Source organism: Streptomyces sp. NPDC021019, assembly GCF_044333295.1.
GTDB lineage: Bacteria > Actinomycetota > Actinomycetes > Streptomycetales > Streptomycetaceae > Streptomyces.
Window position 1 is genome coordinate 1,298,297 of the sequence record NZ_JBIRQR010000002.1, and the last position, 54,373, is coordinate 1,352,669.

Below are 54,373 nucleotides of genomic sequence, written 5' to 3' on the forward strand. Positions count from 1 at the left end.
AGTCCAGACCCTACCCGGCCCGCACAGGGCACCGCGGGCGGCCCGCCCTCACACGGGCAACCCCGCGATCAGCGGTATCAGTTACGCGAGGAAGGCCGCCATCTCCCCGTACACCGCAGCCGTGTTGTCCAGGTGGGCGTCGTGGCCGGCCTTCGGGATCACGCCGATCCGCGTCCCGGGGCGCCGGGCCCGCATCCGATCCGCCTCGTCCGCCTTCATCGAGCCATTTTCGCCCCGCAGCACGAGTACCGGGCAGCGCACCTCGTCCCATTCGTCCCAGTAGTGCCGGTGCGCGTTCTCCTGGACGGTGGCGACCATCACGTCCCGGTCGACCCGGGGGTGCAGCCCGCCGGGGCCCGGCACCAGCCCCGCCGCCCAGGCCCGGCCCGCGGGCCCGCCGCCGAAGAACGCCTCGGCCGCCCCCGCGTCCGGGAACGGAACCGGCCACGCGTCGAGCCAGTCACCTATCTGTTCCGGCAGTCGAGGACTCGGCCCGGCCGGGCCCGCCTCGATCAGGACCAGCGCGCGGCACGCCTCCGGGTGCGCAGCCGCCGTCAGCAGCGCGGTGAGGCCGCCCATCGACTGGCCGACCAGCACCGTGTCCTCCCCCGCCAGTCCGAACCGGTGCGCGACCGCGAGGACATCGCGGACGTGCGCCGCCCGCGTCACGTCCCCCGGCCGGCGGGTGCTCGCCCCGCTGCCCCGGGCGTCGAAGGCGATCACCCGGTGCGTGGACGCGAACCGGGCCGCCAGCGCCGCCCACTCGCCGGAGTGACCGGCCAGGCCGTGCAACAGGAGGAGGGGCGGGCCCGCGCCTCCGTGGTCGGTGCAGGAGAGGCGTACGGGGCCGGTTCCGCCCGCCGCTTCGCCGTCCTCGACCGTCACCGTCGTCGTGACCGCTCCCACCCGACACTCCTGTCTCTTCCTGTCGCTTCCCCGGCCTGCTTCGTACTGCCCGGCCACGGTCCGGCCGTACTGCCCACCCGCCCGGCCCGCCCGGCGGCACCGTCGCCCCGAACGCTAACCTCGGGCGGAGTGGCCAACCACAGGTATACCGAGGGCTCCCAGGAAGCGATGGTGGCGGCGATGGCGAAGAGGGCGATGGTGAGGATTCCGGCAGCGGCAGTGGCGGCGAGCGGGCTCGTCGGAGGCTACGGCGTCGCCCGGTGGACCAGGAAGCGGCCGCTCGGCGGCGTCGCGCTCGCCGCCGCCGGGTCCCTCGCCGCGTACGAGTGGCACCGCCAGGCCGGGCCCCGGGCCGCCGCCGGGCTGACCGTCGCCTACGTGGCCGCCTTCGCCGGATCGCACCCGCTCGCCAAGAAGGTCGGCGCCTGGCCCGCCGTCTTCGCCGTCGCGGGCGGTGTGGCCGCCGCATCCTGGGCCGTCACCCGGCGCGGCGCGAACGACTGAGCCGCTCGTCGGCCCGCCCTCACCGACGAGGGCGGGCCGACGGAACGCTCGGCCACCCGACCGCTCAGCCGCTCAGCGCGTGCGACACCGTGTAGATCGCCAGGCCCGCCAGCGCGCCGACCACCGTGCCGTTGATCCGGATGAACTGGAGGTCGCGGCCGATGTGCGCCTCGATCTTCTTCGAGGTCTGGTCCGCGTCCCAGCCGGCCACCGTCTCGCTGATCAGCGAGGTGATCTCCGCGCGGTACGTCGTCACGACGTACACCGCGGCGTCCTCCAGCCAGCCGTCCAGCTTGCCCTGGAGCCGTTCGTCGCTCGACAGCCGCGCTCCCAGCGACATCAGCGAGGCGCGTGCCCGCAGCCGCAGTTCGCTGCGCTCGTCCTCCGCCGCCGAGAGGATCATCGTGCGTACGGAGGACCAGGCCGAGGCGATGACGTCCTGTACCTCACTGCGGCCCAGGATCTCCGACTTCAGCCGCTCCACCCGCGCCCGGGTGTCGGCGTCGCCCTGGAGGTCGGACGCGAAGTCGGTCAGGAACGTGTCGATGGAGCCGCGCGCCGGGTGCTCCGGCATGTCCCGCATCTCCGTGACGAACCGCAGCAGTTCCTTGTAGACCCGCTCCCCCACCCGCTTGTCGACGAACCGCGGGGTCCAGCCGGGGGCTCCGCCCTGCACCGCGTTCATCACCGAGTCGCCGTGCTCCACCAGCCAGTCGTGCGCCCGGACACAGACGAGGTCGACGACCTTGCGGTGGCCGCCGTCCGTGACGACCTTCTCCAGCATCTTGCCGAGGCCCGGGCCGACCTCCGCCGCGTCCGCCCGCCGGGTGATGGCCTCGCCGACCACCGCCTGCACATCGGAATCCCGAAGGACCGTGAGCGCACCGCGCAGGGCCGTCGCCAGCTCGGCGGTGACCCGGTCGGCGTGGGCCGGCTCCGCGAGCCACACACCGAGCCTCCGGCCGACCCCGAGAGCGTGAATTCGGTCACGAATGACCTCTCCGGAGAGAAAGTTCTCGCCGACGAAGGAACCGAGTGACTGTCCCAGCTGATCCTTCTTGGTGGGGATGATGGCTGTGTGCGGAATGGGCAGGCCGAGCGGGCGCCGGAAGAGCGCCGTGACGGCGAACCAGTCCGCCAACGCACCCACCATCCCCGCCTCGGCAGCCGCCGCGACGTAGCCCGGCCAGCCCTCCACGCCTGAGTTCTTCGCCCAGGTGGCCAGGACGTAGACGAGCGCGACGAGCAGAAGGAGGCCGGTGGCCGTGAGTTTCATGCGCCGTACGCCGCGCTGTTTCTCCTCGTCGGCGGCGGTGTACGCGAACGAGGCCAGCGGGCCCGCACCCGGCGCCTGTGCCTGCCCCGGCGCCTGTGCCTGTCCCGGCCCCTGTTCCTGTCCCTGTGCAGGCGGCAGCGCCGCACGCTCCGATCGCTCCGACTTCTGCACCGCGTCCTCGCCCTGCTCCTGCTCGCCGGATCCGGTCCGTTCCATCCGCTCCACCCGTCCGCGTGCGCCTCGCCCCCGTGACGTACGCATTGTCCCTACCTCCCCTACTCCCGGGCCGCACGTCGAGTTCCCGACGGCCTGTCGCATCATGGGACCAGCACGATCACCACAAGGAGAAACACCTCACATGCCCAGTCGCCAGGGGTATGCCCTGCTCATCGCCCTAGTGGCGGGCACAGCCGTACTCGCCGCCGCCGTCGCCCTCGGCACGACGCTGCTCTCCGGCCACCGGTCGACACCGCTCCCGCCCGCCGAGACCCAGGCGGCGGCCCGCAACCCGGTCGACCCCGCGACCTCGGGCGGCAGGTGGGTCACCACCTGGGCCGCCGCGCCCGTCCGCGCCGAACCGGGCACCGAGAACGGGCTCCCCGGGCGCACCATCCGTAACGTCGTGCACACCAGCATCGGCGGGGAGGTGGCCCGGATAACCCTGTCGAACCTCTTCGGCACGGGCCCCCTGGTCGTCGACCAGGCCAGCGTCAACACCCGGCCCGTGACCTTCAAGGGCTCCGCCGCCGTCACCGTCGCGGCAGGCGGACAGGTCATCAGCGACCCGGTCGTGGTGCCCGTGGCCCCCGACTCCGACCTCCAGGTCGGCTTCCGCACCCCGCGGGCGGGCGGGCCGGTCACCTACCACCCCCACACCCACCAGACCTCCTACCTGATCGACGAGCGCGGCACCTGGAGCACCACCCACTGGCGCTACCTGACCGCCGTGGACGTCCGCAGCGAGAGCGCGCGCGGCGCGATCGTCGCCCTCGGGGACTCGCTGACCGCGGGCAGCGGCTCCACCACCGACGCCAACGCGCGCTGGACCGATGTCCTCGCCGACCGGCTGCGCGGCCGGTACGGAGTCGCCAACGCGGGCATCGCGGGCAACCGGGTCGTGGGCATCGGCCGCGGCACCGGGGGCCAGTCGGGCACCGACCGGCTCGACCGCGACGTCCTGGCGGTCGCCGGGGCCCGGACGGTCGTCGTGGCGCTCGGCATCAACGACGTACAGCAGCGTCCCCAGGAGGCCGACCCCCAGCGGATCGTGGACAGCCTGCGCGCCCTCACCGACCGGGCGCACGCTCGCGGGCTCACCGTCGTCGGCGCGACGCTGACCCCGTTCGAGGGCTTCGCCACCTGGACGCCCCAGCGCAACGCCGTGCGCCAGGCCGTCAACCAGCAGATCCGGGCGGGCACGGTCTTCGACGCGTACGTGGACTTCGACGCGGCGGTGCGCGACCCCGCCGCACCGAACCGGATCCTCGCCCCCTATGACTCCGGTGACCATCTGCACCTCAACGACGACGGGTACCGCGCGCTCGGTGACCGGCTGGACCTGAAGGTCCTGGACCGGGCCGGCGCACCCCGGTCCGACGCACTGTGAGGCGCTGAGGGGTCAGCCGGGCCCCGGCCCGCAGCCCTCGGCCGCCGGCCGTCGGCCGCTCAGAGTTGCTTGCGGCCGTCGTCCGGACCGCCGTCCGGGCCCTCCAGCTCGCGCCGGCGGCGCGCCTCCCGTTCGGCCTCCTTCGCCTCCTTCAGCCGGCGGCGCTCCGCCTTCGTCCGCTTGCGGTCCACGCCGACGCCGCCCATCAGGGCGAAGCCGGTGATCCGCACGTACGGGGCGTCCGGGACGGGCTCGCCCTCCTCGTGGGAGCCCTCCCCGAAGCCGCCCATGATGCCGACGCCCCTGACATCGACGTTCAGCTCGGGCGGCGCGGTCACATGGATGCCGCCCATGATGGTGATGCAGCGGATGACGGTCTCGCGGTCCTCGAAGTGCGCCTCGCGCAGATCGATCTCGCCGCCGCCCCACATCGCGAACGCGGTGAACATCCGGCCGACCGTCCAGCGGCCCTTCCGGTTGAACCCGCCCCACAGGGCGAACGCCCCCTTCGAGGTGGCGTTGCCGCCGATCCTCGCGGGCCAGTTCGCCGCGGAGCCCCGCAGCGGGGCGGGCGCGGACGAGCCGACCGGAGCGACCACCGAGCCCGGTGCCGGAAGGTCCTGGACCAGCGGCTCCAACTCCCTGTGCGTGCGGGCCTTGTAGGCCGTTTCGAGGCGCTGGTCGAACTCGTCCATGTCCAGCCGGCCCTCGGCCACGGCCTCGCGCAGCAGTTCCGCGATCCGCTCACGCTCGGTGTCGGAGGCGCGCATGTCCGGACTCTCACTTGTCATACCGCGCAGCCTATTGAACGCACCCGTCCCCGGCACAGCCATACAGCCCCATGACCTGCGCGCGCCGCTCCGGCGGAGTGTCCGTCGCGCCGCCCCGAGTGGGGGTGCCCGTCACGGCGCGGACTCGTACATCCTGGCGATCACGGCCTCGATGTCCGGTTCCCGTACCGACAGGTCGACCAGCGGGTAGTCCGCGGCGATCCGCGCCACCAGCGGGGCCGCCGACGCGGTGGCGGGGAACGCCAGCCACTGGCGCGGGCCCTCCACCTTGACCGCCCGCAGGGCCGGCCCGCCGTCCGCCCCCTCCGGTTCCAGGACGATCGGGGGGAGTTCGCTCTCCAGGTCCACCACGAGCATGCGTTCGCTCTCCCCCACCTCGTGGAGACCCGCCAGCGAACCGTCGTACATCAGACGGCCGTGGTCGATCACCATCACCCGGTTGCACAACTGCTCGATGTCGGTGAGGTCGTGGGTCGTCAGCAGGACCGTCGTCCCGCGCTCGGTGTTCAACTCCTTCAGGAACTGCCGCACCTTGGCCTTGGAGATCACATCGAGGCCGATCGTCGGCTCGTCCAGGTAGAGCACCTCCGGATCGTGCAGCAACGCCGCCGCGATGTCGCCGCGCATCCGCTGCCCCAGCGAGAGCTGCCGCACGGGGACGTCCAACAGCGGCCCCAGGTCGAGGAGTTCGACGCAGCGGTCCAGGTTCTCCCGGTAACGGCGGTCGGGGATCCGGTACATGCGGTGCATCAGCCGGTACGAGTCGCGCAGCGGCAGGTCCCACCAGAGGGTGGTCCGCTGGCCGAAGACGACACCGATGCGGTGGGCCAGGCGCGTACGTTCGCGGGAGGGATCGATGCCGGCGACCCGCAGCCGGCCGCCGCTCGGGGTGAGGATGCCCGTCAGCATCTTGATCGTGGTCGACTTCCCGGCCCCGTTCGGGCCGATGTAGCCGACCATCTCGCCGCGGGCCACCCGGAAGCTGATCCCGTCCACCGCCCGCACCTCGCGGCGCTCGCGGCGCAGCAGTCCGGTGCGGCGGCGGACCTGGAAGACCTTCTCGACGCCGTCGAGAGTGATGAAGCCGTCGCCGACGCCGTCCCTGCCCGTGGGCGTAGTCGTACCCGTGGGCGTAGTCGTGCCGGTGGGCGTAGTCGTGCCCGTGGGCGCGCTCGTGCCCACACCCGTGCCTGTGCCCACACCCGTGCCTGCGCCCACACCCGTGCCTGTGCCCACACCCGTGCCTGTGCCCACACCCGTGCCTGTGCCCGTGCCGTCACCCATGCCCGTACCCTCCTCCGTGATCGTTCCCGCTCAACTGCCCGTGCTCCGGTACGCCCGCAGCCCCGCCCGCCACGCGACCCCCGCCAGCCCCCAGCAGGCCACCGCCACCAGCGGCGGCAGGAACGCCACCCACTCCGGCAGGTCGACCGGGTACTCCCGGTCCAGCACGTACAGCGCGGGCAGCCAGCTGACGAAGGCCAGCGGGACCACGAACGTCACCCCGCGCACGAGGTCCTTCGCGAAGATCGTGGGCGGGTACTGGAGCAGCGTCGTCCCGCCGTACGTGAAGGAGTTCTGCACCTCCGAGGCGTCCTGCGCGACGAACTGGAAGGCCGCCCCCGCGACGAAGACCGCGCCGAAGATCGCCGCACCGCTCACCACCATCATCGGCAGCATCAGCACCTTCAGCGGCGTCCACGCGATGTCCAGCGAGACCAGCGCGTAGCCGAGGACCAGCAGCCCCTGCGTGATCCGCCCCAGCCGGCGCAGCGCGAACCGGTCCGCCGCGACCTGGGCCAGCACCGGGACCGGCCGCACCAGCAGGGTGTCGAACGTTCCGTCCCGGACCCGGCGGCCCACCCGGTCCATCGAACCCAGCAGCAGGTCGCACAGCCCGAACGCGGTGGCCGACACGCCGTACAGCAGGGCGATCTCCTGCAACGTGTAGCCGCCCAGGGCGTCGACGTGCGAGAACATCAGCAGGATCGTCACGAAGTCGAAGGCCGTCACCGCGAAGTCCCCGAACACCGTCATGGCGAACGAGGCCCGGTACGCCATCGTCGAGCGCACCCACATCGCCATGATCAGCCCGTACGCCCGCACGCCCTCCAACAGCCGGGGCCGCTCCGGGAAGGGGAACGCCTCCGGCACCTCCGGCGCCCCGGCCTTCTCCTCCGTCCGCACCACGCTCTCAGCCACCCTGCACCACCACCCTCCTGGTCGCCGCGGTCTGGAGCAGCCGGCCCGCCAGCAGCAGCACCACCGCCCAGCCGCCCTGGAACGCGTACGCCTCCACCAGCCCCCACCCCGTGTGCTTGCCGAGGAACACATCGGCCGGGACCTGGAGCAGCGAGGACCACGGCAGCGCCCGCGCCACCTCCCCCAGCAGTCCGGGGAACAGGTTCAACGGCAGCAGCATCCCGGAGAAGAACAGCCCGGCCAGCGACACGATCCGCATCGCGCCCGCCCCGTCCATCAGCCAGAACGCCGACATCGCGACCAGAAAGCGCAGCGCGAAGCTGACGACCACGCCGAGGAACACCGAGACGAAGAACGCCGGCCAGGTCCACGGCGATCCCGGGAGCGCCAGGTCGAAGGCGAGCGCCCCGAGGAACATCGGCACGACACCGCGCCCCAGCAGATGGAACGCCGCCCGGCCCAGGTCGCCCGCCATCCACCACAGCTGGAGGTCGGCGGGACGGTACAGATCGACGGCGATGTCCCCCGTACGGATACGCTCCGTCAGCTCGTCCTCGAAGCCGCCGCCCATCATGGCGCAGGCCATCAGCAGGGCCTGCCCGAGCCAGACGTAGGTCAGCGCCTCGGACGTGTCGTACCCGCCGAGCTGCGGACGTACGTCCCACAGCGCGATGTACGTGTACGCCACGATGAAGCCGAAGACCGTGTTGGTGAACACCCCCGCGGCCGTGGCCGTCCGGTAGGTGGCGTAGCGCCGGAACGCACCCCCCGCCACCAACGCGTAGAGCCGCACGTCGTCCCCTCTTCCCCGGCACCACCGGCTCCCGACACCAAAGCGCCCGAGCTTAGTGCAGACGCCCCGGCCCCAGCGACCGGGTTTTCGTGACCGGGTTTCCGTGACCGCGTCTTCGTGACACCGGTGACGACAGTGACGACAGTGACGACAGTGACGACCGGTGGAGGGAACGAACCAGGGAGAACCGAAGGTTTCATCACAAAACGGGCACTATGGGAGAACTGACCACGCCCGAGGAGCCCCACGGACATGAGCGACGAGTCACAGCACTGGGCCCCCCGCGACCCCTCGGGCGCGGCGGCCGCACCCGGGAGCCACCGGGGAGAGCCGCCGGGGAACAGCGGAAAGAACCGGAAGAACGGCAGGAAGCGGCGCACCGGCTGGCGTCGCGCCGTCCCCACCTGGCGGATGGCCCTCGGGACCGTCCTGGGCCTCGGGCTCCTCCTCGTCGGGGGGTTCGTCGCCGGATACCAGCTCGTCGACATCCCGGCCGCCAACGCCGCGGCCACCGCCCAGTCCAACGTCTACCTCTACAACGACGGCAGCGTCATCGCCCGGGACGGCGATGTGAACCGCGAGAAGGTCAAGCTCTCCCAGGTCCCCGCGACCGTCCAGCACGCGGTACTGGCCGCCGAGGACCGCAACTTCTACTCCGACCACGCCGTGGACGTGAAGGCGATGGTCCGGGCCGGCTGGAACACCGTGACCGGCAAGGGCAAACAGGGCGGCTCGACCATCACCCAGCAGTACGTGAAGAACTACTACCTCGGCCAGGAGCGGACCGTCCTGCGCAAGGCCAAGGAGTTCTTCATCGCGGTCAAGCTCGACCGCGAGAAGACCAAGGACCAGATCTTCCAGGGCTACCTCAACACCAGCTACTTCGGGCGCAACGCCTACGGCGTCCAGGCCGCCGCACAGGCGTACTACAGCAAGAACGTCGAGGACCTCACCACCGCCGAGGGCGCCTACCTCGCCTCCCTCCTGAACGCCCCCAGCGCCTACGACGTCGTCGCCCACCCCGACAACGAACCCGCCGCCCGGCACCGCTGGAACTACGTCCTGGACGGCATGGTCAAGGAGGGCTGGCTCGATGCGGCCGAACGGACCACGACGGAGTTCCCCACCCCCGGCGAGGCCAGACCGTCGACCGGGCTCTCGGGGCAGCGCGGCTACATCGTGCAGGCCGTCGAGGACCACCTCGACCGGCGCGGCATCCTCGACGGGAAGACCCTCGCCACCGGCGGCTACCGCATCACCACGACCCTCGACAAGGCCAAGCAGGAAGCCCTCGTCAAGGCCGTCGACGCCAACGTGGTGTCCAGGACCAACGCCGCACGTGAGGCCGACCGCAACGTCCGCGTCGGCGGGGCCTCGATCGTCCCCGACACCGGCGAGGTCGTCGCCCTGTACGGCGGCGTCGACTACACGAAGCAGTACGTCAGCAACGCGACCCGCCGCGACTACCAGGTCGGCTCGATCTTCAAGCCGTTCGTCCTCACCGCCGCCTTCGTCAACGACTCCACCACCCAGGACGGCCGGCGCATCACGCCCAACACCGTCTACGACGGCTCCAACAAACGCATGGTCGTCGGCGTGCGGGGCCCGACCGACTACGCCCCCGCCAACGAGGACGACGTCGACCACGGCGACATCACCGTGCGCACCGCCACCGACAAGTCGGTCAACTCCGTCTACGCGCAGATGGCCCAGGACGTCGGCCCCGGAAAGGTCCGGGACACCGCGGTCGCCCTCGGCGTCCCCACCGACACCCCCGACCTCACCGCCTCCCCCTCCATCGCGCTCGGCACCGCCAACGCCAGCGTCCTGGACATGACCGAGGCGTACGCCACCCTCGCCGACCACGGCCGGCACGGCCGTCACGTCCTCGTCGAGAAGGTCACCAAGGACGGCGCGGAGATCGAGCTGCCCGAGCGCACGACCGACCAGGCCGTCAGCCGCGAGGCCGCCGACACCACCACCGCCGTGCTGCGCGGCGTCGTGGAGGGCGGCACCGGCACGGCGGCCCAGGCCGTGGGCCGCCCCGCCGCGGGCAAGACCGGCACGGCGGAGGAGGACCGGGCCGCCTGGTTCGCCGGATACACCCCGGACCTCGCGACCGTCGTCGCCGTGATGGGACAGAACCCGAAGACGGGCGCCCAGACCTCGCTGTACGGAGCCCTCGGCCTGCCCCGCGTCAACGGCGGCGGCGCACCGGCCGAGACCTGGGCCGCCTACACGGAAGCCGCGCTGCGCTCCTCCCCCGCCCAGGATTTCGACCTGGAGACGGCCCCCGGCTCCGACGAGGAGGACGAACCCCCGGCCGACGAGGACCACGACGGCAGCACGGACCCGTCCTCCTCGTCAGAACCCACCACCGGCCCCTCCGGCACCGCGGAGAGCAACCCGGCCGGCAGCAGCCCGCCCACGTCCGGCACGGACACCGGCGGATCGAACAGCGGAACGCACGGCACCGCCGGCGCCAACGGCGGCTCCGGGGGAACAGGGAGCACCGGCGGCACCGGCGGTGACGGCGACACGGGAGGGAACGGTGACAGCGGGGGCGGCTGAGGCTTCGTCGACGGGTTCGCGCCCCCGGCCCCGGAGGCCCCGGGTGTGACCGGGAGCCACCGGAACCCGTACGTCGTCAGTGCCCGGAGGTCGCCTTCAGGCCGACCACGGCCACCAGCAGCAGACAGACGAAGAAGATCCGGGCAGCGGTCGCCGGCTCGTTCAGCGCGACCATGCCCACGATCGCCGCACCGGCCGCACCGATGCCGACCCACACGCCGTACGCCGTACCGATCGGCAGCGTCTTCGCCGCATGGGACAGCAACACCATGCTCGCCACGATCCCGAGGCCGGTGAACACGCTCGGCCACAACCGGGTGAACCCCTCGGTGTACTTCATCCCGATCGACCAGCCCACTTCGAGCACACCGGCAATGATCAACAGGACCCACGCCATGACTGGCACCTCCGACGACGAACCACGTGAACAGAAACGGGTGCGTCGTCTTTGCGAGCCCGGTACGGCGCGTCTCGTCGGGGTGGTCCCACCGTAGCAAAAAACGGGGAAAGGGCCTGGTGACACCGGTCACCAGGCCCCGAACAGCCACGGGCCGCAGGGGCCCCCACCGGTACGGAGCGCTACAGGTACAACCCGGTCGAATCCACCGAACCCTCGAACCGGTCGGCGGCCACCGCGTGCAGATCACGCTCCCGCATCAGAACGTACGCCACGCCCCGCACCTCGACCTCGGCACGGTCCTCGGGGTCGTACAGCACCCGGTCGCCGGGCTCCACCGTCCGCACGTTCTGCCCGACCGCGACGACGACGGCCCAGGCCAGACGCCGGCCCACCGCGGCCGTCGCCGGAATCAGGATGCCGCCGCCGGAGCGCCGCTCGCCCTCGGACGCGTCGTTCCGCACCAGCACCCGGTCGTGCAGCATCCGGATGGGCAGCTTGTCGTCTTCGGCGGAGCCGGTGGCGCCGCGATGGCCCTCGTGGGTGTTGTCGCTCACGCCCGCAACCTACCTGCCGGGCCCCGGACCGTACGCCTCCGGGTGCCGAACGCCACCGGGCGCGTACCGACCGCCGCCGGTCACCTGCGCCGACGCCTGGACACGGTGAGCAGCCCGACCACACCGACCACCAGCAGAGCCGCGGGAATCACCCGCTCCAGCCGCGGGGACCCGTCCTCCGCGACGAACTGCGCCTTCACCTCCGACACCGAACGGTTCACCGCGACGAAGGCCCGGCCGGCCGTCCGGTCCACGGACTGGGCCGCCTTCGCCTTGGCGTCTCCGATGATCGTCTTCGGGTGTACCCGCACCCCGATCTCGTCGAGCACCACAGCGAGCTGCTCGCGCCTGCTGATGATGTCCGCCTCGATCTGCGCAGGGGTCCTGGCATCCGACACTGCGCCGCCTCCGTGGTCGTCGTCCGGTGAACCTTCGTGAACCTTCATCGACAGTCTGTCAGCTCGAACCCCCGCACACCCGTCGGCACCCCTATTACCCTCGGTCCCGTCCGACCCGCGCACCACCCGAGGAGAACCACATGAGCGAGCGACTGAAGCCCGGCGACACCGCCCCCGCCTTCACCCTTCCCGACGCCGACGGCAACGAGGTGTCGCTCGCGGACCACAAGGGCCGCAAGGTCATCGTGTACTTCTACCCGGCCGCGCTTACCCCCGGATGCACCAAGCAGGCCTGTGACTTCACGGACAACCTCGACCTCCTGACGAGCGCCGGGTACGACGTCATCGGCGTCTCCCCCGACAAGCCGGAGAAGCTCGCGAAGTTCCGCGACACGGAGAACCTCAAGGTCACCCTGGTGGGCGACCCGGCCAAGGAAACTTTGGAGGCCTACGGCGCCTTCGGCGAGAAGAAGCTCTACGGCAAAGTGGTGACCGGCGTGATCCGTTCCACCGTCGTCGTCGGCGAGGACGGCACGATCGAGCACGCGTTCTACAACGTGAAGGCGACCGGCCACGTAGCCAAGATCATCAGGGATCTGGGCATCTGACACCCGCCGCCCGGGGCGCCGGCGGCCCCGGGCCACCCCTCGCACGATTCCCCCGATTCCGACCGGCGGCCGGCCGGAGAACGTGTTCAGATCATGTGAGGGAGATCGCATCGGCCCACGAAGTCGGTTTGCGACCGCCATGACTGCGCAGAAGCTTTTCCTGGAACACACTCCGAGGAAAGGACCCGGCCATGGCGGCCTCCGACCCCCACCAGGCGGCCGACCCCGAAGCGGTCAAACGCCACCCCACGCTCTTCCGGGCCATCCGGAAACGGCGGAATCCGCGGCTGCGCCGGACGGACATCACGGTCACGGACGACGCGGCGGTCAAGCGGGCCGTGAAAGCCGCCTCCCTGGGTAACGCCATGGAGTGGTTCGACTTCGGGATCTACTCCTACCTGGCCGTGACGATCGGACACGTGTTCTTCCCGTCCGGGAACGAGACCACGCAGCTCCTCTCCTCCTTCGCGACCTTCGCGGTGGCCTTCCTCGTACGGCCGCTCGGCGGCATGTTCTTCGGCCCGATGGGCGACAAGGTCGGCCGCAAGAAGGTCCTCGCGCTGACGATGATCCTGATGGCCGTCGGCACGTTCGCGATCGGCCTGATCCCCTCGCACGACACGATCGGCGTCTGGGCCGCGGTCCTCCTGATCTTCTTCCGGATGCTCCAGGGCTTCTCGACCGGCGGCGAGTACGGCGGCGCCTCGACGTTCATCGCCGAGTACGCCCCCGACAAACGACGCGGCTTCTTCGGCAGCTTCCTGGAGTTCGGGACCCTGGCCGGCTACGTCGGCGCGGCGGGCCTCGTGACGGCCCTGTACGCCCTCCTGAACGACGCGCAGATGGAGGCCTGGGGGTGGCGGATCCCGTTCCTCGTCGCGGGCCCGCTGGGCCTGGTCGGCCTCTACCTGCGACTGCGCCTGGACGAGACCCCGGCCTTCCAGAAGCTGGAGGGCGGCACGGCACACGCGAGCGAGGCGGCGGACGGCGTCGAGTCCACGGCCAAGGGCGACCTGGCGAAGATCTTCCGGCAGCACTGGCGGACGCTGGTCCTCTGCATCTGCCTGGTCGGCGCGTACAACATCACCGACTACATGCTGCTGTCGTACATGCCGACGTACCTCTCCGACGAGCTGGGCTACAGCGAGACGCACGGTCTGCTGATCCTGCTGGCGGTGATGGTGTTCCTCATGACGATCATCGCCCAGATCGGCAGGCTCTCCGACCGCTTCGGCCGCAAACCGCTGCTGATGACCGGAATGCTGGGATTCCTCTTCCTCTCCCTGCCCGCGTTCCTCCTCATCCGGATCGACGGCATCTTCCCGATCACGGTCGGCATGCTGATGCTGGGCCTCTCCCTGGTCTGCATGCTCGGCACCATGTCGGCGGCGCTCCCGGCCCTGTTCCCGACGAACGTCCGCTACGGGTCCCTGTCGGTCGGCTACAACCTCTCCGCGTCGATCTTCGGCGGCACGACCCCGCTGGTGATCACGGCCCTGATCAGCTGGAGCGGCTCCAACCTGATGCCCGCGTACTACGCGATGGCGGCGGCCCTGGTGGGCCTGATCGCGGTCGCCTGCATGAAGGAGACGGCCCAGCAGCCGCTGATCGGCTCCCCGCCGTCGGTCGAGACGGACGAGGAGGCGGCGGAGCTGGTCCAGGCACAGGCGCCGGACCCGAAGTTCTGACCCGCTCCCTCCCGGCCCTCCCCTCGGAGGAACGGCCCGCACCGCTCGCGCCGAGCGGTGCGGGCCGTTCCGTGTTCTCACCGGATTCCGGGCGTGACTGTCCGATAAGCGGTTCGTTACTCCGTACGAGGCTGCGAACGGGCGGCCGGGACGGAGGGAACATGAGGTCGGTTCGCTACTCGCGTGAGCTTCTGGAAGAAGCGGCGCGTATGACGACGAACGCGACGGACGCGGTGCGGTGGTGCGGTGGTACACCAACGCCCGGCAGTCGGCGCTATCTGCGCAAGAAAATGTCGGATATGGACATAGACATCTCGCACTTCGTCACCACGTGGGTTCGCCACACGGAGGAGACGCTCCGCGAGCTGTCCGCCCTCTCCACGAGCGTGGCCGAAGTCGTGCGCCGGTTGGGCATCAGTCCGGTCGGCGGCAACCAGGCGCACATCGGCCGCCGCATCGCCGCCCTGCGGATCGATACTTCGCACTTCACTCCGGTGGATCCCAGCCGGCGCAGGACCAAGACCGCGCAAGCAACCTCCTTGACGCTCCGCGCTCCGTCGGACGGCAGAATCCCCGGTGAGCGACTGCGACGAGATCTCGTCCGCACGGGAGTTGCACACGCGTGCGTCGAATGCGGCAACGTTGGGGAGTGGCTGGGGCAACCGCTCCGGCTCGAAGTGGACCATGTCAACGGTGACTGGTGGGACAACCGGCCGGAGAACCTCCGCCTCCTTTGCCCCAACTGCCACGCGGTGACAGATACTTACCGTGGCCGCAGGCGCAGGAGGGCGGCGTGAGCGCCACGTACCCTCGTGACCTGCTGGAGCGTAGCGCCGCAACGTCGAGCAGCCTCGTCGACGTCCTGCGCCGCCTCGGGGCACCCATGGGCAGCCGATCGCTCCGTTACGTACGCGACCGGCTCACGCACTACGGCATCGACACGTCTCACTTCGTCGAGGAGAGCCTCCCGGCCCGAGAGCGCGTCCAGTATCCACGCGAGCTCCTCGCGGAAGCCGCTGCCAGCTCGCACAGCGTCAGAGAGATGTTCACGTACATGGGCCTGCCGCCGAGCGACAGCCCGTACGGTTACGTGCGCGAGAGGTTGGACCGGTTCGGCATCGACACCTCTCACTTCACCAGCGGACGCCGGTACGGAAGGCCCTCCACACCGCGTACCGCACTGATCGAAGCGGTTGCCGCGTCCCGCAGTCTGGCCGGAGTCCTGAAGACCCTGGGGCTGGGCAGCAACGGCACTGCTCGCGCTCGCGTGAAGCGGGACATCGAAACGTACGGGTTGTCCATAGCTCATTTCACCGGCCAGGGTCACGCTCGCGGGGCCCGCTCCCCGAACCGCAAGTCCGCGACGGAGATACTTCGGCGTCTGGACACCGGAGCGACCCGGACGAAAACGGCTCAGCTACGACGAGCCCTGGATGACCTCGGAGTTCCGCACGTCTGCGCGGAGTGCGGCACCGGAGACACCTGGCGGAGCAGGCGGCTCGTCCTGGAGATTGACCACATCAACAGCGACCGGCTCGACAATCGCCGCGAGAACCTCCGCTACCTGTGCCCCTCGTGCCACAGTCAGACGCAATCCTTCTCGAAGTCGCGCAAGGCCGCACAGTAGAGTAGTTCTCGCGGGTCCGTACCCCAGCTGGCCAAGAGGGCGCCGGTTTAGGTCCGGTGTGTCGTGGGTTCGAGTCCCACCGGGCCCACAGGTGCGGGGCGGTTGCCACCTTCCTTTCGAAGGAGACAACCGCCCGCCTCTGTTGTCACCCCGCCAACTCCCGCACCACCGGCACCAACGCCCGGAAGGCCTTCCCCCGGTGGCTGATCGCGTTCTTCTCCGCCGGGGTCAGCTCCGCGCACGTGCGGGTCTCGCCCTCCGGCTGGAGGATCGGGTCGTAGCCGAAGCCGCCCGTGCCGGACGGGGTGTGGCGCAGGGTGCCGTTCAGGCGGCCCTCGACCACGCGTTCCGTGCCGTCGGGGAGGGCCAGGGCGGCGGCGCAGGCGAAGTAGGCGCCGCGGTGTTCGTCGGCGATGTCGCCGAGTTGGGCCAGGAGCAGGTTCAGGTTGGCCGTGTCGTCGCCGTGGGTGCCGGACCAGCGGGCGGAGAAGATGCCGGGGGCGCCGCCGAGGACGTCCACGCAGAGGCCCGAGTCGTCGGCGACGGCGGGGAGGCCGGTGGCGCTCGCCAGGGCGTGGGCCTTGAGGAGCGCGTTCTCGGCGAAGGTGACGCCGGTTTCCTTGACGTCGGGGATGTCGGGGTACGCGTCCGCGCCGACGAGGTCGAGGTCGAGTCCCGCGTCGGCGAGGATGGCGTGGAGTTCGGTGATTTTCCCGGCGTTGCGGGTGGCAAGGATCAGGCGCTTCATGGGGCGATTATCGCCCCGGGCGGCCTGGGGGGGGGCGTGCCGCCCTCTGCCCGGGCCGGACCGCCCGGTCGCGCCCCGGGCCGCCCGGGCCCTGGCGTCTACGGGCTGCAGACCTTGCCGATCTCCGTGGCCGCGTCCGTCACCGGGGTGATGTCGGGGGTGGCGTCGCCGGCCTCGATGGACTTGCGGACGCCGGTGACGCCTGCCTGGAGGTCGTCGACGGCCTTGGAGAGGTCGGCGTCGTCCGTGGAGTCGTCGAGCTTCTTCAGTTCGCGGTCGATCTCGTCCAGGGACTCGGAGGCCTGGGTGATGTCCTCGGAGGCGTTGGAGACGGCCTTCTGGAGGTTGCCGACGCTGGTGGCGATGGCGTCGGCGGTGCGGACGCAGTCGAGCGCCTTGTCGAGTCCTGCGCAGCCCACGGCCGTGGTCAGGGTCAGCAGGGTGGCGGCGGTGGCGAGTGCGAGGCGTTGGTGACGGCGCGATGCCATGGTTCGGTCCCTCCCCGGGGATCGTTACGTGGACGGACGCACGGTTCGACCCGTGCGCCCGTATCCGTAACGACGCTGTGTGGTGCGCGTTTGGTTGCTTCTTTACCCGCGGGGGGCGGGTCGCTACGCGTCCTGGGTGCGGGCGAGCGCGTCGCGCTGGAGTGCGGCGAGGTCGACGCAGCCGACGGTGGCGAGGTCGAGGAGCGCGCCGAGTTCCTTGCGGTCGAAGGGCGCTCCCTCGGCAGTGCCCTGGACCTCGACGAAGCGGCCGTCCCCGGTGCAGACGACGTTCATGTCGGTCTCGGCGCGGACGTCCTCCTCGTAGCAGAGGTCGAGGAGCGGGGTGCCGTCGACGATGCCGACGCTGATGGCGGCGACGGTGTCGGTGAGCGGCTTGCGGCCGGCCTTGACGATCTTCTTGCCCTGGGCCCAGGCGACGGCGTCGGCGAGGGCGACATAGGCGCCGGTGATGGCGGCCGTACGGGTGCCGCCGTCGGCCTGGAGGACGTCGCAGTCCAGGACGACGGTGTTCTCGCCGAGGGCCTTGTAGTCGATGACGGCGCGCAGGGAACGGCCGATCAGGCGGCTGATCTCGTGGGTGCGTCCGCCGATCTTGCCGCGTACGGCTTCGCGGTCGCCGCGGGTGTTGGTGGAGCGGGGCAGCATGGAGTACTCGGCGGTGACCCAGCCTTCGCCGCTGCCCTTGCGCCAGCGCGGGACGCCTTCGGTGACGGAGGCGGTGCAGAAGACTTTGGTGTCGCCGAAGGAGATGAGGACTGAGCCCTCGGCGTGCTTGCTCCAGCCGCGTTCGATGGTGACGGGGCGGAGCTGTTCGGGGGTGCGGCCGTCGATGCGAGACATGGGCCCGACCTTATCCGGTGGCGGGGGTGGCTCCGTTCGGGTGCGGTGGCGGCCGCCGGGCCCCGACACCCCCGCGTGCGCGGGGGGTGTGCGGGACATGGCGCGGGCCCCGTCCTCCGGTGGGGGGACGGGGCCCGCGGTTTCCGGCGCGGGGTCAGCCGGTCACATCATGTCTTCGATGTCGGCGGCGATGGGGTCCGCGTCGGTGCCGATGACGACCTGGATCGCGGTGCCCATCTTGACGACGCCGTGGGCGCCGGCGGCCTTGAGGGCGGCTTCGTCGACCTTGCTGGGGTCGTGGACCTCGGTGCGGAGGCGGGTGATGCAGCCTTCGATCTCGTCGATGTTGTCGATACCGCCGAGCCCGGCGACGATCTTCTCAGCCTTGGTGGCCATGTCCTTCTCCCTGGTTTCGCGCGCAGACGGCCGCCCGCTGCGGGTCCGTTTCGTCACGGTAACGCACGGTTGGCCCAACTTCGCGGGCGGGTAACCGGACGATCCCGAAAGATGACGATCACCGGCGCCCTGCCTTCGGGACGGGACCCGGGATCGTGACGCAACTGGTCTACACCAGTTTGCAACGACCGCCAAACGTGAAGTGTTCCGGGAGGACGCCCATGAGTTCGAGCGCCGCTGCGGTACCGCAGCGAAAATGGTGGAACGGACCGGTCCAGGGCCTGCAGAAGGTCGGGCGGAGCCTTCAGCTTCCGGTGGCCGTGCTCCCCGCCGCCGGCCTGCTCGTCAGTCTCGGCAACCTCTTCGGCTCGTACCTGGACGGCGCCTTCTGGGACAAGACCTCCAAGGTCCTGCTCAACGGCGGCGGCGCGATCCTCGACGGCGAGCTCGGCCTGCCCCTGTTGTTCTGCATCGGGGTCGCCATCGGCTTCGCGAAGAAGGCGGACGGCTCCACCGCGCTGGCGGCCGTCGTCGGCTTCCTGGTCTACCGGGGGGTGCTGACCGCCTTCCCCATGGACGGCACCGTGACGGAAGCCCTGCCCGACGGCGAGCCGCAGAACCCCGGCGTGCTCGGCGGCATCCTGATCGGGTTGCTGACGGCGGTCGTGTGGCAGCGCTACCACCGCACCAAGCTGGTCGACTGGCTCGGGTTCTTCAACGGGCGCCGCCTGGTCCCGATCCTGATGGCGTTCCTCTGCGTGATCCTCGGCGTGCTGTTCGGCCTGCTGTGGCAGCCGGTGGGCGACGCGTTGACCTGGTTCTCCAAGCAGCTCATCGACCTCGGCTCCTGGGGCGCGGCGATCTTCGGCTTCGCAAACAGGTTGCTGATCCCGATCGGCATGCACCAGTTCCTGAACACGTTCTTCTGGTTCCAGGCGGGCGAGTTCACCGGGGCGGACGGCCAGACCGTGCAGGGCGACATCTCCCGGTTCTTCGCCCAGGACCCGTCGGCCGGTCAGTTCACCTCGGGGTTCTTCCCGATCATGATGTTCGGCCTGCCGGCCGCGGCCCTCGCCATCACCCACTGCGCGCGGCCCGAGCGCCGCAAGGAGGTGGCGGGCCTGATGGTCTCGGTGGCGCTGACCTCGTTCGTCACGGGTGTGACGGAGCCGCTGGAGTTCTCGTTCATGTTCGTCGCGCCGCTGCTGTACGGCGTGCACGCGGTGCTCACGGGGGCGTCGATGGGCATCACCTGGCTGCTGGGGGTGCACGCGGGGTTCAGCTTCTCGGCCGGGTTGATCGACTACGTCGTCAACTGGCATCTGGATACGAAACCCTGGCTGATCATCCCGATCGGCGCGTGCTTCGCGGTGGTCTACTACGTGGTCTTCCGTTTCGCGATCATCAAGTTCGACCTCAAGACACCGGGGCGCGAACCGGAGGAGATCGAGAAGGAGATCGAGAAGGACCTCACGAAGTAGCGCGGCGCGGTAAGGGCCCCGGGTCTTCGGACCCGGTGCACACGGCACGCACGAGGCCCCCGGACCACCCGGTCCGGGGGCCTTCGGCGTGTCACCGACAGTGCCGGATCTGCTACTGCGAATAAGCAGGGAATTGCAGGTTCCTTATCTAACCCTCACCGTGCTAAAACTGGTCTACACCACTGAGTGGTCCAGACCACGGCTGTCTGCCGGCGTCTGTCGAGTCGCCGCCTCCCCGCATCAACGACCTGGGCGGCACCGTGTCCCATGGAGGAAGTTGATGACCACGGCTGAGACCGCACCCGCGGCCGAGAAGAAGAAGGGCGCCGGCGTGATGTCCGTCATGCAGCGCATCGGCCGCAGCCTCATGCTGCCGGTCGCCGTGCTGCCGGCCGCCGCACTCCTGGTCCGCCTCGGCAATGACGACATGCTGGGCCGCGAGTCGTTCCCGACCTTCATAACGAAGCTCGCCGGCTACATGTCCGCGGGCGGCAACGCGCTCCTCGACAACATGGCGCTGCTCTTCGCCGTCGGCATCGCGATCGGCTTCGCGAAGAAGTCGGACGGCTCCACCGCCCTGGCCGCCGTCACCGGCTACCTCGTCTTCCAGAAGGTGCTCGCGACCTTCACCGACGGCAGCCTGCCGCAGAAGGCGACCGTCGTCGACGACAAGATCGTGATGGTCGACGCCCCCGTCAACGCCGGCGTCCTCGGCGGTGTCGTGATGGGCATCGTCGTGGCGTTGCTCTACCAGAAGTTCTACCGGACGAAGCTGCCCGACTGGGCGGGCTTCTTCAGCGGTCGCCGTCTGGTCCCGATCCTCTCCGCCTTCGCGGGTCTGGTCATCGGCATCGTCTTCGGTCTGATCTGGCCGGTCCTCGGCGCCGGTCTGCACAACTTCGGCGAGTGGCTGGTCGGCTCCGGCGCGGTCGGCGCGGGCATCTTCGGTGTCGCCAACCGTGCGCTGATCCCCGTCGGCATGCACCACCTGCTGAACTCCTTCCCGTGGTTCCAGGCGGGCGAGTACAACGGCAAGAACGGTGACATCGCCCGCTTCCTGGAGGGCGACCCGACCGCCGGACAGTTCATGACCGGCTTCTTCCCGATCATGATGTTCGCTCTCCCGGCGGCCTGCCTCGCGATCGTCCACTGCGCCCGCCCGGAGCGCCGCAAGGTCGTCGGCGGCATGATGTTCTCGCTCGCGCTGACCTCGTTCGTCACCGGTGTGACCGAGCCGATCGAGTTCACGTTCATGTTCGTCGCCCCGGTGCTGTACGCGATCCACGCGGTGCTGACCGGTGTGTCGATGGCCCTGACCTGGGCGCTCGGCATGAAGGACGGCTTCGGCTTCTCGGCCGGGCTGGTCGACTTCCTGCTGAACCTAGGCATCGCGTCGAAGCCGTGGCTGCTGGTCCTGGTCGGCCTCTGCTTCGCGGCGGTCTACTACGTGGTCTTCCGCTTCGCGATCACCAAGTTCAACCTGCCGACCCCGGGCCGGGAGTCGGACGAGGAGCTCGCCGAGCTGCAGAAGGCCGAGGCGAAGTAGCCTCCGCCACGCCCGTACGCCCAAGCCCCCGCTTCCCGAAGCCGTATTTCGGGAGCGGGGGCTTCGGCGTACGTCCTTGTCGTAGGTATGGTCGCGTCCTTGTCGTAGGTACGGTCGCGTCCCTGTCGTAGGTACAGTCCGGTCACGCCTGGCGTACGGGCACGTCCAGCCGGAAGAGCTGGCGGGAGCCGCCCTCCGGTCCCGGCTCGACGGGCTCGCCGGGGCGGAAGCCGAGCCGCTCGTAGAAGACGCGGGCCCCGCTCTCCACCGCCCCGGGGTGGTCCGGCCCGAAGGTGACCACCTCGACGGTGCCGGGCCCCGTGACGTACCGGCGCATCGCCTCCGCCATCAGCAGCCGGCCCACGCCGGCGCCCCGAAGGTGTTCGGCGGTGACGAGCCAGTGCACGTGGTACGTGGGCGGATCGGCGCCGAACAGCAGGCCGCCGACGGGGCCGGACGCGTCGGCGGACTCGGCGACCAGGGCCGCACCGTCACGGATGTGGGCTTCCACCGCGCGGTGGAAGCCCGGCTCCTCGACCATCGGCCCGAACCAGTGCTCGACCTGGGACGCCAGGGCCAGGAAGCCGTCGAGGTCGGCGTCCCGGGCGGGTCTGATCGTGATCATCCGAGCAGTCTCGCAGAGCGGCCCGGGACCGGTGGCGCGTCCCGCGAAACCGGGCCGCCCGCCGCTCGCGCGGGCTCAGAGCTCGTACACCACGCCCGGGGCCGCCAGTTCCACCGGGCCCGGGTAGGCCGCACGGGCGTCGGCGGCGTTGCGGTCGGCGTCGGTCCACGGCGGGATGTGGGTGAGGACGAGCCGGCGTGCTCCGGCGCGGGTCGCCGCCTCGCCGGCCTCGCGGCCGTTGAGGTGCAGGTCAGGGATGTCCTCCTTGCCGTCGACGAACGACGCCTCGCAGAGGAACAGGTCCGCGTCCCGGGCCAGGTCCTCCAGGGCGTCGCAGGTCCCCGTGTCGCCGGAGTAGGCGAGGACGGAGCCGCCGTGCTCGATCCGGATGCCGAACGTGTCGACGGGGTGGCGGAGCTTCTCCGTACGGACCGAGAAGGGGCCGATCTCGAAGGACTGGGACTTGAGGCTGTGGAAGTCGAAGACCTCGCTCATCGCCCGGTCGGACGGAGTGTCCCCGTGGGCCGCGGTCAGACGCTGCTCGGTGCCCTCGGGCCCGTAGACCGGAAGAGGGACGGGGCGGCTGCCGTCGTGGCGGTAGTAGCGCACGACGAAATACGCGCACATGTCGATGCAGTGGTCCGCGTGCAGATGGCTGAGGAAGATCGCGTCGAGGTCGTAGAGACCGACGTGGCGCTGCAACTCGCCGAGGGCGCCGTTGCCCATGTCGAGGAGCAGCCGGAAGCCGTCGGCCTCTACGAGGTAGCTCGAGCATGCCGAACCCGTGGAGGGGAACGAGCCGGAGCAGCCGACGACGGTGAGCTTCATGGAGCGTGAACCTCCGGTACGCGGGAACGGGGAGGGTTCGTGCGATTCCGCCGGGGTTCCGTACGGTGCCTGCGGAATGGGTTCTGCGGTTTGTCGAGCGTAAGGCGCGAAACTCCGCGTCGCTCCTCCGCTGCCCTCCGTTGTGGGGGAACTCACCTGCCCTGTCACCGGTTCGATGGAAGCGCGTCCACCGGCTGCCCCGCCGCGCCCGTCGCAGGCGCCGGTACGGTCGGGGGATGAACACGTTCTGGTGGGTGGCGCTGGTCGCCGTGGTTCTGCTGGCGCTCGTGGCCGCGGTGGTGGACGGCCGGGGGCGCTCGGACCGCGGTCCCCGCTCGCGCCGGCCCCGGCAGCCGGCCGGGTCGACCCGGCCGCCGTCGCGGCCGTCGCGGCCTTCGGGCCCGGAGGGGCGTGAGGACGGGCGTACGCCTCGGGCCGGTGAGGTGTGGTGGGCCGATGTGCCGTACGAGGACGGGCCCGGGTCGAAGGACCGGCCGTGTCTGGTGATCTCGGTACGGGGGCGTGGCCGGGGGCGCACGGCGCTGGTCGCGAAGATCACCAGCAAGCGTCACGAGGAGCGGCCCGGGGTGATCGCCCTGCCCCCGGGGACGGTCGGGGACCGGCAGGGACGGCAGAGCTTCCTGGAGACGGACGAGCTGCGGGAGGTCCGTGTCGCCGGGTTCCGGCGGCGGGTGGGGACGGTGGATCCGGGGGTGTGGGAGCGGGTGCGCGGGCTGGGGACGGGGTGAGGGGCGGGGCCCTTCGGCAGCGTTGCCCCGGGCCCCGCCCCTCAATCGCCGGACGGGCTGAAACGTGTTCTCGAACGCCGGACGGGCTGGGTTCGCGCGGGACTACGCCCAGAGCTGGCCCTGGAGTGTTTCGATCGCCGCTTCCGTCGTCTCCGCCGTGTAGACGCCCGTCGACAGGTACTTCCAGCCGCCGTCCGCGACGACGAAGACGATGTCGGCGCTCTCCCCCGCCTTGACCGCCTTGTTGCCCACGCCGATCGCCGCGTGGAGGGCCGCGCCGGTGGAGACGCCCGCGAAGATGCCCTCCTGCTGGAGGAGTTCGCGGGTGCGGGTGACCGCGTCGGCGGAGCCCACGGAGAAGCGGGTGGTGAGGACCGAGGCGTCGTAGAGCTCCGGCACGAAGCCCTCGTCGAGGTTGCGCAGGCCGTAGACCAGGTCGTCGTAGCGCGGTTCGGCGGCGACGACCTGGATGCCGGGGCGGTTCTCGCGGAGGTAGCGGCCGACGCCCATGAGGGTGCCGGTGGTGCCGAGGCCCGCGACGAAGTGGGTGATGGACGGGAGGTCGGTGAGGATCTCGGGTCCGGTGGTGGTGTAGTGGGCGCCCGCGTTGTCCGGGTTGCCGTACTGGTAGAGCATCACCCAGTCCGGGTGCTCCGCCGACAGCTCCTTCGCGACGCGCACGGCGGTGTTGGAGCCGCCCGCGGCCGGGGAGGAGATGATCTCGGCGCCCCACATGGCCAGGAGGTCGCGCCGTTCCTGGGAGGTGTTCTCCGGCATGACGCAGACGATGCGGTAGCCCTTGAGCTTGGCCGCCATGGCCAGCGAGATGCCGGTGTTGCCGCTGGTGGGTTCCAGGATGGTGCAGCCGGGTGTCAGCCGGCCGTCCTTCTCCGCCTGCTCGACCATGTGGAGCGCGGGGCGGTCCTTGATCGAGCCGGTGGGGTTGCGGTCCTCCAGCTTGGCCCAGATCCGTACGTCCTCGGACGGGGACAGCCGGGGCAGACGCACCAGAGGTGTGTTGCCCACGGCCGCCAGCGGGGAGTCGTACCGCATCAGCGCATGCCGCCGGCGACGGCCGGGAGGATCGTGACGTTGTCGCCGTCGCTGAGCTTGGTGGAGATGCCGTCGAGGAAGCGGACGTCCTCGTCGTTGAGGTAGACGTTCACGAAGCGGCGGAGCTGTTCGCCGTTGGCGCCGTCGACGATGCGCTCACGGATGCCGGTGTGGCGGCTCTCCAGGTCGGCGAAGAGGTCGGCGAGGGTGTCCCCGTTGCCTTCGACGGCCTTCGCGCCGTCGGTGTAGGTGCGGAGGATGGTCGGGATGCGGACCTCGATGGCCATGGCGTGGGCTCCTGTCGAAAGCGTGGAGGTGGCGTGGTGGCGCGCGTTTCTGCCCCCGCGCGGGGGGTGGTGCGTATCGGTGGGCGCGCGGACCGCGGCTCAGGCCGGGCGGCTCACGGGCAGGCTGCGGGCGGGACAGATCGCGCTGGCGAGCCTGCACAGGTCGACGTGCAGCCGCGCGACGAGCAGCGCGCCCGGCGTCTTGTTGCTCACGTCATGGGGAACCATGCGGGCATCGTATCGATTCCCCGTGCGGAAACCCGAGTGTCATATCAGATGGTGGATGGCGAGCGACCACTATGCGGACAGCGGGGTCCGGGTGAGCCCTTCCGGCAGGTAGACGACCGTGGGAGCGCCGGTCTTCGGGTGGGTGCTGACCTCGGCGGCGACGCCGTACACGTCGCCCAGCAGTTCGGCCGTGAGGACCTCTTGCGGGGTGCCGGAGGCGACGACGAGGCCGTCCTTGAGGACGTAGAGGCGGTCGCAGTAGTACGCGGCGAGGTTGAGGTCGTGCAGGGCGAGGAGGTTGGTGGTGCCGAGGTCGCGGACCAGGGAGAGGATCTCCAGCTGGTAGCGGATGTCCAGGTGGTTGGTCGGCTCGTCCAGGACGACGAGCGACGGCTGCTGGACCAGGGCGCGGGCGACCAGGGCGCGCTGGCGTTCGCCGCCGGAGAGGGTGGCGAACGTACGGGGTTCGAGGGCGGCGATGCCGACCCGGGCGAGGGCCTCGGTGACCAGGGCGGTGTCGGCGGCGGTGTCCGCCTCCCAGAACCGTTTGTGCGGGGCGCGGCCCATCGCGACGACCTGGCCGACGGTGAGCTCGAAGCCGGCGTGGCCGTCCTGCGGAACGGTGGCGATGCGCTGGGCGCGGGCCTTCACGGGGAGGGCGGCGAGGTCGTCGCCGTCGAGGAGGACGCGGCCGTGGGTGGGGCGCAGGGTGCCGTAGACGCAGCGCAGGAGGGTGGTCTTGCCGCTGCCGTTGGGGCCGACGAGGCCGACGGTCTCGCCGTCGGCGGCGGTGAGGTCGACGGCGTCGACGAGGTGGCGGCCCTCGCCGACCCCGTACGAGAGGCTCTCGGTGCGCAGGGTGGTCATGGGCGGGCTCCCGGGGCGTGCGGAGCGGTCGGGCGGGCTCGCTCGACGCGTTGCGTCTTCATACGGGCGCTCCTTCGGGGCGGCGGCGGAGCATCCAGAGGAAGAACGGGCCGCCGGTCAGCGCGGTGAGCACGCCGACCGGGATGTCCTGCGGGGCGGCGAGCGTCCGGGCGGCCAGGTCGGCGAGGACCAGGAACACCGCGCCGCCGATGGCGACGACCGGGAGCAGTACGCGGTGCGCCGCGCCGACGGCCATCCGGGCCATGTGCGGGACCATCAGCCCGACGAAGCCGATCGCCCCGCTGTACGCGACGAGCACCCCGGTCATGAGGGAGGCGAGGACGAAGACGGCGGCCCGGAAGCGGGCGGTGTCGAGGCCGAGGACGGTCGCGCCCTCCTCCCCCACCAGGAGCAGGTCGAGCGGGCGGGCCAGGGCGAGGAGGACGGCGGTGCCGACGACCAGGGTGACCGCGGGGAGCGCGAGCATGTCCCAGCGGGCCGCGCCGAGGCCGCCGAGGGTCCAGTAGAGGACTTCCTGGAGGTGGTCGGCGCGGGCGGAGGTGACCAGGATCAGGCTGGTCAGGGCGGAGAGGACGTAGGAGACGGCTACCCCGGCGAGGACGAGCCGGTTGGTGGTGAGGCCGCCTCCGCCGCGCGCCAGGGTGTAGACGAGGAGCAGCGAGAGCAGCGCGCCCGCGAAGGCGGCCGCCGGGATGGTGACGGTGGTGGCGAGGGTCGCGCCGATGCCGAGGACGATCACCAGGACGGCGCCGGTGGAGGCTCCGGAGGAGACGCCGAGGAGGAACGGGTCGGCGAGCTGGTTGCGTACGAGGGCCTGGAGGACGGTGCCGATGACGGCGAGTCCGGCGCCGACGACGATGCCGAGCAGCACCCGGGGCAGCCGGACGTCCAGGACGATCGTGCGGAAGGGGCTCGCGTCCGCCCGCCCGGTCAGGATGGAGAGGACCTGGCCGGGCGGGATGCGGACGGAGCCGAGGGCGAGTGCGGCGAGCACGGCGGCGGCGAGGAGCGCGGCGAGGACGCCGAGCACCAGGGTGTAGCGGAGCAGCCGCCGCGGTGCGGGGGTGCGGCAGCTCACGGGGTGGTGGCCCCCGGGTGGAGCTGGGCCGCGAGCTTGTCGACGGCGGCGGGGACGCGGACGCCGAGGACGGCGTCGGAGAGCGGCATGACCGCGAAGCGCTTGTTCTTGATGGCGGGGACGTCGGTGAGGGCCGGGTCGCCGAGGAGGCGCTTCTTCTTCTGTTCGACGGTGGTGGCGCCGTAGTCGTAGATCACGATGACTTCGGGCTTGCGGGCGACGACGTTCTCCCAGGAGGCGTCGCCGAAGGACTTGTCGAGGTCGGCGAAGACGTTGGTGCCGCCGGCCCGCTCGATCAGCTCGTTGCCGATGCCCTCGCCGCCCGCGGTGGAGGCGGTCTTGTCGCCGCTGTCGTAGACGAAGACGGGGACGGGCTCGATGCCGGTGAGCTTCTTCGCGGTGGCGGCGTTGTCGGCCTTGGCCTGCTTGATCCAGGCCTCGGCGCGGTCGGTGACGCCGAAGGTGCGGCCGACCTGGCGGATCTCCTCGTAGAGGGTGTCCATGGGCTGGTCGCCCTTGGTGCAGCTCTCGGTGTTGAGCCGGCTCTCGATGCCGGACTTCTTCAGGGCCTCGCGGCCGCGGCCGTCGCCGGCGGTGAAGGCGCTGCCGTAGCCGCCGTAGACGAAGTCGGGGTTGGCGGCGAGGACCTGCTCGTAGGAGGGGTACTCCTTGGCGATGACGGGGACGGACGCGTAGTCCTTCGCGTACTTCGGCAGGACCTGGTCGTCGAGGTAGGCGGTGCCGACGAGGGACTTCTTCAGGCCCAGTTCCAGCATGATCTCGGTGACGTGCTGGTTCATGGTGACGACGCGCTTCGGCGGGGCCTCGAACGTGGTGGTGACACCGCAGTTCTTCACGGTGTACGGGAATCCTTCGCTCTTCGCCGCGGCCCCGTCCCCGGCGGTGGCGTCGCCGTCCGGGGTGGAGCAGGCGGTGAGGGCGAGCGGGAGCAGCACGGCGGCGGCTATGAGCGCGGGGGTGCGCCGGGACATGGCGAGGCCTCTCCGGGGGATTTCCGCGTCCCCTGGTCGATGCGAGAAGGCGGCGGGCCAGTTCCTGACTTCCGGGCCGCCCTCCGGTGCGACGTCGTCCGCTGGGGAGTCGTCCGCGTGGGAGGGGGCCCGGTCACAGTGGCGGGACCGTGCCGGATTCGCACCGGCTTCCTGTGTTCCTGCTGCCTCGTTGGGTCTGGGGGCAGTGTGCCAGACCCGTGCGGGGGCCGCTGCGGGGGCACCCAGCGGGGGCACCCGGAGTGGGTCCCTGGTGGGTCCCTGGGGGGCCCTGGTGGGTCAGTACGCCTCGACGATCCGCACGTCTTCCTCGGTGATCTCGCCGTCCACGATGCGGTACGAGCGGAACTGGAAGGGTCCGGCGTCGTCGGTGTCGGCGGTCGAGACCAGGACGTAGTGGGCTCCGGGTTCGTTGGCGTAGGTGACGTCGGTGCGGGAGGGGTAGGCCTCGGTCGCCGTGTGCGAGTGGTAGACGATCACGGGCTCCTCGTCGCGGTCGTCCATGTCACGGTAGAGCTTGAGGAGGTCGGCCGAGTCGAACTCGTAGAAGGTGGGCGAGCGGGCGGCGTTGAGCATCGGGATGAAGCGCTCGGGGCGGTCCGTCCCGGCCGGGCCCGCCACCACTCCGCACGCCTCGTCGGGGTGGTCGGCTCGGGAGTGGGCGACGATCTGGTCGTAGAGCGTCTGGGTGATGGTCAGCATGGCGCCAGGATAAGCAGGCGGCCCCTTCTGTACCGGTGGGTGGTACGGAAGGGGCCGCATGCTGGACACGTCGGCCGTTGGGGCGGCCGGGGCGGTCCGGGAAGGGGGCGGTGTGGGGCCCGCCCCCGGGGTCATCGGGTGCTGGACGGGGTCTTCTCCGGGGTGCGCGCCTGGATCGCCCGGTAGGAGACGAAGAGGAGGAGCGCCCACAGCGGTGCGCAGTAGAGCGAGATCCTGGTGTCCTCGTCGATCGCCATCATCACGACGACCAGGCCGATGAAGAGGAGCGCGAACCAGCTCGTGTACGGGGCTCCGGGGGCCTTGAACGAGGACTGCGGGAGCAGACCGGCGTCAGCCGCGCGGCGGTAGCGGATCTGGCTGATCAGGATCATGATCCAGGCCCACATGCCGGAGATCGTGGCGAAGGAGACGACGTAGGTGAACGCCTTGCCCGGCCACTGGTAGTTGATCCACACGCCGACGAGCATCAGGGCGGCGGAGAACGTGGTGCCCACCAGCGGCAGGCCGTTCTTCGTCAGCTTGGTGAAGGCGCGGGGGCCCTGGCCGTTGAGGGCGAGATCGCGGAGCATGCGGCCGGTGGAGTACATGCCGGAGTTGCAGGAGGAGAGCGCGGCGGTGAGGACGACGAAGTTGACGATGGCGGCGCCGACGCTGAACCCCATCTCCTCGAAGGCCTTCACGAACGGGGAGACGCCGGGCTTGAAGGTGGACCAGGGCACGACCGAGAGGATCATGATCAGCGCGCCGACGTAGAAGACGGCGATGCGCCACGGCACGGTGTTGATGGCCTTGGGCAGCACGGTCTCGGGGTCCTTGGACTCCCCGGCGGTGACGCCGACGAGTTCCACGGCCAGGAAGGCGAACATGACGATCTGGAGCGTCATGAGCGTGCCGGTGACGCCGTTGGGGAAGAAGCCGCCGTCGTTCCAGAGGTTGGCGACGGTGGCGGTGTCGTCGGCGTCGGAGAATCCGACGGTGAGGACGCCGGCGCAGATCAGGATCATGCCGATGATCGCGGTGACCTTGACCATGGAGAACCAGAACTCCAGCTCACCGAAGAGCTTCACGGAGATCAGGTTGGCGCCGTACAGAATGACGGTGAACACCAGGGCGGACAGCCACTGCGGAATGTTCCACCAGTACGTCATATAGGTGGCGGCGGCGGTGACTTCGGTGATTCCGGTGACGACCCAGAAGAGCCAGTAGGTCCAGCCGGTCACGAATCCGAAGAAGGGGCCGAGGAATTCCCGTGCGTACTCCGAGAAGGAGCCGGAGACCGGGCGGTACATGAGGAGTTCACCCAGCGCCCGCATGATGAAGAAGATGACCAGGCCCGCGATGACGTAAGCCAGGACGAGGCTGGGTCCGGCCCGGTCGATGGCTTTGCCCGCGCCGAGGAAGAGCCCGGTGCCGATGGCTCCGCCGATGGCGATCATCTGGATCTGACGAGCTCCCAGACCGCGCTGGTATCCCTCGCCACTGGTCCCGGATTCCCCGGCGTCGCCGCCGGGCCGGCCCTTGTCGGCCTGTCCCTCGTCGACCTGCGCCGATGTCATGGTGGTGCGCCTTTCTCCACGCCGATCCGCGCCGCACAAGGCTGCGGATCAGGTCCTGATCCCCCCGGATATGGATGGAGTGCCGTCGGCGTTCGGCCGGTTCGTGGCGCCCCCGGGAACAGGGGTGGCGTTCCCGGGCGGTCGTGAAGATTTAACACGGCCGCCGCGGAACACGATGGGACATTCTGTGGCGCACGACACAGGAAAAAGCGGGCAAGGGGTTCCGTCCGGCACGAAAAGGCCGGATCATTTGGTGTGATCTTTATGCGGATCTGAGCGTCCGTTGAGCGAACAGAGGGTGCCCGCCCCGGCGTGGCGGGCGGGCACCCTTTCCCTTCAGGGCATTACGGCCCTACGGCATGAGCGTTTCGACGAGCGTTTCCTGGAGTGCGCCGAGCCAGAGGTAGGCCATCACCATCGGCTTGCGCGGATCGGCGTCGGGCAGCCGGTAGAGCGAGCCCTCGCCGCCCTCGTCCTCGTCGGAGACCTCCAGCCGGGTGCCGATGGTCAGGCGCAGGTCGTTGAGGGAGCGCAGCCAGCTGCGGCACTCGTCGCCGGTGAGGGTGAGGACGGCGCCGCCGTCCCCGGCGGGCGAGAGCGCGTCCAGGGTGCGGACGACGGTGACGGCGTCCTCGCGCTTGCCGGAGCGCAGGTCGTTCTCGGTGAAGCGGCGGAACTCGGACGAGAGCTCGCGGAGCTCCTCCTCCGGCTTTCCGCCCTCGGCGGGCCTGTCGGGGCCGCCGTAGGCGTCGGGGAAGAGCCGGGCGAGCGCCGGGTCGGACGGCGGCTTGCTGGGGCCCTCGGCGAAGAGGGCGGCGAGCGGGTCCTCGCCGTCGGCGGGCGTCTCGCCGGGGCCGATCAGTTCGAGCAGTTGGACGGCGAGGGAGCGCAGGATGGAGATCTCGACCTCGTCGAGCGCGACGGCCGCGCCGCCGCCTGGGGTGGCCTCGAAATGGCCGGCCATGGATTCTCCGATGGTGGGTCGAACGGGGCGGGGGGAAGGCGGGGCGGGGACGGGCGGGGCGAGGGGCGGGCGGGGCCCTGAAGGGGCCAGGGCCTCCGAGGCCTAGTTGCGGTCCTGGGTGAGGGTGGCCCACAGTCCGTATCCGTGCATGGCCTGGACGTCGCGCTCCATCTCCTCGCGGCTCCCGCTGGAGACGACGGCGCGGCCCTTCTGGTGCACGTCCATCATGAGCCGGTGGGCCTTGTCCTTCGGGTAGCCGAAGTAGGCCTGGAAGACGTAGGTCACGTAGCTCATGAGGTTGACCGGGTCATTGTGGACGAGCGTCACCCATGGGACGTCCGGCTCGGGGACCGCGAAGGTCTCCTCGGCCGAATCGGGACGTTCGATCTCTAGCGGGGTAGCAACGCTCACCTGTCCCATGCTGCCACCCGGGCGGGTCCCGCGCATAAACGGACCCCACATCTCGTCACTTTGACGAATAGGGGGTAGCATCCCAGCCATGAACCCAGCGGACCTCGGGCGACGGGTCGGCGTTCCGTCGACCGCGCTCTTCACCGACCAGTACGAGCTGACCATGGTGCAGGCGGCCCTCAAGGCCGGCACCGCCGACCGGCACTCGGTCTTCGAGGCGTTCACCCGCCGGCTGCCCGAGGGGCGGCGCTACGGAGTCGTCGCGGGCACCGGCCGGGTGCTGGACGCGGTCGAGAACTTCCACTTCGACGACGAGATGATCGGCTTCCTGCGGCAGCAGAACATCGTCGACGAGCCTACCCTCGAATGGCTGGCCGGATACCGTTTCAGCGGCGACATCTGGGGCTATCCGGAGGGCGAGGTCTACTTCCCCGGCTCCCCGATCCTGCGGGTGGAGGGTTCCTTCGCCGAGTGCGTGCTGCTGGAGACGGTGATCCTCTCCATCCTCAACCACGACTCCGCCATCGCCGCCGCCGCCTCGCGGATGTCGGCCGCCGCCGGGGACCGCCGGCTGATCGAGATGGGCGCGCGCCGCACCCACGAGCTCTCCGCGGTCGCCTCGGCCCGCGCCGCGTTCGTCGGTGGCTTCGACGCCACGTCCGACCTGGCGGCCGGCTTCCGGTGGGCGATCCCTACCGTCGGCACGAGCGCACACGCCTTCACCCTGCTGCACGACACCGAGCGCGACGCGTTCCGGGCGCAGGTGGATTCACTGGGCCGGGGCACGACGCTGCTGGTCGACACGTACGACGTGACCGAGGCGGTCCGGGCGGCCGTCGAGATTGCGGGGCCCGAGCTGGGCGCCGTACGGATCGACTCCGGGGACCTGCTCCTGGTCGCGCACCGGGTCCGGCAGCAGCTGGACGAGCTGGGGGCGACGGACACCAAGATCGTGGTGACCTCGGACCTGGACGAGTACGCCATCGCCTCGCTGGCCGCCGCGCCGGTGGACGCGTACGGGGTCGGCACCCAGCTGGTCACCGGGAGCGGGCACCCCACCTGCTCCATGGTCTACAAGCTGGTGGCCCGCGCCGGCTCGGCGGAGCCGGACGCCCCGCTGGTGCCGGTGGCGAAGAAGTCGCTCGGCGCGAAGTCGTCGAAGGGCGGCCGCAAGTGGGCCGCCCGCAGGACCGACGCGCACGGCGTCGCCGAGGCCGAGGTGGTCGGCACCGGTCCGGTCCCCGAGGAGCTGGCCGACCGGCAGCTGCTGGTGGAGCTGGTCCGGGCAGGCGAGGTGGTCGCCCGCGAGCCGCTGGACGCGGTCCGGGAGCGGCACGTGGCCGCGCGCGCGGGGCTGCCGATGTCGGCGATCCAGCTCTCCCGGGGCGAGCCGGTGATCCCGACCGAGTACGCCTGAGAACGGCGCGGGGCGGCCCGCGGGAGCCGCCCCGGCCGTCCGGACCGGTCGGATCCGGAACCGGGGGTTTGGCGGACGGGCTTGATTGTGACGGTCCAGTGCCTAGGCTCGAACCCGCGGACCCACCCGGAAACCCCGGCTCCCCCTCCGCTCGGCGCCATCCCGCTCCGGTCCCCACCCCGCTCCCGCCCCGCTCCATCCGCTCCCGCCCCCACCGAAGGACACCCGCCATGCACCGCGCATTGATCGTCGTGGACGTTCAGAACGACTTCTGCGAGGGCGGCAGCCTCGCGGTGGCGGGCGGTGCCGACGTCGCCGCCGCCATCACCGACCTGATCGGCGACGCCCAGCCCGGCTACCGCCACGTGGTGGCCACCCGCGACCACCACATCGACCCGGGCGACCACTTCTCGCCCAGCCCGGACTTCGAGCACTCCTGGCCGGTGCACTGCGTCGCCGGTACGGAAGGGGTCGGCTTCCACCCGAACTTCGCGCCCGCCGTCGCCTCCGGCGCGATCGACACGGTGTTCGACAAGGGGGCGTACGCGGCCGCGTACAGCGGGTTCGAGGGCTCCGACGAGAACGGGACCGGCCTCGCCCAGTGGCTGCGCGACCGCGAGGTCACCGAGGTCGACGTCGTCGGCATCGCCACCGATCACTGCGTACGGGCCACCGCGCTGGACGCGGCCCGCGAGGGCTTCGTCACGCACGTGCTGCTCGACCTGACCGCGGGCGTGTCCGGGGCGACCACGGAACGGGCCCTCGCGGAGATGCGCACGGCGGGCGTGAAGCTCTCCGGCACCCCCGTGGTCGCGTAGGGGCGTCCGCCCCGCGCCCGTCCCTACGCGGCCGGGCGGGCCGGTCCGGCGTGTCCGGCGGGGCCCAGCAGGGCCCTGATCGGGTGCCACAGCTCCTGGCACGACAGGGGCGACGGAGAGGGCGGGGGCGACGGGGACGCGAGGCCCGGCAGGCCGGCCGGGTCCGTCCGCGGGGCGGCCCGCCACAGCATCCCGTCCGGATGGTGCAGCACCGCCGTGACCTCGTCCGGCGTGGGCGGCCGGTCGTTGCCGCGCAGGTAGACCGCCCGCAGCCCCAGGTTGCGCAGCCTGGTCAGGGCGCGCGCCCGGTTCGCCGCGTGCACGAGCACCCGCACCGGGGCCCCGGGCCCCGCCCCCGTACCCCCGTGGGGGCCTGCTCCGTCGGCCGGTCCGGTCAGGGTCAGTGCGACCACCACCGTGCCGTTCGGCAACCTGCAGAATCCTCCGCCTGCCATGCTCCGCGCTCCCCCGTGAGACGTCGTGTCAATAAGGATGTGAACAAGACGCACCTAAACACGATCGGCCGCCGCCCGCTAGGGGGCGACGGCCGATCATGGTGTGACCTGCGGTTTTACTTGATCAGCGGCCCGAGGGGCTGACCAGCACGCTCATCGTCGAGCCGTTGCGGGGCTCGTGGACGATGGAGATGCGGGTGTTCGTGTCAGGAACCTTGACACCGCCGGTGGGGTTCTCCTTGTACCAGTAGGTGCCCTTGCGGTCGTCGAAGACCGGGTTGCCCAGGGCGGGCTTGATGTGCAGCGGGACGTCCGCGTTGTGGAGCGTGAAGCCCTGGTTCGGGTACCAGCTGAACGGCGCGTCGAACGGCTGGATCTTGTTGCGCAGGAGCGAGCCGTCCTTCCACTTCAGCGGCTTGGCGTGCGCGTCGACCGGCAGGATCAGACCCTGGCCCGGGTGGACGGAGGTGTTGTTGTCCTTCTGGGAGGTGTCCCAGAGCCAGACCAGCAGACCGTTCTGGTACGCGTAGTGCTCGACCCAGTCCGGACGGGTGCCGGAGAAGCCGAAGTTGTACGGGCCGACCTTGAGGGTCTCGTCGTACGACACGTACTGGCGGTTCTCCGCGATGTAGTACTGCGGGTAGTTCTGGGTGAAGGACTCGCCGATGCGCGAGAAGCCCTTCGCGGTCCAGCCGTTGTCGTCACCCTCGGCGTTGTCCGAGAAGAGCGCGGCGCCGTCGGCCGTGACGGTGATGGCGTCGGCCGCGAAGCCCTTGCCGCCCGCGCCGCCGTCCGTCTGGTAGCGGAAGCGGAGGTCGACCTTCTTGCCCGCGTAGGCGTCCAGGGAGAAGGACAGCTTCTTGTACGCGCCCGAGACGCCGGTCAGGGCCGGCTTGTCACTGGCGTCGCGCGGGAGGGCCCTGCCGTCGGCGGTGCCGTCGAGCGCGGTCCAGTTGGCGCCACCGTTGTCGGACACCTCGGTGTAGAGGTAGTCGTACTCGGCCTCGATGTCGTACCAGCCGGAAAGGTCCAGCGTGGCCTTGGACTTGCCGGTCAGGTCGACCGAGCGGGTCAGGGTGTTCGCCAGGTTGTCGCCCATGTCGCTCCACCACTGCTTCGCACCCTCGGCGGGCTTGACGACGGTGGTGGTGACGGCCTTCTCGGGCAGCTCGACGACGAGCGCCTGCGGGTTCTTGGTGTTGTACTCCGAGACGCCCAGCTTGTGCAGCGAGGTCTTGCCGGCCTTGGCCTTGTCGTAGTCGAGCCAGCCCAGCTGGAGCTTGTCCCACGAGGTCATGTCGCCCGGCAGGTTGCCGATCTCGCCCGTGCCGGTGCCGAGCCAGGAGCCCGCCGACATCAGGGACCAGAAGCCGACCGAGTTCTCGCCGCCGCCGGAGGTGTCGTACAGGTCCGGGAGGCCGAGGTCGTGGGCGTACTCGTGGGCGAAGACGCCCAGGCCGCCGTTCTCGGGCTGGACGGTGTAGTCACCGACCCAGATGCCCGTGTCGCCGATCTGCGCGCCACCGGCCTTGTTGTCCGCGGGGCCGGTCGCACCGGCGTTGGTGCCGTACGCGTACCAACGGTGCGCCCAGATGGCGTTGGTGCCCTCGGCGCCGCCGCCGGCCGACTCGTCCTCGCCGGCGTGCACCAGCTGGAAGTGGTCGATGTAGCCGTCGGGCTCGTTGAAGTTGCCGTCACCGTCGAAGTCGTAGCGGTCCCACTCGTCGTACTCCGCGAGGTTCGCCTTGATCTCCGCGTCGGTGCGGCCCTTGGCCTGCTGGTCGGCGACCCAGGCGTTCACGCCGTCGCGCACCGCGTCCCACACGTTGGCACAGTTGGACTGGCCGCAGTAGTTGGAGCCGTAACGGGCCTCGTTGTAGGGGACCTTGACCCAGTCGGAGACCTCTCCCTCGACCGAGTAGCGGCCCGAGGAGGTCTTCTCGTAGTAGGTCTTGAGCGAGTGGACGCCCTTGCCCTCGCCGAAGTAGAGCTCCTGGAAGTGCTCCCGGTTGTAGTCGTCCTTCCAGGCGGTGCTGTTGTCCTTCTTCGGGTCCGGCTTGGCGATCTTGTTGTGGGCCGGGCCCGGGGCTCCCCCGAACTTCTTGACGGGCGGCTTGGGGCCGTCGCCGTCCGGGTCGAACATCGTGGTGTCGTCGACCTGGTCGCCGAACTCCAGCAGGATGGTGAAGATCTTGTCGGTCTTCTCCCGGCCGAGCTCCACGTACTTCTTGGCGCCGAGCTTGACGACCTTGGAGCCGCCCCGGTTCGTCACCTTCTTGTCCCCGGACAGCACCTGCTCCAGCGCGGCTTCGCGCTGAGCGGCCTGCTGCTCGCTGAAGGGGCCCTCCAGGTTGTGCTCCACGTGCCCCTTGGCCGGCGCCGGGTCACGGCGGTCGACGGTGGAGACACCGGAACCTGATGCGCCGTCATGCGCCTGAGCGGTGGCGAAGGTCGACGCCGTCGCGGCGGTCGCGGCCATGGCCACGACAACGGCGGCGGCGCGAAGCGCCTGTCTCTGATTGGTCACTTGATGCAGTCCTCCCCGGGCGTCCGCGCAGCGGCCAGGGGGGTAGAAAGCGGGCCGCGCGCGTAAACGCGTCACAAGTGACGACATTCGATCGGAGTTATGAGAGAAAAGACAGACCTTGACTTGAACAGACCAAGTGCACTATGCGGAGCGTCCTTCCGGTATGCGGACGGTATGGGAAGGGCATGGGAACGGCAAAAGAACGTCCGCGGCCCGGACCTGGCCGTTCACCCCATACCAACAGGCGCGCCCCACTGTCCGGTTGGTGAGCGGCGTGACTCCGTGCGCCCCCTGTGCACCGGTACCGTGTGTTAGGTCACGCTTACTACCGGTCCGGCCCGGGCATTCACCGTCGTAGGGTCGTTCGGCGCGCACGACCGTGCCGACCGCCGCCCGCCCACCCGACGTCCCGAGGACGGAAACCGCCATGCCGCGTCCGACTGCCGCACAGTTCGCCTACGGTTCGGCCACCGTCGTCGTCACGACGCTCGCCCTGCTGCTGCTGTTCCGCACGGAGTCCGGCATCGGCGTCGCCGCCGTCGGGACGACCGCGCTGGCCCTCGGCCTCCTGGTCGCCGTGCGCCTGCCGCTCCCTCGCCACCGCGCCGCGGAGGGTGCGGGACGGACGGCGACCGCCGACGCCGCCGCCCGGACCCACCACGCGCTGGAGGGCATCGGAGCCCGGGAGCGGGTGACGGCGGGCCCCTCGTCGGCGCCGGCGAGCGACCACTCACTGCGCCGCTGAGCGGGCGACAGACCGGAGGGTGACCGCCCGTCAGCGGGCGGCCACCACCACCGTCTTGGCCGCCTTGTCCTGGAGCCCCTGCCGGTAGGGCTTGTCGGTGAACATCAGCACGATGTTGATCAGCCACCACAGGCACGGGCAGCACAGCAGCGCCGGGGCCCACAGCACGACGGCCCGCATCAGCGCGGCCCCGGTGTCGGGCACCCGCCCGTCGTTGAGCATCGCGACGCGCAGCTTGAGCAGCCGCTTGCCCAGCGTGCGTCCGTCCTTGTGGGTGAAGTACGTGTCGTAGGCGACGTAGACCACCAGGCCGATGATCGACCACAGCAGCTGGCTCCCGCCGTACCCGTTGGCGACGGCGTCGCCGAACCCGTCGTCGCCGTCCCCGTTGACGTCGACGGCACCGCCCCAGGGCAGCGAGATCAGGTACAGCGGGATCGAGATGACGAGGAAGTCGACGAGGCGCGCCAGGATCCGCTTCCCCGGCTCGGCGAGCGGCGGCATCCCGGCCAGTGGATCGGGCGCTCCGAAGCCGCCGCCGTACGGATCATTCGGCGGGGGCGGAGGCGGCGGCGGGGGCGGCGCGCTGCCGTACGGCTGACCCTCGGACGGCGGCGAGGGCTCCTGCGGCTTCTTGAGGAACGGATCGTCGTCCTCGGGCGGCTGGCCGGGCGTCGGCTGGTCGTTGCTCATGGGGGCAGTGCATCCCGCTCCACGGGGCCCCGCAACGGCTCAGGTGCGTTCGGGGGACACCGAGCGGCATCCGAGTCTAAACGGGCATGTCGCCGCGCGCTCGGGCACGCGTTCCCCCGGAGCCGGCCACACGGTGTCGCGGCGTCCGGGTACGCGTGCCTCCGGGCACGCCGAGCCCGGGCAGGCGGCTCAGGCCGGACAGCCGGCTCAACCGGCGACGAAGGTGCGGGCCGCCTTGTCGTGCCAGCACTGGCGCCAGGGCCGGTCGATCAGGCACCAGAGAACGTTGACCACGCCGATGACGAGCAGCCCCAGCACGCCGTAGACGAGCCAGCGGCGCAGGGCCGCGCCCAGGGTGGGCGCGTCGTGGGACTCGATGTCCCGTACGTCGAGACCGCAGAGCCTCTTGCCCAGCGTCCGGCCCCACTTGGCCGTCGGCAGCGCCTCCAGGAGGAAGCCGATGAGGAGGAACGCGGCGAGCAGCGCCCCCAGCAGCGCCCCGGTGGTGGAGTCCAGCAGCCAGACGGTGACCGTCTCCCCCGTCTCCTTCGCCGCGGTGATCTTCCGGTCGATGTGGTCGAGCGCCCGGGTCGCCAGCGGGACGGCCGCCGCCCCGACGGCCGCGCCGAGCACGAGGCTGTCGACCAGCCGGGCCGCGAACCGCTTGCCGAGCCCCGCGGGCCGGGCCGAGGCCTGGTTGCGGGCGAGTTGCTGGAAGGGGTCGTCGACCGGCGGCTTCCAGGGCACGACGGGCTGGTCCGCGCCCGGCCCCTGGGGCTGGAGCTGGGGCGGCTGCTGCTGGAGCGGTTGCCGTTGTTGCGCTTCGGGCTGGGCCAGTTGGTGGACCTGCTGCGCCCAGGAGGCCGAGCCGCCGCCGGGGCCCGGCGGCAGCGGGGTCCGCGGGGCCGCCGGGGTTACGGGAGCGGGGGACGGCGTGGGCGCGGGGGCGGGCGCCTGAACCGGCCCCTGCCGCACTTCCTGCGGTACGGGAGCGGGAGCCGGGACGGCCGGCGCGGAGGTCGGCAGGGCTGCCTGCTGTCCCTGCGCCTGCTGTGCCAGTGGCTGCCGCTGTGACTGCTGTGGCTGCTGCGCGTGCTGTGCCTGCGCCGGCAGTGCCCGGGGCGCGGGAGCCGGTGCGAGACTGTTCTGTGCCGCGCCCACGTTCTGCGGCCCCTGCTGCGTACCCGCGTCCGACGGGGCCGGAACGGGGGGCTGAACGGCGCCGGAGTGTGCGGCGTCGGACTGTGCGGTGTCGGGCCCCGTGGCGCGCGGTCCCACGGCGCGGATCGTGACCGTCCCGTCGGTCGGCGGACGCGACCCGGCCTGCTCGGCGGACCGGCCGCCCTCCCTCATCCCCGGCAGCGCGCCGCCGGCCGGGTCCTGGGCCAGCGGCGCCCTCGGGTCGGCCGACGCCGAGGGGTGGCCGGCGGGCTCCTGGACCGGCCCGCCCCAGTCGACCCGGCGGTCCCGTTCGCCGCCGAAACCGTTCTGGCGTGCGGTGTCCGCCTGCCAGACGGACGCGGAGCCGGGGTGGTCCGCGGCGGGTTCACCGGATCCGGCCGCCGGGGCCGCCGGACCATCCTGGACGCCCCCCTGGGGACCGTCCTCCTCGTCGAAGAAGATCGGCCCGGTCTCCTCCACCGGTGCGGCCTGCCCACCGGCGGCGGGAGCGGCGGCCGGACCCGCCTGACGGGGCGCGGGGCGGCTCGTGCCGGGGACCCAGGACGCGCCGTTCCAGTACCGGACGTAACCGGGGATGGAGGGGTCGGGGTAGTAGCCCTCGCGGGGGCTTTCGTCACCGGGTGCCGGAGTTGGCGCGCTCATCAGCGGGTCCCGTATCTCTTCGAGGCCTCAGGCCGTCCCCGCCGGGCGGGCGGACGGCCTCAATACAAGGGTCCACATCTATCAGACCGTCGGCCGCCCCCGGGCCGCTCCACCTGTTTGGGACCACTTTCGGGACTGCGCGATGTTTTTTTGAGAAGTCGCGTAATAGGTGGCGGGGAGGGCGCTCTCTCCTTGTGCGGGACGGTCACGGGGCCGTCCCACGAGCACCGGAAGGTTGTGCATTCTCATGATGAGCATCGTGGAACGTGAGCTGGAGCTGAAGCTGGTCCTGTCCCCCGAGCGGTCCATTCCGGTACCCGCCCGGCTGACGTATCGCACGGACGACCCGTACGCCGTCCACATCGCCTTCCACATCGGCTCCGAGTCGCCCGTGCACTGGACGTTCGCCCGGGAGCTGCTGGTGGAGGGCGTGTTCCGGCCGTGCGGGCACGGGGACGTACGGATCTGGCCGACGAAGGTCGCGGGCCGCGGCGTCATCTGTGTGGCCCTCACCTCCCCCGACGGCAACGCCCTGCTGGAAATGAACTCGGCGGCCGTGGCCGCCTGGGTGGAGCGGACCCTGCGGGTGGTGCCGCCGGGTTCGGAGAGCGACCGGCTCGGCATCGACGAGGCGCTGGCGGAGCTGTTGGCCCCGCTGCCGGCCGACGACCTCTGGCTGGGCGACCCGTGGCAGTCGGACGACGCGCCGTCCCAGGACGGCGAGGCGTGAGGGCGGCCGGACAGGGGGGCCGCCGTCAGACAAGCTTGCCGGGGTTGAGCAGGCCCAGCGGGTCGAAGGCCGCCTTGACGGAGCGCTGGAGTTCGAGGCCGGTCTCGCCCAGTTCGCGGGCGAGCCACTCCTTCTTGAGGACGCCGACGCCGTGTTCACCGGTGATGGTCCCGCCCAGTTCGAGGCCGAGCGCCATGATCGCGTCGAAGGACTCGCGGGCCCGGCGCGACTCGTCGGGGTCGTGGTGGTCGAAGCAGACGACGGGGTGGGTGTTGCCGTCGCCCGCGTGGGCGCAGACGCCGATGGTGAGGCCGTACTCCTCGGCGATGGCCGCCGTGCCCGCGAGCATCGCGCCGAGCTGCGAGCGCGGTACGCAGACGTCGTCGATCATCGTGGCGGGCCTGACGGTCTCCAGGGCGGTGAGCGACATCCGGCGGGCCTGGAGGAGGAGTTCGGACTCGGCGGGATTGTCGGCGGGGACCACCTCGGTGGCCCCGGCGGCGGTGCACAGGGCTCCGACGGCGGCGAGGTCGGCGACGGGGTCGGGGGTGTCGAAGGCGCAGAGCAGCAGGGCCTCGGTGGTCTCGGGCAGGCCCATGGAGGCCATCGCGTTGACGGCACGCACGGTCGTACGGTCCATCAGTTCGAGGAGTGACGGGGTGTGACCGCGCTCCATGATCCGGCACACAGCGTCACAGGCGGCGGCTGCCGAGGGGAACTCGGCGGCGAGGACCAGCTGCCGGGGCGGCTGCGGCCTGAGCGCGAGGACGGCCTTGACGACGACTCCGAGGCTGCCCTCGGAGCCGACGAAGAGCCGGGTCAGGTCGTATCCGGCGACGCCCTTGGCGGTGCGGCGGCCGGTGGTCAGGAGCCGTCCGTCGGCGAGGACGACGTCCAGTCCCAGGACGTACTCGGCGGTGACCCCGTACTTCACGCAGCACAGGCCGCCGGACGCGGTGCCGATGTTGCCGCCGATGGTGCACGTCTCCCAGCTGGACGGGTCCGGCGGGTAGTACAGACCGTGTTCGTTCACCGCGCGTGACAGGACCGCGTTGACGACGCCCGGTTCGACGACGGCGATCCGGTCGACCGGGCTGATCTCCAGGATCCGGTCCATCCTCACCAGGGAGAGCACGATGCAGCCGTCCGAGGCGTTGGCAGCGCCGGACAGGCCGGTACGGGCGCCCTGCGGCACGACCGGGACGCGCAGCGCGGTGGCGGTGCGCATGACGTGCTGGACCTGCTCGACCGTGCGCGGGAGCACCACGACGGCCGGGGTGCCGGCCTCGCAGAAGCTCGCCATGTCGTGGGCGTAGGACGCGGTGACGTCCGGATCGGTGATCAGCGCCTCGGGAGGCAGTCCCGCGCGCAGCCGTTCGAGGAGATCGCTCATGATCCAAGCGTGACACCCGGGGCCAATGGTGTGAACCCGTGGGCGGCGGCGATCCGAAGGAGCGGTGTGCTCGTATGACTGACGCACAGTGATGGCCATGGATGTCATGTCGCAGCAGGGTCCGGAGTCCCGCCGGCCGCCCGAGCCGTCCCCGCAGGGGCCACAGGACCCGAAGGCCCCGCAGGACCCTTACGTGATGCCCGCCGAAGGCGCCACCGCCGTACCCCCGCCGCCGCCCACCCTGCGGACGACGTTGCGCCGGGCCGCGTTCGGCGCGGTCGCCGCCGGGGTGCTGCTGGCCGGGGCGCTGGTGGCGGTGGAGGACGGGCAGGGCGACGGGCCGAAGGAGCCGGGGCCGGTCGAGCGGGCCGAGGCGGCGGCGGCCGCGGGCTCCCCCGCCTCGCTGTCGGACCTCACCGCGCTGATCGGGGACCGCCAGAAGTGGGTGGAGTCCCACCCGAAGGACGCCCCGTCCCTGGCGACGCTCGGCACGGCGTACGTGGAGTGGGCGCGGCGTTCGGCGGACACGACGTACTACGCCCGTGCCGAGGAGGCCCTGAAGCGTTCGCTGGAGGCGCGGGCGGGCGAGCACGGGAACGAGGAGGCGTGGGTGGGCCTGGCGGCCCTGGCAAACGCCCGGCACGACTTCCTCGCGGCGAAGCGGTGGGGCGAGACCGTGAAGAGGCAGCGACCGAAGGCCTGGAGCGTGTACCCGGCCCTCATCGACGCGTACACCGGGCTCGGCGACCAGAAGGCGGCGACCGCGGCGACGGAGAAGTTCGGTGAGCTGCGCAAGGGCGTTCCGGCGCTGGCCCGCACCGCCGAGCTGTACCGGGGCCAGGGCTGGCGCGAGGACGCGCTGGCCACCGCCCGGGAGGCGGCGGACCGGGCGACGCGGCCCGCCGAGAAGGCCGAGGCGCTGCACCGGCTCGGGGAGCTGGCCTGGGAGCGGGGGGAACCGGAGGAAGCGGTGGCGCAGTTCGACGCGGCGCTGCGCACGGACGCCGGTCACCACGCCTCGCTGGCGGGCCGGGCCCGGGCCCTGGTGGCGCTGGAGCGCACCGATGAGGCGCTGGCCGCGTACCGGAGCGCGCTGGAGAAGCTCCCGCGCCCGGAGTACGCCCTGGAACTGGGCGAGCTGTACGAGTCGCTGGGGCTGGACGGGGACGCCCGCACCCAGTACGCGGCGGTGCGGGAGATGGTGGCCGGGGCGAAGAAGGCCGGGGTCGACGAGTCCCTGCTGCTGGCCCGCTACGAGGCCGACCACGGGGACCCGGAGGAGGCGGTGGAGCTGTCGCGCGGCCAGTGGGCGAAGCAGCACCGCAGTGCGGCGGTGGCGGACGCGCTGGGCTGGGCGCTGCACCGGGCGGGGAAGTCCGAGGAGGGCCTGGAGTACGCACAGCGGGCCGTCGGCACGGGTGTGCGGAACGCCTCGTACGCGTACCACCTGGGCGTGATCCAGCGGGAGCTGGAGGACTACGGTCCGGCGCGCCGGAATCTGGAGCGGGCCGTGCGTACCAACCCGGCCTTCTCACCGCTCGCCGCGCCGCTGGCCAGGGAGGCGCTGGACGCGCTGGGCGAACCGCCGGCGGGCGGGCCGGGTGACATGCGGCCGCCCACGCCGCCGCCCGCCCCGGAGCCGAAACCGGAGCCGAAGCGGGAGACGGGACGGTAGACGGAACCGGAGACGGGGCCAGAGGCTCCGGCCCCCTCGAAGGCGGCCCCTGCCCCTCCCCCGCCCCCGTCGAACGCCGCGGCGAGCAGCGCTGCGGCCGGGAAGCCGGAGGCGTCGGCCGAGGCGTCGAAGAGCCCCTGACCCGAACAGGACGCCGTGAACGACGTGGCCGCCGCGGTCCGGGGTACTGCCCCGGACCGCGGCGGCGTCATGTGCGCACGGTACGGCTCAGAGGTTGCCGCGCTTCTCCTGCTCGCGCTCGATCGCCTCGAACAGGGCCTTGAAGTTGCCCTTGCCGAAGCCCATGGAGCCGTGGCGCTCGATCATCTCGAAGAAGACGGTCGGCCGGTCCTGGACCGGCTTGGTGAAGATCTGCAGCAGATAGCCGTCCTCGTCGCGGTCGACGAGGATCTTCAGCTCGCGCAGGGTCTCGACCGGCACCCGGGTCTCGCCGGCCCACTCGCCGAGGGTGTCGTAGTACGAGTCCGGCGTGTCCAGGAACTGGACGCCGGCGGCGCGCATCGCGCGGACCGAGGCGACGATGTCGTTCGTGGCGAGCGCGATGTGCTGGACACCGGCGCCGCCGTAGAACTCCAGGTACTCGTCGATCTGCGACTTCTTCTTCGCGATGGCCGGCTCGTTGATCGGGAACTTGACCTTGAGCGTCCCGTCGGCGACGACCTTCGACATCAGGGCGGAGTACTCGGTGGCGATGTCGTCGCCCACGAACTCCTTCATGTTGGTGAAGCCCATGACCTGGTTGTAGAAGCCGACCCATTCGTTCATCCGGCCGAGCTCGACGTTGCCGACGCAGTGGTCGATCGCCTGGAAGGTGCGCTTGGCGGCCGGCTCGACCATCGGCGAGGCCGCCGCGAAGCCGGGGAGGTAGGGGCCCTCGTAGCCGGAGCGCTCCACCAGGGTGTGGCGGGTCTTGCCGTACGTGGCGATGGCGGCGAGGACGACGGTGCCGTGCTCGTCCTTGACCTCGTGCGGCTCGGTGAGGCCGCGGGCGCCGTGCTCGACGGCGTACGCGTACGCGGCGCGGGCGTCCGGGACCTCGATCGCGAGGTCGATGACGCCGTCGCCGTGCTCGGCGACGTGGTCGGCGAGGAAGGTGCCCCACTCGGTGGACGGTTTGATCACGGAGGTGAACACGAAGCGGGCGGCGCCGTTGGTCAGGACGTAACTCGCGGTCTCGCGGGTGCCGTTCTCCGGTCCGGAGTAGGCGACCAGCTTCATGCCGAAGGCGGTCGAGTAGTAGTGCGCGGCCTGCTTGGCGTTGCCCACGGCGAAGACGACCGCGTCCATTCCCTTGACCGGGAAGGGGTCGGCCTGCCGGGCGGTTTCGGGGCTGGTGTGCAGAGTCTCAGTCATGTTCGAAGGCTCTCCCCACATCGCAAGGTGCGCAATAGTTCACGCATTCGCTGGTCAATGTGTTCAGTCAGTCGCCATGATGGCCGGACTATCTGTACAGGGTGACCATCGAAGGCGGGCTCATGGCGATCGATCATCTGGACGGGCGGCTCATCGTGCTCCTGGCGCGCGAACCGCGGATCGGCGTCCTCGAAGCATCCCGGCGGCTCGGGGTGGCGCGCGGGACCGTGCAGGCGCGGCTGGACCGTCTTCAGTCGAACGGCGTCATCCGGGGATTCGGCCCCGATGTGGATCCGGCGGCGCTCGGCTACCCGGTCACCGCGTTCGCCACACTGGAGATCAAGCAGGGCCAAGGGGCCGACGTACGCGCCCATTTGGGCGGGGTGCCGGAGGTGCTGGAGCTGCACACCACCACGGGGCACGGCGACATGTTCTGCCGCCTGGTCGCCCGTTCCAACGCCGATCTCCAGCGGGTGATCGACCGGGTTGTCGGATTTGATGGCATTGTCCGGGCCTCCACGGCGATCGTCATGGAGAACCCGGTTCCACTGCGGATCATCCCGCTGGTGGAACAGGCGGCCGAGGACACCGACTGAGCGAGGGCTCGGGAGGCCACCCGATCCGAAGGAGCGCCGTGTGAGCTTCTGGGAGTATCTGAACACCCGCCACCAGCAGCTCCTCACGGATGCGTTCCAGCACGTCAGCGCGGTCTTCCAGTGCATGGTCATCGCCACCGTGCTGGGCGTGGTCATCGGCGTGGTGAGTTACCGCAGCGGCTGGGGCGGCTCGCTCGCCATCACCTCCACGTCCACGATCCTCACCATCCCCTCGCTCGCCGCGATCGGTCTGCTGATCCCGCTGGTCGGCCTCGGTGTCGCGCCGACCGTGATCACCCTGACGCTGTACGGGCTGCTGCCGATCGTCCGGAACGCCATCGTCGGGCTGCGGGGCGTCGACCCGTCGCTGGTCGACGCGGCGACGGGCATCGGGATGTCGCGGCCGGCGCGGCTGTGCCGGGTGGAGCTGCCGCTCGCCTGGCCGCCGATCCTGACCGGGATCCGGGTCTCCACCCAGATGCTGATGGGCATCGCCGCCATCGCCGCGTACGCCTCCGGGCCCGGCCTCGGCAACGAGATCTTCCGGGGCATCGCCTCGCTGGGCAGCGCCAACGCGATCAACCAGGTCCTCGCGGGCACGCTCGGCATCGTCGTCCTCGCCCTGCTCTTCGACGCCGCGTACGTCCTGCTGGGGCGGCTGACCATCCCGAGGGGGATCCGTGCCTGAGACCGAGACCGGCGCCGTCGTCGCGGAGGAGGGTGCCACCGCCACCTCCGGGGCCACCATCCAGCTGGAGAACCTCACCAAGAGCTACCCGGGCAACCCGAACCCGGCCGTCGAGAACGTCTCGATGGAGATCAGGGCGGGCGAGACGGTGGTCTTCGTCGGGCCCTCCGGCTGCGGGAAGTCCACCACCCTGAAGATGATCAACCGGCTGATCGAGCCGACGTCGGGCCGGATCCGGATCGACGACGAGGACGTCACCGACATCGACCCGGTGAAGCTGCGCCGCAAGATCGGCTACGCGATCCAGTCCTCCGGCCTCTTCCCGCACATGACGGTGGCGGACAACATCGCCCTGGTCCCGAAGATGGTCGGCTGGTCCAAGCCGCGGGTCAGGGACCGGGTGGAGGAGATGCTCGACCTGGTGGGCCTGGACCCGCGCGAGTTCCACGGCCGCTATCCGCGCCAGCTCTCCGGCGGGCAGCAGCAGCGGGTGGGGGTGGCTCGGGCGCTGGCCGCCGACCCTCCCGTACTGCTGATGGACGAGCCGTTCGGGGCGGTCGACCCGATCACCCGCGACCACCTCCAGGACGAGCTGATCCGGCTCCAGCACGAGCTGCACAAGACGATCGTGTTCGTCACCCACGACTTCGACGAGGCGATCAAGCTCGGCGACCGGATCGCGGTGCTGCGGGAGCGCTCGCACATCGCGCAGTTCGACACCCCCGAGGCCATCCTCACCAACCCGACGGACGACTTCGTCTCCGGCTTCGTCGGCGCGGGCGCGGCCCTGAAGCGGCTGAATCTGACCCGCGTACGGGATGTGGGCATCGCGGACTTCCCGACGGTGACGGTCGAGGACCCGCTCCAGTCGATCTTCAACAAGCTGCGCAGCGGCCCGCACAACGAACTGCTGATGCTGGACCGCCGCAACCGCCCGTACAAGTGGCTGCGGCGCGGCGACCTGATGCGGGCGCGCGGTTCGCTGGCGCGGGCCGGGCAGCTGGTGCACGACACGGTGACCCGGGACGCCACGCTGCACGACGCGCTGGAGGCGGTCCTCACCGACAGCGGGGGCCGGGTCGCGGTGACCGGGCGGCGCGGCGAGTTCATCGGGGTCGTCGACATGAAGACGCTGATGGACAACGTGCAGGAGCTGCTGGAGGCCGACCGGCTGACGGCGATGGAGCACCAGCACGAGCTGGAGGAGCTGCGGGTCCACCGGACGGAGCAGGAGCTGGAGGGGGGTGGCGGCGGCCGATGAGTCCCAGCCATCGGGCCGGCTCCGGCAAGGGTCCGGCCGCCCCCACCCGGCCGCCGGGCGAGCACGACGTCAAGGGCCACGCGTTCCACGACGAGGAGAGCGACCCCTCCCCCGCCCCGACCGCGCCGGAGCGCCGGTTCACCTGGCGGAAGCTGGTGGTCCTGCCGGTGGTGCTGGTGATGATCCTCGTCGTCACCTACGTCTGGATCACCAACACCCACCTGGACTCGATCGCGGAGAACTCGCTGACCGGCGGCAATGTGCAGCTGCGCTGGTGGCAGCACGTGCGACTGACGGCGATCTCCACGTTCTGGGTGCTGATCATCGCGATCCCGCTGGGCATCGCCCTGACGCGGCGGCGGCTGCGGAAGGCGGCCCCGGCGTTCACCGCGCTGGCCAACATCGGGCAGGCCACGCCCGCGATCGGCCTGCTGGCGCTGCTGGTGATCTGGCTGGGCATCGGCCCGCGGACCGCGATCATCGGGATCGTGATCTACGCGGTGCTGCCGGTGCTCTCCAACACGGTGGCGGGCCTGCGGGGGATCGAGCCGAACATGATCGAGGCGGCGCGCGGGATGGGGATGTCCGGCCGGGGCGTCCTGATGAAGGTGGAGCTGCCGCTCGCGGTCCCGCTGATCCTGGCCGGGGTGCGAACGGCACTCGTCCTGAACGTCGGCACGGCGACGCTGGCGACGTTCGGCGGGGGCGGCGGACTGGGCGACCTGATCACGTCGGGGATCCAGACGCAGCGGATGCCGGTGCTGGTCATCGGCTCGGTGCTGACGGTGGTGCTGGCCCTGCTGGTGGACTGGCTGGCCTCGCTGGCCGAGTTGGCGCTGACGCCGCGCGGGCTGGAGGAGCGATGAGGAGGAAACTGCTGCCGCTGGTGGTGGTGCCGGTGCTGCTGGTGGGCGGCTGCGGGCTCAAAAGCGGTTCGCCGATGGTGGACGACGTGTCGCCGGGATCGGTCGGGCAGGGCGAGCCGCTCAAGGGCGCGACGCTGACCGTGACGTCCAAGAACTTCAGCGAGAACATCGTCCTGGGCCAGATGACCGGCCTGGTGTTCAAGGCGGCCGGGGCGGAGGTCCTGGACCGAACGAACCTGCCCGGTTCGATCAGCGCGCGCGAGGCCATCATCAACGGCGACGCCGACGCCCAGTGGGACTACACCGGCACCGGCTGGATCACCTTCCTCGGCCACGCGGACCCGATCGTCGACCCGAGGAAGCAGTACGAGGCGGTGCGGGACGAGGACCGGGGCAACGGGGTGGTCTGGCTGCCGCCGGCGCCGCTCGACAACACGTACGCGCTGGCCGTCAGCGAGAAGAACAACGCCAGGTACCGGCTGAAGACCCTCTCGGACGTGGCGGCCCTGGCGAAGAAGGACCCGGGCGCGGTGACGATCTGCGTGGAGAACGAGTTCGCCTCCCGCGACGACGGGCTTCCCGGCATGGAGAAGAAGTACGGGATGAACATCCCGGCGGGCAACATCCGGAAGATGGACGCCGGGATCATCTACACCCAGGTCTCCGAGTCCGACTCCTGCCTGCTGGGCGAGGTGTTCACCACCGACGGCCGGATCAAGGCCATGAACCTGGACGTCCTGGAGGACGACAAGAACTTCTTCCCCAACTACAACGCCTCCCCGGTGATCCACGAGGCGACCTTCGACAAGTACCCGGTGATCGCGGAACTGCTGGACCCGCTGGCGAGGAAACTGACGACCGAGGTGGCGCAGACGCTGAACGCCAAGGTGGACGTGGAGGGCGAGGACCCGCACGAGGTGGCGAAGGACTGGCTGGTGGCGGAGGGGTTCATCGAGGAGGGGTGAGTTACCAAGGATCGCTGCAAACAGTTCCTTGCAAAAAAGCCTTGCAAAGTATTCTTTGCATCTCTATCTTCGCACCATGGCAGAGAACGAGGACGTCCGCCCCTACCGCTACGACGGCACCGACCGGAAGATCCACAACGTCGACGCCCGCACCTTGCGGGCCATCGCGCACCCCCTCCGGATGCGGCTGCTGAAAGCACTGCGCGAGTTCGGCCCCGCCACCGCCTCCCAGCTCGGCGAGCGGCTGGGCGAGTCCAGCGGCGCGACCAGCTACCACCTGCGCCAGTTGGCCGAGTCCGGCATGGTCGAGGACGCCCCGGAGCTGGGCAAGGGCCGCGAACGCTGGTGGCGGGCGGCCCACGACGGCTCGACCGTCGAGAGCGCCGAGTTCCGGACGCACGCCGACCCCGAGGTGCGCGGGGCCATCGACTTCGTCCTCCACGAGACGGCCACCGGCCACGCCCAGGAGCTGAACACCTGGCTGGGCACGATGGACGACTGGCCGGACGAGTGGCAGCGCAGCTGGGACATGAGCGACTTCACGATCCGCCTCACCCCGGAACTCGCCCTGGAGCTGTCCCAGAAGGCCCAGGAGCTCGTGGAGAGCTACCGGGGCCGCGTCCCCGACGACACCGAGGGATCGGCCGTCGTCCGGACGCACCTGCACACCTTTCCGCGCGCCTCCGAATGAAGCCACCGCACACCACAACTCCCCACCACCTGAAGGGAATCCCGTTATGCACGCCGACGTCCACCACCTCCTTCACACCACCCGAGCCGCCGAACTCCACCACACGGCCACGGCGTTCCGCCTCCCTCGCGCCGACCTGCGCACCCGGGTCGGCTGGACCCTGGTCGAGGTGGGGCTGCGCCTGACGACCCGGAGCCGGGAGGCAACCGCGCCCCGCACCGCCGCCTTCCGTCCGGCCTGACCATCGGCTCGGGGGGAGACAGCATCATGGGGCAACGCGGAAACCGCACCCCGCTCGCCGCCACGCTCGCGGCCAACGCCATTTCCACCGCGGGGACTTCACTCACCCTGATCGGCGTCCCCTGGTTCGTCCTGGAGACCACCGGCAGCGCGGGCCGGGCCGGCCTCGTCGCCTTCTGCGCCACCCTGCCCATCGTCGTCGCCGCACTGATCGGCGGACCGGTCATCGACCGGATCGGCCGTCGCCGGGTCGCCATCGCCTCCGACACCGTGTGTGCGGCAGCCATCTCAGCGATCCCGCTGCTGCACTTCGCCGGCGTCCTCGACTTCTGGATGCTGTGCGCGCTGATGGCGGTCAACGGGTTCTCCCACACCCCGGGCAACACCGCGCGCTACGTCCTGATCCCGGACCTGGCCGAGCACGCCGGCACCACGCTCCCCCGGGCCGCCAGCCTCTTCGACGCGGTCTCGCGCGGGGCCCGGATGGTCGGCGCGGCGCTCGCCGGAGTCCTCATCGCCCTCGTCGGCGCGGAGACGGTCCTGCTGCTGGACGCGGCGACGTTCGGGCTGTCCGCCCTGCTGATCGCCACGGGGGTACGGGGAGTGCGCGCGGCCGAACCGAGGAAGGCCGAAGCCCCGGTATCGCTGCGCACGTACGGCTCCGAACTCCGCGAGGGATACGCCCACCTGCTGGGCAACCGGCTGCTGCTGGCGATCGTGGTCATGGTGATGTTCATGAACGGCACCGACCAGGGCTGGTATGCCGTGCTGCTCCCGGTGCACGCCGAGGCCGAGCTGGGCGGCGCGACCGCCATCGGCCTGCTCACCGCGCTGTTCGGGGCGGGCGGGCTGGCGGGGGCCCTGCTGTACGGGGCGGTGGGGCACCGGTTCTCACGGCGGACGGTGTTCACGGTGTGCGTGATCCTGTGCGGGGCGCCGAGGTTCCTGGTCGCCGCGGTGACCGGGACGACGCTGCCGCTCGCGGTGACGATGCTGCTCGGCGGGATCGCGGGCGGCGTGCTGAACCCGATCCTGACGACGGTGACCTACGAGCGGGTGCCGGACCGGCTGCGCAGCCGGGTGTCGGGGGCGCTGACGGCGGGCTGCGAGTTCGCGATGCCGCTGGGCGGACTGGCGGCCGGGCTGCTGGTGGAGGGCGCGGGCGCGACGGGGGCGCTGCTGCTGATGGGCGGGGTCTACTTCCTGGCCACGCTGAGCCCGCTGGTGTTCCCTTCCTGGCGGACGCTGGACGACGGGCCGGTGACGGAGCCCGTACAGCCGGCGCCACCCGTGAAGTCGGTGCCGCCAGTGCCGCCGCAGGTCAGCAGCTCGGCACCTTCCCGCCCGACTCCAGGGCCCTGAGCGAGCCGACCGCGTCCTTCAGCGTGGAGACGGGCACGATCCGCAGCCCGTCGGGCGCCTCGGCCTCCGCCTGAGCGCACTCGGCCTTCGGCACGAGGAAGACGCTCGCCCCGTCGCGGTGGGCGCCCTGGGCCTTCATCGACACGCCGCCGACCGCGCCGACCTTGCCGTCCGCGCTGATCGTCCCCGTGCCGGCGATGGTGCGGCCGCCGGTGAGGTCGCCGCCGGAGCCGTTGCCGTCGAGCTTGTCGATGATGCCGAGGGAGAGGAAGAGGCCGGCGCTCGGGCCGCCGACGTCGCCGAGGTCCACCTCGACGCGCATCGAACCGGGCTCGCGGTCCAGGTAGTCGAGGGCGGCGTCGACGGCGACGTTCTGCGACTGCCTCATGTCGTCGAGGTTGTGCTTCTCGATCTCCTTCTCGGAGCCACCGGTGGGGTAGACGGAGTCGCGCGGCATGACCGCCCGGTCGGTCCGGAACCAGCCGTCGATCACCTCGCCGATACGGACGTCCGTCTTCGGCCCGGTGGCGAGGATCGTCGTCATCCTCAGCTGCCCGTCGGTGGGCCGGGTCTCGGTGCCGGTGATGGTGATCACCGGCCGCCCGTCGTCCTCGCCGAGCACGTCCGCGGTCAGTCCGGGCCGGGCCAGGGTGAACGGCAGCGGTGCGAGGGCCGCCGTACCGAAGAGGGCGAGCACGGGCAGCGCGCAGAGGGCGAGGACGCGGGGGCGCGTGAGACGAGTGAGCACGCACCCAATCTAACCGCCGCCCTCCGGCCGGAACGCGCCAGGCGTACGCCGTCCCCGCCGCCTCCGCGGGGACGGACCGGGGCGCCCCCGGCCGGTACGGCCTACCGCAGCGCGTCGGCCACCTCCCGGGCGGCGTCGAGCACGCGGGGCCCGACCCGTTCCGGTACAGCATCGGCGAGCATGACGACGCCGACGCTGCCCTCCACACCCGAGACCCCGACCAGGGGCGCGGCCGCCCCGCTGGCCCCGGCCTCGAGTTCTCCGTGGGTGAGGGTGTAGCCGGGGTGTCCGGCCTCCGTCGACTGCCGGGCGGACAGGATGGCCCGGCCCGCCGCTCCCCGGTCCAGCGGATGGCGGAAGCCGGCCCGGTAGGCGACGTGGTAGTCGGTCCAGGTGGGCTCGACGACGGCGACCGCGAGGGCGTCGCTGCCGTCGACGAGCGTGAGATGGGCGGTGGCCCCTATGTCCTCGGCCAGGGAGCGCAGCGCGGGCAGCGCGGCTTCCCGGACGAGCGGATGCACCTGGCGGCCGAGCCGCAGCACACCCAGGCCGACCCGGGCGCGGCCGCCCAGGTCACGGCGGACCAGGGCATGCTGCTCCAGGGTGGCGAGCAATCGGTAGACGACGGTCCGGTTGACACCGAGCTTGTTGGACAACTCGGTGACGGTCAGACCGTGGTCGGTGTCGGCGAGCAGTTTGAGGACGCGCAGTCCTCGGTCGAGCGTCTGGGAGGTCTCCGCTGTCACGACGCCCTCTCCTCTTCGGGGTGAGCGACGACGGTCCTGCTCCGGCGGGGTTGCGACGCCGGTCCCAGCGGCGACGCACGGAGAGGCCGCCGGCCTGGCAAGGCACCGGCTGCGCTCCGCGGCGGCGTTGCCACGGGGCGTTCATATGGCGGGGACAGTAGCGATCCAGTCCGCTCAGCGGAAGTCCTCGTCCAGAATCCGGTCTCCGGACACGGAGCCCCGGAACGGCCCGCGCATAAGGGCCGGTCAGCGGGGCGGCGTCCGGAAAGCGAACATCTACGCGCGTTCACGTGTCACGACTGGTGCGCGACACGGCACACCCGGGGGTGAACAGGCGTTAACACTGCGTTAAGGATTGGTACACGATTTCCTGCGCCTCTCTGGGATCACCGTCGGCAGGCGCGTCTGTTCGGAATGTGTGACGAACAACGGGACGGGCGGCCTCGCGACGCGCCCGATTGGTAGCTTCCCTGACACACAGCCGCCGACAACGGGCGGCCGGGTTCGCGGGAGGCGTTCAGATCCATGACGTGGAACGAGTGGGAGCAGCTGAAGGCCGACGCGGCCGACCAGCGGTCGCAGCGGATGCAACTGAACCAGTTACCGCCGGAACCGAGTGGCGGGGGCGGCAGCCGGCAAGGGGACCTCGCGGTCAACCAGAGGGACCTGGCCGCGATCGGAGACGCGGCTTTCGAACTGCATCAGAACTTCGGCC

56 protein-coding genes, 1 tRNA gene, 1 pseudogene and 2 riboswitches (1 of these 60 only partly in view) are annotated in these 54,373 nt (G+C 71.0%); of the genes and pseudogenes, 25 read left to right on the top strand and 33 right to left on the bottom strand.

What is annotated here, in order from left to right:
• Positions 1-81 precede the first annotated feature (81 nt).
• A complete protein-coding gene (locus ACH4RG_RS16840; RefSeq protein WP_398539742.1) occupies positions 82-906 on the bottom strand; it encodes an alpha/beta fold hydrolase in 825 nt (274 codons plus the stop codon).
• A 195-nt stretch (positions 907-1,101) separates the two neighbouring features.
• Here ACH4RG_RS16840 and ACH4RG_RS16845 point away from each other — a divergent pair, with 195 nt between their 5' ends.
• Positions 1,102-1,410, top strand: a complete 309-nt coding sequence (locus ACH4RG_RS16845; RefSeq protein WP_397917250.1) for a hypothetical protein — start codon at positions 1,102-1,104, stop codon at positions 1,408-1,410.
• Positions 1,411-1,474: 64 nt separating this feature from the next.
• Here ACH4RG_RS16845 and ACH4RG_RS16850 read toward each other — a convergent pair whose 3' ends face one another.
• The gene (locus ACH4RG_RS16850) at positions 1,475-2,902 is read right to left on the bottom strand and encodes a DUF445 domain-containing protein (RefSeq protein ID WP_398539743.1); all 1,428 of its coding nucleotides are present in this window, start codon (positions 2,900-2,902) and stop codon (positions 1,475-1,477) included.
• 142 nt (positions 2,903-3,044) lie between these two features.
• On the opposite strand from ACH4RG_RS16850, the gene ACH4RG_RS16855 reads away from it, so the two are divergent.
• A complete protein-coding gene (locus tag ACH4RG_RS16855) occupies positions 3,045-4,292 on the top strand; it encodes an SGNH/GDSL hydrolase family protein (RefSeq protein ID WP_397917091.1) in 1,248 nt (415 codons plus the stop codon).
• A gap of 59 nt (positions 4,293-4,351) precedes the next feature.
• Here ACH4RG_RS16855 and ACH4RG_RS16860 read toward each other — a convergent pair whose 3' ends face one another.
• The 4 genes from ACH4RG_RS16860 to ACH4RG_RS16875 form a co-directional block, all read right to left on the bottom strand.
• Positions 4,352-5,062 carry a DUF1707 domain-containing protein gene (locus ACH4RG_RS16860; RefSeq protein WP_397928176.1) on the bottom strand — a complete coding sequence of 237 codons (711 nt, stop codon included), beginning with the start codon at positions 5,060-5,062 and terminating at the stop codon, positions 4,352-4,354.
• Between the two features lie 132 nt (positions 5,063-5,194).
• Positions 5,195-6,367, bottom strand: coding sequence for an ATP-binding cassette domain-containing protein (locus ACH4RG_RS16865; RefSeq protein WP_398539744.1), 1,173 nt, complete (start codon positions 6,365-6,367; stop codon positions 5,195-5,197).
• A gap of 30 nt (positions 6,368-6,397) precedes the next feature.
• Positions 6,398-7,285 carry an ABC transporter permease gene (locus tag ACH4RG_RS16870; RefSeq protein ID WP_397917093.1) on the bottom strand — a complete coding sequence of 296 codons (888 nt, stop codon included), beginning with the start codon at positions 7,283-7,285 and terminating at the stop codon, positions 6,398-6,400.
• Complete coding sequence (locus ACH4RG_RS16875) at positions 7,278-8,078, bottom strand: ABC transporter permease (protein ID WP_397917094.1); 801 nt, start codon at positions 8,076-8,078, stop codon at positions 7,278-7,280. Before ACH4RG_RS16875 ends, ACH4RG_RS16870 begins: the two co-directional genes overlap by 8 nt.
• 252 nt (positions 8,079-8,330) lie before the next feature.
• Between ACH4RG_RS16875 and ACH4RG_RS16880 the strand changes: the two genes are divergently transcribed.
• Positions 8,331-10,649 carry a transglycosylase domain-containing protein gene (locus tag ACH4RG_RS16880; RefSeq protein WP_398539745.1) on the top strand — a complete coding sequence of 773 codons (2,319 nt, stop codon included), beginning with the start codon at positions 8,331-8,333 and terminating at the stop codon, positions 10,647-10,649.
• Positions 10,650-10,725: 76 nt separating this feature from the next.
• Here ACH4RG_RS16880 and ACH4RG_RS16885 read toward each other — a convergent pair whose 3' ends face one another.
• From ACH4RG_RS16885 to ACH4RG_RS16895, 3 genes are all read right to left on the bottom strand, one after another.
• A complete protein-coding gene (locus ACH4RG_RS16885; protein WP_073801016.1) occupies positions 10,726-11,046 on the bottom strand; it encodes a multidrug efflux SMR transporter in 321 nt (106 codons plus the stop codon).
• A 39-nt stretch (positions 11,047-11,085) separates the two neighbouring features.
• A riboswitch (guanidine-III (ykkC-III) riboswitch) is annotated at positions 11,086-11,144 on the bottom strand.
• An 84-nt stretch (positions 11,145-11,228) separates the two neighbouring features.
• A complete protein-coding gene (locus ACH4RG_RS16890; protein ID WP_257138866.1) occupies positions 11,229-11,603 on the bottom strand; it encodes a co-chaperone GroES in 375 nt (124 codons plus the stop codon).
• Positions 11,604-11,683: 80 nt separating this feature from the next.
• Entirely contained in the window at positions 11,684-12,001 is a 318-nt protein-coding gene (locus tag ACH4RG_RS16895; RefSeq protein ID WP_018958501.1) for a DUF3618 domain-containing protein, read from the bottom strand.
• 140 nt (positions 12,002-12,141) lie between these two features.
• Here ACH4RG_RS16895 and bcp point away from each other — a divergent pair, with 140 nt between their 5' ends.
• The 5 genes from bcp to ACH4RG_RS16920 all read left to right on the top strand — a co-directional run bounded on the left by bcp (position 12,142) and on the right by ACH4RG_RS16920 (position 16,012).
• The gene (bcp, locus tag ACH4RG_RS16900) at positions 12,142-12,609 is read left to right on the top strand and encodes a thioredoxin-dependent thiol peroxidase (protein ID WP_397917096.1); all 468 of its coding nucleotides are present in this window, start codon (positions 12,142-12,144) and stop codon (positions 12,607-12,609) included.
• 191 nt (positions 12,610-12,800) lie between these two features.
• On the top strand, positions 12,801-14,297 hold the full coding sequence (proP, locus tag ACH4RG_RS16905; protein WP_398539746.1) for a glycine betaine/L-proline transporter ProP: 1,497 nt from the start codon (positions 12,801-12,803) through the stop codon (positions 14,295-14,297).
• 161 nt (positions 14,298-14,458) lie between these two features.
• Positions 14,459-15,094, top strand: a complete 636-nt coding sequence (locus ACH4RG_RS16910) for an HNH endonuclease (RefSeq protein ID WP_397927929.1) — start codon at positions 14,459-14,461, stop codon at positions 15,092-15,094.
• Positions 15,091-15,924, top strand: coding sequence for an HNH endonuclease (locus ACH4RG_RS16915; protein WP_398539747.1), 834 nt, complete (start codon positions 15,091-15,093; stop codon positions 15,922-15,924). Before ACH4RG_RS16910 ends, ACH4RG_RS16915 begins: the two co-directional genes overlap by 4 nt.
• 12 nt (positions 15,925-15,936) lie before the next feature.
• Positions 15,937-16,012 (top strand) — tRNA-Leu (locus ACH4RG_RS16920).
• A 57-nt stretch (positions 16,013-16,069) separates the two neighbouring features.
• Here ACH4RG_RS16920 and rdgB read toward each other — a convergent pair.
• The 4 genes from rdgB to ACH4RG_RS16940 form a co-directional block, all read right to left on the bottom strand.
• Complete coding sequence (gene rdgB / locus ACH4RG_RS16925) at positions 16,070-16,672, bottom strand: RdgB/HAM1 family non-canonical purine NTP pyrophosphatase (protein WP_265601365.1); 603 nt, start codon at positions 16,670-16,672, stop codon at positions 16,070-16,072.
• 98 nt (positions 16,673-16,770) lie between these two features.
• A complete protein-coding gene (locus tag ACH4RG_RS16930) occupies positions 16,771-17,160 on the bottom strand; it encodes a hypothetical protein (protein ID WP_398539748.1) in 390 nt (129 codons plus the stop codon).
• A 123-nt stretch (positions 17,161-17,283) separates the two neighbouring features.
• On the bottom strand, positions 17,284-18,021 hold the full coding sequence (gene rph / locus ACH4RG_RS16935; RefSeq protein ID WP_397927925.1) for a ribonuclease PH: 738 nt from the start codon (positions 18,019-18,021) through the stop codon (positions 17,284-17,286).
• Positions 18,022-18,183: 162 nt separating this feature from the next.
• Complete coding sequence (locus ACH4RG_RS16940; protein ID WP_078625861.1) at positions 18,184-18,474, bottom strand: glucose PTS transporter subunit EIIB; 291 nt, start codon at positions 18,472-18,474, stop codon at positions 18,184-18,186.
• A 164-nt stretch (positions 18,475-18,638) separates the two neighbouring features.
• On the opposite strand from ACH4RG_RS16940, the gene ACH4RG_RS16945 reads away from it, so the two are divergent.
• Together ACH4RG_RS16945 and ACH4RG_RS16950 are read left to right on the top strand one after the other, a co-directional pair.
• Positions 18,639-19,898 (top strand): PTS transporter subunit EIIC, encoded by a 1,260-nt coding sequence (locus tag ACH4RG_RS16945; RefSeq protein ID WP_397927923.1) that lies wholly within the window; start codon positions 18,639-18,641, stop codon positions 19,896-19,898.
• Between the two features lie 280 nt (positions 19,899-20,178).
• Positions 20,179-21,444, top strand: a complete 1,266-nt coding sequence (locus ACH4RG_RS16950) for a PTS transporter subunit EIIC (protein WP_397917103.1) — start codon at positions 20,179-20,181, stop codon at positions 21,442-21,444.
• Between the two features lie 142 nt (positions 21,445-21,586).
• On the opposite strand, the gene ACH4RG_RS16955 is transcribed toward ACH4RG_RS16950, so the two are convergent.
• Both ACH4RG_RS16955 and ACH4RG_RS16960 read right to left on the bottom strand, forming a co-directional pair.
• On the bottom strand, positions 21,587-22,069 hold the full coding sequence (locus tag ACH4RG_RS16955; RefSeq protein WP_398539749.1) for a GNAT family N-acetyltransferase: 483 nt from the start codon (positions 22,067-22,069) through the stop codon (positions 21,587-21,589).
• A gap of 75 nt (positions 22,070-22,144) precedes the next feature.
• Positions 22,145-22,897, bottom strand: a complete 753-nt coding sequence (locus ACH4RG_RS16960; protein ID WP_397917105.1) for an MBL fold metallo-hydrolase — start codon at positions 22,895-22,897, stop codon at positions 22,145-22,147.
• Positions 22,898-23,133: 236 nt separating this feature from the next.
• On the opposite strand from ACH4RG_RS16960, the gene ACH4RG_RS16965 reads away from it, so the two are divergent.
• Positions 23,134-23,646 carry a type II toxin-antitoxin system PemK/MazF family toxin gene (locus tag ACH4RG_RS16965; protein WP_397917106.1) on the top strand — a complete coding sequence of 171 codons (513 nt, stop codon included), beginning with the start codon at positions 23,134-23,136 and terminating at the stop codon, positions 23,644-23,646.
• A 102-nt stretch (positions 23,647-23,748) separates the two neighbouring features.
• Here the strand turns inward: ACH4RG_RS16965 and ACH4RG_RS16970 are convergent, their stop codons facing one another.
• The 10 genes from ACH4RG_RS16970 to clpS form a co-directional block, all read right to left on the bottom strand.
• The gene (locus ACH4RG_RS16970; protein ID WP_397917107.1) at positions 23,749-24,699 is read right to left on the bottom strand and encodes a PLP-dependent cysteine synthase family protein; all 951 of its coding nucleotides are present in this window, start codon (positions 24,697-24,699) and stop codon (positions 23,749-23,751) included.
• A complete protein-coding gene (locus ACH4RG_RS16975; protein WP_384337962.1) occupies positions 24,699-24,986 on the bottom strand; it encodes a MoaD/ThiS family protein in 288 nt (95 codons plus the stop codon). Before ACH4RG_RS16975 ends, ACH4RG_RS16970 begins: the two co-directional genes overlap by 1 nt.
• Before the next feature lie 99 nt (positions 24,987-25,085).
• Positions 25,086-25,214, bottom strand: coding sequence for a putative leader peptide (locus ACH4RG_RS16980; RefSeq protein ID WP_397917108.1), 129 nt, complete (start codon positions 25,212-25,214; stop codon positions 25,086-25,088).
• A 69-nt stretch (positions 25,215-25,283) separates the two neighbouring features.
• On the bottom strand, positions 25,284-26,081 hold the full coding sequence (locus tag ACH4RG_RS16985) for an ABC transporter ATP-binding protein (protein WP_397917109.1): 798 nt from the start codon (positions 26,079-26,081) through the stop codon (positions 25,284-25,286).
• Positions 26,082-26,139: 58 nt separating this feature from the next.
• Positions 26,140-27,180: a FecCD family ABC transporter permease gene (locus tag ACH4RG_RS16990; RefSeq protein WP_397917110.1), complete on the bottom strand. Its 1,041-nt coding sequence runs from the start codon at positions 27,178-27,180 to the stop codon at positions 26,140-26,142.
• On the bottom strand, positions 27,177-28,172 hold the full coding sequence (locus tag ACH4RG_RS16995; protein ID WP_397917111.1) for an ABC transporter substrate-binding protein: 996 nt from the start codon (positions 28,170-28,172) through the stop codon (positions 27,177-27,179). Before ACH4RG_RS16995 ends, ACH4RG_RS16990 begins: the two co-directional genes overlap by 4 nt.
• A gap of 58 nt (positions 28,173-28,230) precedes the next feature.
• Positions 28,231-28,347, bottom strand: a riboswitch (cobalamin riboswitch).
• Between the two features lie 122 nt (positions 28,348-28,469).
• Positions 28,470-28,892 (bottom strand): Mov34/MPN/PAD-1 family protein, encoded by a 423-nt coding sequence (locus tag ACH4RG_RS17000; RefSeq protein ID WP_397917112.1) that lies wholly within the window; start codon positions 28,890-28,892, stop codon positions 28,470-28,472.
• A 131-nt stretch (positions 28,893-29,023) separates the two neighbouring features.
• Positions 29,024-30,469 (bottom strand): amino acid permease, encoded by a 1,446-nt coding sequence (locus tag ACH4RG_RS17005; protein ID WP_398539750.1) that lies wholly within the window; start codon positions 30,467-30,469, stop codon positions 29,024-29,026.
• Between the two features lie 352 nt (positions 30,470-30,821).
• Positions 30,822-31,433, bottom strand: a complete 612-nt coding sequence (locus ACH4RG_RS17010; protein ID WP_397927916.1) for a DUF2017 domain-containing protein — start codon at positions 31,431-31,433, stop codon at positions 30,822-30,824.
• A 102-nt stretch (positions 31,434-31,535) separates the two neighbouring features.
• Positions 31,536-31,853 (bottom strand): ATP-dependent Clp protease adapter ClpS, encoded by a 318-nt coding sequence (gene clpS, locus ACH4RG_RS17015; RefSeq protein ID WP_026290599.1) that lies wholly within the window; start codon positions 31,851-31,853, stop codon positions 31,536-31,538.
• A 79-nt stretch (positions 31,854-31,932) separates the two neighbouring features.
• Here clpS and ACH4RG_RS17020 point away from each other — a divergent pair, with 79 nt between their 5' ends.
• Together ACH4RG_RS17020 and ACH4RG_RS17025 are read left to right on the top strand one after the other, a co-directional pair.
• On the top strand, positions 31,933-33,261 hold the full coding sequence (locus tag ACH4RG_RS17020) for a nicotinate phosphoribosyltransferase (RefSeq protein WP_397917115.1): 1,329 nt from the start codon (positions 31,933-31,935) through the stop codon (positions 33,259-33,261).
• Positions 33,262-33,491: 230 nt separating this feature from the next.
• On the top strand, positions 33,492-34,079 hold the full coding sequence (locus ACH4RG_RS17025) for an isochorismatase family protein (protein ID WP_397927914.1): 588 nt from the start codon (positions 33,492-33,494) through the stop codon (positions 34,077-34,079).
• Positions 34,080-34,102: 23 nt separating this feature from the next.
• On the opposite strand, the gene ACH4RG_RS17030 is transcribed toward ACH4RG_RS17025, so the two are convergent.
• On the bottom strand, positions 34,103-34,534 hold the full coding sequence (locus ACH4RG_RS17030; RefSeq protein WP_397917117.1) for a hypothetical protein: 432 nt from the start codon (positions 34,532-34,534) through the stop codon (positions 34,103-34,105).
• A 124-nt stretch (positions 34,535-34,658) separates the two neighbouring features.
• A complete protein-coding gene (locus tag ACH4RG_RS17035; RefSeq protein ID WP_397917118.1) occupies positions 34,659-37,061 on the bottom strand; it encodes an immune inhibitor A domain-containing protein in 2,403 nt (800 codons plus the stop codon).
• 427 nt (positions 37,062-37,488) lie between these two features.
• On the opposite strand from ACH4RG_RS17035, the gene ACH4RG_RS17040 reads away from it, so the two are divergent.
• Complete coding sequence (locus tag ACH4RG_RS17040) at positions 37,489-37,806, top strand: hypothetical protein (RefSeq protein ID WP_397917119.1); 318 nt, start codon at positions 37,489-37,491, stop codon at positions 37,804-37,806.
• Positions 37,807-37,836: 30 nt separating this feature from the next.
• On the opposite strand, the gene ACH4RG_RS17045 is transcribed toward ACH4RG_RS17040, so the two are convergent.
• Both ACH4RG_RS17045 and ACH4RG_RS17050 read right to left on the bottom strand, forming a co-directional pair.
• Complete coding sequence (locus ACH4RG_RS17045) at positions 37,837-38,499, bottom strand: RDD family protein (RefSeq protein WP_397917120.1); 663 nt, start codon at positions 38,497-38,499, stop codon at positions 37,837-37,839.
• 207 nt (positions 38,500-38,706) lie between these two features.
• Complete coding sequence (locus tag ACH4RG_RS17050) at positions 38,707-40,323, bottom strand: RDD family protein (protein WP_397917121.1); 1,617 nt, start codon at positions 40,321-40,323, stop codon at positions 38,707-38,709.
• 247 nt (positions 40,324-40,570) lie between these two features.
• Between ACH4RG_RS17050 and ACH4RG_RS17055 the strand changes: the two genes are divergently transcribed.
• On the top strand, positions 40,571-41,053 hold the full coding sequence (locus ACH4RG_RS17055) for an SsgA family sporulation/cell division regulator (protein ID WP_397917122.1): 483 nt from the start codon (positions 40,571-40,573) through the stop codon (positions 41,051-41,053).
• A gap of 25 nt (positions 41,054-41,078) precedes the next feature.
• On the opposite strand, the gene ACH4RG_RS17060 is transcribed toward ACH4RG_RS17055, so the two are convergent.
• Positions 41,079-42,446 carry an FAD-binding oxidoreductase gene (locus ACH4RG_RS17060; protein ID WP_398539751.1) on the bottom strand — a complete coding sequence of 456 codons (1,368 nt, stop codon included), beginning with the start codon at positions 42,444-42,446 and terminating at the stop codon, positions 41,079-41,081.
• A gap of 97 nt (positions 42,447-42,543) precedes the next feature.
• Between ACH4RG_RS17060 and ACH4RG_RS17065 the strand changes: the two are divergent.
• Positions 42,544-44,262, top strand: a pseudogene (locus tag ACH4RG_RS17065) (tetratricopeptide repeat protein).
• Positions 44,263-44,349: 87 nt separating this feature from the next.
• Here the strand turns inward: ACH4RG_RS17065 and hppD are convergent.
• On the bottom strand, positions 44,350-45,495 hold the full coding sequence (gene hppD, locus ACH4RG_RS17070; RefSeq protein ID WP_397917125.1) for a 4-hydroxyphenylpyruvate dioxygenase: 1,146 nt from the start codon (positions 45,493-45,495) through the stop codon (positions 44,350-44,352).
• A 122-nt stretch (positions 45,496-45,617) separates the two neighbouring features.
• Between hppD and ACH4RG_RS17075 the strand changes: the two genes are divergently transcribed.
• The 8 genes from ACH4RG_RS17075 to ACH4RG_RS17110 all read left to right on the top strand — a co-directional run bounded on the left by ACH4RG_RS17075 (position 45,618) and on the right by ACH4RG_RS17110 (position 52,164).
• Complete coding sequence (locus ACH4RG_RS17075; protein ID WP_003968841.1) at positions 45,618-46,091, top strand: Lrp/AsnC family transcriptional regulator; 474 nt, start codon at positions 45,618-45,620, stop codon at positions 46,089-46,091.
• Positions 46,092-46,131: 40 nt separating this feature from the next.
• Positions 46,132-46,779, top strand: a complete 648-nt coding sequence (locus ACH4RG_RS17080) for an ABC transporter permease (RefSeq protein WP_397917126.1) — start codon at positions 46,132-46,134, stop codon at positions 46,777-46,779.
• Positions 46,772-48,040 (top strand): ABC transporter ATP-binding protein, encoded by a 1,269-nt coding sequence (locus ACH4RG_RS17085; protein WP_397917127.1) that lies wholly within the window; start codon positions 46,772-46,774, stop codon positions 48,038-48,040. The genes ACH4RG_RS17080 and ACH4RG_RS17085 overlap by 8 nt, the downstream gene beginning before the upstream one ends.
• Positions 48,037-48,906, top strand: coding sequence for an ABC transporter permease (locus ACH4RG_RS17090; RefSeq protein ID WP_397917128.1), 870 nt, complete (start codon positions 48,037-48,039; stop codon positions 48,904-48,906). The genes ACH4RG_RS17085 and ACH4RG_RS17090 overlap by 4 nt, the downstream gene beginning before the upstream one ends.
• Positions 48,903-49,871 carry a glycine betaine ABC transporter substrate-binding protein gene (locus ACH4RG_RS17095; protein ID WP_397917129.1) on the top strand — a complete coding sequence of 323 codons (969 nt, stop codon included), beginning with the start codon at positions 48,903-48,905 and terminating at the stop codon, positions 49,869-49,871. Before ACH4RG_RS17090 ends, ACH4RG_RS17095 begins: the two co-directional genes overlap by 4 nt.
• A gap of 76 nt (positions 49,872-49,947) precedes the next feature.
• On the top strand, positions 49,948-50,562 hold the full coding sequence (locus ACH4RG_RS17100; protein ID WP_397917130.1) for an ArsR/SmtB family transcription factor: 615 nt from the start codon (positions 49,948-49,950) through the stop codon (positions 50,560-50,562).
• A gap of 46 nt (positions 50,563-50,608) precedes the next feature.
• On the top strand, positions 50,609-50,803 hold the full coding sequence (locus ACH4RG_RS17105; protein WP_397927908.1) for a hypothetical protein: 195 nt from the start codon (positions 50,609-50,611) through the stop codon (positions 50,801-50,803).
• 26 nt (positions 50,804-50,829) lie between these two features.
• A complete protein-coding gene (locus tag ACH4RG_RS17110; protein ID WP_397917132.1) occupies positions 50,830-52,164 on the top strand; it encodes an MFS transporter in 1,335 nt (444 codons plus the stop codon).
• Here ACH4RG_RS17110 and ACH4RG_RS17115 read toward each other — a convergent pair.
• Together ACH4RG_RS17115 and ACH4RG_RS17120 are read right to left on the bottom strand one after the other, a co-directional pair.
• The gene (locus ACH4RG_RS17115; protein WP_397917133.1) at positions 52,124-52,912 is read right to left on the bottom strand and encodes a S16 family serine protease; all 789 of its coding nucleotides are present in this window, start codon (positions 52,910-52,912) and stop codon (positions 52,124-52,126) included. The genes ACH4RG_RS17110 and ACH4RG_RS17115 overlap by 41 nt on opposite strands.
• Positions 52,913-53,013: 101 nt before the next feature.
• Positions 53,014-53,658, bottom strand: coding sequence for an IclR family transcriptional regulator (locus tag ACH4RG_RS17120; protein ID WP_397917134.1), 645 nt, complete (start codon positions 53,656-53,658; stop codon positions 53,014-53,016).
• Positions 53,659-54,183: 525 nt separating this feature from the next.
• Here ACH4RG_RS17120 and ACH4RG_RS17125 point away from each other — a divergent pair.
• Positions 54,184-54,373, top strand: partial view of a hypothetical protein gene (locus ACH4RG_RS17125; protein ID WP_398539752.1) — the 5' portion only. The gene runs 263 nt beyond the window's last position; the window shows 190 of its 453 coding nt (coding positions 1-190); its start codon is at positions 54,184-54,186; its stop codon lies beyond the right edge, outside the window.

What these genes read in the sequence shown, in the direction of transcription:
- ACH4RG_RS17010 (WP_397927916.1), bottom strand. Translation starts at nt 31,433, where the DNA reads ATGGCCGGCCATTTCGAGGCCACCCCAGGCGGCGGCGCGGCCGTCGCG.
- ACH4RG_RS16980 (WP_397917108.1), bottom strand. Translation starts at nt 25,214, where the DNA reads ATGGTTCCCCATGACGTGAGCAACAAGACGCCGGGCGCGCTGCTCGTC.
- ACH4RG_RS16845 (WP_397917250.1), top strand. Translation starts at nt 1,102, where the DNA reads ATGGTGAGGATTCCGGCAGCGGCAGTGGCGGCGAGCGGGCTCGTCGGA.
- ACH4RG_RS17050 (WP_397917121.1), bottom strand. Translation starts at nt 40,323, where the DNA reads ATGAGCGCGCCAACTCCGGCACCCGGTGACGAAAGCCCCCGCGAGGGC.
- ACH4RG_RS16860 (WP_397928176.1), bottom strand. Translation starts at nt 5,062, where the DNA reads ATGCGCGCCTCCGACACCGAGCGTGAGCGGATCGCGGAACTGCTGCGC.
- ACH4RG_RS16880 (WP_398539745.1), top strand. Translation starts at nt 8,331, where the DNA reads ATGAGCGACGAGTCACAGCACTGGGCCCCCCGCGACCCCTCGGGCGCG.
- ACH4RG_RS17000 (WP_397917112.1), bottom strand. Translation starts at nt 28,892, where the DNA reads ATGCTGACCATCACCCAGACGCTCTACGACCAGATCGTCGCCCACTCC.
- ACH4RG_RS16850 (WP_398539743.1), bottom strand. Translation starts at nt 2,902, where the DNA reads ATGGAACGGACCGGATCCGGCGAGCAGGAGCAGGGCGAGGACGCGGTG.
- ACH4RG_RS17045 (WP_397917120.1), bottom strand. Translation starts at nt 38,499, where the DNA reads ATGAGCAACGACCAGCCGACGCCCGGCCAGCCGCCCGAGGACGACGAT.
- ACH4RG_RS17020 (WP_397917115.1), top strand. Translation starts at nt 31,933, where the DNA reads ATGAACCCAGCGGACCTCGGGCGACGGGTCGGCGTTCCGTCGACCGCG.
- rdgB (WP_265601365.1), bottom strand. Translation starts at nt 16,672, where the DNA reads ATGAAGCGCCTGATCCTTGCCACCCGCAACGCCGGGAAAATCACCGAA.
- ACH4RG_RS17025 (WP_397927914.1), top strand. Translation starts at nt 33,492, where the DNA reads ATGCACCGCGCATTGATCGTCGTGGACGTTCAGAACGACTTCTGCGAG.
- ACH4RG_RS17110 (WP_397917132.1), top strand. Translation starts at nt 50,830, where the DNA reads ATGGGGCAACGCGGAAACCGCACCCCGCTCGCCGCCACGCTCGCGGCC.
- ACH4RG_RS17030 (WP_397917117.1), bottom strand. Translation starts at nt 34,534, where the DNA reads ATGGCAGGCGGAGGATTCTGCAGGTTGCCGAACGGCACGGTGGTGGTC.
- ACH4RG_RS17005 (WP_398539750.1), bottom strand. Translation starts at nt 30,469, where the DNA reads ATGACATCGGCGCAGGTCGACGAGGGACAGGCCGACAAGGGCCGGCCC.
- rph (WP_397927925.1), bottom strand. Translation starts at nt 18,021, where the DNA reads ATGTCTCGCATCGACGGCCGCACCCCCGAACAGCTCCGCCCCGTCACC.
- ACH4RG_RS16865 (WP_398539744.1), bottom strand. Translation starts at nt 6,367, where the DNA reads ATGGGTGACGGCACGGGCACAGGCACGGGTGTGGGCACAGGCACGGGT.
- proP (WP_398539746.1), top strand. Translation starts at nt 12,801, where the DNA reads ATGGCGGCCTCCGACCCCCACCAGGCGGCCGACCCCGAAGCGGTCAAA.
- ACH4RG_RS16855 (WP_397917091.1), top strand. Translation starts at nt 3,045, where the DNA reads ATGCCCAGTCGCCAGGGGTATGCCCTGCTCATCGCCCTAGTGGCGGGC.
- bcp (WP_397917096.1), top strand. Translation starts at nt 12,142, where the DNA reads ATGAGCGAGCGACTGAAGCCCGGCGACACCGCCCCCGCCTTCACCCTT.
- ACH4RG_RS17105 (WP_397927908.1), top strand. Translation starts at nt 50,609, where the DNA reads ATGCACGCCGACGTCCACCACCTCCTTCACACCACCCGAGCCGCCGAA.
- ACH4RG_RS16965 (WP_397917106.1), top strand. Translation starts at nt 23,134, where the DNA reads ATGAACACGTTCTGGTGGGTGGCGCTGGTCGCCGTGGTTCTGCTGGCG.
- ACH4RG_RS16960 (WP_397917105.1), bottom strand. Translation starts at nt 22,897, where the DNA reads ATGAAGCTCACCGTCGTCGGCTGCTCCGGCTCGTTCCCCTCCACGGGT.
- ACH4RG_RS16985 (WP_397917109.1), bottom strand. Translation starts at nt 26,081, where the DNA reads ATGACCACCCTGCGCACCGAGAGCCTCTCGTACGGGGTCGGCGAGGGC.
- hppD (WP_397917125.1), bottom strand. Translation starts at nt 45,495, where the DNA reads ATGACTGAGACTCTGCACACCAGCCCCGAAACCGCCCGGCAGGCCGAC.
- ACH4RG_RS16910 (WP_397927929.1), top strand. Translation starts at nt 14,459, where the DNA reads ATGAGGTCGGTTCGCTACTCGCGTGAGCTTCTGGAAGAAGCGGCGCGT.
- ACH4RG_RS16885 (WP_073801016.1), bottom strand. Translation starts at nt 11,046, where the DNA reads ATGGCGTGGGTCCTGTTGATCATTGCCGGTGTGCTCGAAGTGGGCTGG.
- clpS (WP_026290599.1), bottom strand. Translation starts at nt 31,853, where the DNA reads ATGGGACAGGTGAGCGTTGCTACCCCGCTAGAGATCGAACGTCCCGAT.
- ACH4RG_RS17040 (WP_397917119.1), top strand. Translation starts at nt 37,489, where the DNA reads ATGCCGCGTCCGACTGCCGCACAGTTCGCCTACGGTTCGGCCACCGTC.
- ACH4RG_RS17055 (WP_397917122.1), top strand. Translation starts at nt 40,571, where the DNA reads ATGATGAGCATCGTGGAACGTGAGCTGGAGCTGAAGCTGGTCCTGTCC.
- ACH4RG_RS17090 (WP_397917128.1), top strand. Translation starts at nt 48,037, where the DNA reads ATGAGTCCCAGCCATCGGGCCGGCTCCGGCAAGGGTCCGGCCGCCCCC.
- ACH4RG_RS16995 (WP_397917111.1), bottom strand. Translation starts at nt 28,172, where the DNA reads ATGTCCCGGCGCACCCCCGCGCTCATAGCCGCCGCCGTGCTGCTCCCG.
- ACH4RG_RS17075 (WP_003968841.1), top strand. Translation starts at nt 45,618, where the DNA reads ATGGCGATCGATCATCTGGACGGGCGGCTCATCGTGCTCCTGGCGCGC.
- ACH4RG_RS16955 (WP_398539749.1), bottom strand. Translation starts at nt 22,069, where the DNA reads ATGATCACGATCAGACCCGCCCGGGACGCCGACCTCGACGGCTTCCTG.
- ACH4RG_RS16930 (WP_398539748.1), bottom strand. Translation starts at nt 17,160, where the DNA reads ATGGCATCGCGCCGTCACCAACGCCTCGCACTCGCCACCGCCGCCACC.
- ACH4RG_RS16950 (WP_397917103.1), top strand. Translation starts at nt 20,179, where the DNA reads ATGACCACGGCTGAGACCGCACCCGCGGCCGAGAAGAAGAAGGGCGCC.
- ACH4RG_RS16975 (WP_384337962.1), bottom strand. Translation starts at nt 24,986, where the DNA reads ATGGCCATCGAGGTCCGCATCCCGACCATCCTCCGCACCTACACCGAC.
- ACH4RG_RS17100 (WP_397917130.1), top strand. Translation starts at nt 49,948, where the DNA reads ATGGCAGAGAACGAGGACGTCCGCCCCTACCGCTACGACGGCACCGAC.
- ACH4RG_RS17095 (WP_397917129.1), top strand. Translation starts at nt 48,903, where the DNA reads ATGAGGAGGAAACTGCTGCCGCTGGTGGTGGTGCCGGTGCTGCTGGTG.
- ACH4RG_RS16970 (WP_397917107.1), bottom strand. Translation starts at nt 24,699, where the DNA reads ATGCGGTACGACTCCCCGCTGGCGGCCGTGGGCAACACACCTCTGGTG.
- ACH4RG_RS16945 (WP_397927923.1), top strand. Translation starts at nt 18,639, where the DNA reads ATGAGTTCGAGCGCCGCTGCGGTACCGCAGCGAAAATGGTGGAACGGA.
- ACH4RG_RS17060 (WP_398539751.1), bottom strand. Translation starts at nt 42,446, where the DNA reads ATGAGCGATCTCCTCGAACGGCTGCGCGCGGGACTGCCTCCCGAGGCG.